This window comes from Pseudoxanthomonas suwonensis, from assembly GCF_010093235.1.
In the GTDB taxonomy this organism is placed as follows: Bacteria; Pseudomonadota; Gammaproteobacteria; order Xanthomonadales; family Xanthomonadaceae; genus Pseudoxanthomonas; species Pseudoxanthomonas suwonensis.
Genome location: NZ_PDWP01000013.1, coordinates 56,702 through 104,754, shown reverse-complemented (window position 1 = coordinate 104,754; position 48,053 = coordinate 56,702). Strand labels below are relative to the sequence as shown.

General features: G+C 70.1%; 42 protein-coding genes (1 of these 42 cut by a window edge). 27 read left to right on the top strand and 15 right to left on the bottom strand.

Features of this window, described 5'->3' with window-relative positions:
* Positions 1-771: 771 nt before the first annotated feature.
* Positions 772-1,170 carry a cupin domain-containing protein gene (locus tag CSC68_RS08145; RefSeq protein ID WP_162203064.1) on the top strand — a complete coding sequence of 133 codons (399 nt, stop codon included), beginning with the start codon at positions 772-774 and terminating at the stop codon, positions 1,168-1,170.
* 64 nt (positions 1,171-1,234) lie between these two features.
* Here CSC68_RS08145 and CSC68_RS08140 read toward each other — a convergent pair whose 3' ends face one another.
* Positions 1,235-3,676 (bottom strand): glycoside hydrolase family 127 protein, encoded by a 2,442-nt coding sequence (locus CSC68_RS08140; protein WP_162203063.1) that lies wholly within the window; start codon positions 3,674-3,676, stop codon positions 1,235-1,237.
* 103 nt (positions 3,677-3,779) lie between these two features.
* A complete protein-coding gene (locus tag CSC68_RS08135) occupies positions 3,780-5,504 on the bottom strand; it encodes an IlvD/Edd family dehydratase (protein WP_162203062.1) in 1,725 nt (574 codons plus the stop codon).
* A 412-nt stretch (positions 5,505-5,916) separates the two neighbouring features.
* On the opposite strand from CSC68_RS08135, the gene CSC68_RS08130 reads away from it, so the two are divergent.
* From CSC68_RS08130 to CSC68_RS08100, 7 genes are all read left to right on the top strand, one after another.
* On the top strand, positions 5,917-6,237 hold the full coding sequence (locus CSC68_RS08130) for a DUF1330 domain-containing protein (RefSeq protein ID WP_162203061.1): 321 nt from the start codon (positions 5,917-5,919) through the stop codon (positions 6,235-6,237).
* Positions 6,238-6,317: 80 nt separating this feature from the next.
* Entirely contained in the window at positions 6,318-6,863 is a 546-nt protein-coding gene (locus CSC68_RS08125; RefSeq protein ID WP_162203060.1) for a hypothetical protein, read from the top strand.
* Between the two features lie 182 nt (positions 6,864-7,045).
* A complete protein-coding gene (locus tag CSC68_RS08120) occupies positions 7,046-7,309 on the top strand; it encodes a hypothetical protein (protein WP_162203059.1) in 264 nt (87 codons plus the stop codon).
* A 215-nt stretch (positions 7,310-7,524) separates the two neighbouring features.
* On the top strand, positions 7,525-7,797 hold the full coding sequence (locus CSC68_RS08115) for a hypothetical protein (RefSeq protein ID WP_162203058.1): 273 nt from the start codon (positions 7,525-7,527) through the stop codon (positions 7,795-7,797).
* Positions 7,798-7,944: 147 nt separating this feature from the next.
* Entirely contained in the window at positions 7,945-8,319 is a 375-nt protein-coding gene (locus tag CSC68_RS08110; protein ID WP_162203057.1) for an iron chaperone, read from the top strand.
* Between the two features lie 259 nt (positions 8,320-8,578).
* Positions 8,579-8,875 (top strand): ArsR/SmtB family transcription factor, encoded by a 297-nt coding sequence (locus tag CSC68_RS08105; RefSeq protein WP_162203056.1) that lies wholly within the window; start codon positions 8,579-8,581, stop codon positions 8,873-8,875.
* Complete coding sequence (locus CSC68_RS08100; RefSeq protein WP_246193488.1) at positions 8,872-9,264, top strand: VOC family protein; 393 nt, start codon at positions 8,872-8,874, stop codon at positions 9,262-9,264. Before CSC68_RS08105 ends, CSC68_RS08100 begins: the two co-directional genes overlap by 4 nt.
* 224 nt (positions 9,265-9,488) lie before the next feature.
* Here CSC68_RS08100 and CSC68_RS08095 read toward each other — a convergent pair whose 3' ends face one another.
* A complete protein-coding gene (locus tag CSC68_RS08095; RefSeq protein ID WP_162203055.1) occupies positions 9,489-9,881 on the bottom strand; it encodes a RidA family protein in 393 nt (130 codons plus the stop codon).
* 367 nt (positions 9,882-10,248) lie between these two features.
* A complete protein-coding gene (locus tag CSC68_RS08090; RefSeq protein ID WP_162203054.1) occupies positions 10,249-11,805 on the bottom strand; it encodes an alpha-N-arabinofuranosidase in 1,557 nt (518 codons plus the stop codon).
* Between the two features lie 380 nt (positions 11,806-12,185).
* On the opposite strand from CSC68_RS08090, the gene CSC68_RS08085 reads away from it, so the two are divergent.
* Positions 12,186-13,244, top strand: coding sequence for an aldose epimerase family protein (locus CSC68_RS08085; protein WP_162203053.1), 1,059 nt, complete (start codon positions 12,186-12,188; stop codon positions 13,242-13,244).
* Positions 13,245-13,292: 48 nt separating this feature from the next.
* Positions 13,293-14,234: a Gfo/Idh/MocA family protein gene (locus tag CSC68_RS08080; protein WP_211365712.1), complete on the top strand. Its 942-nt coding sequence runs from the start codon at positions 13,293-13,295 to the stop codon at positions 14,232-14,234.
* A gap of 377 nt (positions 14,235-14,611) precedes the next feature.
* Here CSC68_RS08080 and CSC68_RS08075 read toward each other — a convergent pair whose 3' ends face one another.
* Positions 14,612-15,562, bottom strand: a complete 951-nt coding sequence (locus CSC68_RS08075; protein ID WP_162203051.1) for a LysR family transcriptional regulator — start codon at positions 15,560-15,562, stop codon at positions 14,612-14,614.
* A 157-nt stretch (positions 15,563-15,719) separates the two neighbouring features.
* Between CSC68_RS08075 and araD1 the strand changes: the two genes are divergently transcribed.
* From araD1 to CSC68_RS08035, 8 genes are all read left to right on the top strand, one after another.
* Complete coding sequence (gene araD1 / locus CSC68_RS08070) at positions 15,720-16,721, top strand: AraD1 family protein (protein WP_162203050.1); 1,002 nt, start codon at positions 15,720-15,722, stop codon at positions 16,719-16,721.
* 26 nt (positions 16,722-16,747) lie between these two features.
* Positions 16,748-18,187 carry an aldehyde dehydrogenase family protein gene (locus tag CSC68_RS08065; protein WP_162203049.1) on the top strand — a complete coding sequence of 480 codons (1,440 nt, stop codon included), beginning with the start codon at positions 16,748-16,750 and terminating at the stop codon, positions 18,185-18,187.
* A gap of 96 nt (positions 18,188-18,283) precedes the next feature.
* Positions 18,284-19,258, top strand: a complete 975-nt coding sequence (locus CSC68_RS08060) for an ABC transporter substrate-binding protein (protein WP_162203048.1) — start codon at positions 18,284-18,286, stop codon at positions 19,256-19,258.
* 61 nt (positions 19,259-19,319) lie between these two features.
* Positions 19,320-20,819, top strand: a complete 1,500-nt coding sequence (locus CSC68_RS08055) for a sugar ABC transporter ATP-binding protein (RefSeq protein WP_162203047.1) — start codon at positions 19,320-19,322, stop codon at positions 20,817-20,819.
* Complete coding sequence (locus CSC68_RS08050) at positions 20,816-21,904, top strand: ABC transporter permease (RefSeq protein WP_162203046.1); 1,089 nt, start codon at positions 20,816-20,818, stop codon at positions 21,902-21,904. The genes CSC68_RS08055 and CSC68_RS08050 overlap by 4 nt, the downstream gene beginning before the upstream one ends.
* Complete coding sequence (gene yjfF / locus CSC68_RS08045) at positions 21,901-22,923, top strand: galactofuranose ABC transporter, permease protein YjfF (protein WP_162203045.1); 1,023 nt, start codon at positions 21,901-21,903, stop codon at positions 22,921-22,923. The genes CSC68_RS08050 and yjfF overlap by 4 nt, the downstream gene beginning before the upstream one ends.
* A gap of 13 nt (positions 22,924-22,936) precedes the next feature.
* Positions 22,937-24,886 carry a glycoside hydrolase family 97 protein gene (locus CSC68_RS08040; RefSeq protein ID WP_246193487.1) on the top strand — a complete coding sequence of 650 codons (1,950 nt, stop codon included), beginning with the start codon at positions 22,937-22,939 and terminating at the stop codon, positions 24,884-24,886.
* Between the two features lie 40 nt (positions 24,887-24,926).
* A complete protein-coding gene (locus tag CSC68_RS08035) occupies positions 24,927-27,032 on the top strand; it encodes a glycoside hydrolase family 43 protein (RefSeq protein ID WP_162203043.1) in 2,106 nt (701 codons plus the stop codon).
* Between the two features lie 383 nt (positions 27,033-27,415).
* Here the strand turns inward: CSC68_RS08035 and parE are convergent, their stop codons facing one another.
* The gene (gene parE / locus CSC68_RS08030) at positions 27,416-29,305 is read right to left on the bottom strand and encodes a DNA topoisomerase IV subunit B (RefSeq protein WP_162203042.1); all 1,890 of its coding nucleotides are present in this window, start codon (positions 29,303-29,305) and stop codon (positions 27,416-27,418) included.
* 193 nt (positions 29,306-29,498) lie between these two features.
* On the opposite strand from parE, the gene CSC68_RS08025 reads away from it, so the two are divergent.
* The 9 genes from CSC68_RS08025 to truD all read left to right on the top strand — a co-directional run bounded on the left by CSC68_RS08025 (position 29,499) and on the right by truD (position 37,269).
* A complete protein-coding gene (locus CSC68_RS08025) occupies positions 29,499-29,759 on the top strand; it encodes a hypothetical protein (RefSeq protein WP_162203041.1) in 261 nt (86 codons plus the stop codon).
* A 142-nt stretch (positions 29,760-29,901) separates the two neighbouring features.
* A complete protein-coding gene (gene pyrG, locus CSC68_RS08020; protein ID WP_162203040.1) occupies positions 29,902-31,566 on the top strand; it encodes a CTP synthase in 1,665 nt (554 codons plus the stop codon).
* Positions 31,567-31,677: 111 nt separating this feature from the next.
* Positions 31,678-32,511 (top strand): 3-deoxy-8-phosphooctulonate synthase, encoded by an 834-nt coding sequence (kdsA, locus tag CSC68_RS08015; protein ID WP_162203039.1) that lies wholly within the window; start codon positions 31,678-31,680, stop codon positions 32,509-32,511.
* Between the two features lie 235 nt (positions 32,512-32,746).
* Positions 32,747-34,039, top strand: coding sequence for a phosphopyruvate hydratase (gene eno, locus CSC68_RS08010; protein ID WP_162203038.1), 1,293 nt, complete (start codon positions 32,747-32,749; stop codon positions 34,037-34,039).
* A gap of 13 nt (positions 34,040-34,052) precedes the next feature.
* The gene (gene ftsB, locus CSC68_RS08005; protein WP_162203037.1) at positions 34,053-34,376 is read left to right on the top strand and encodes a cell division protein FtsB; all 324 of its coding nucleotides are present in this window, start codon (positions 34,053-34,055) and stop codon (positions 34,374-34,376) included.
* Positions 34,373-35,065, top strand: coding sequence for a 2-C-methyl-D-erythritol 4-phosphate cytidylyltransferase (gene ispD, locus CSC68_RS08000; RefSeq protein WP_211365711.1), 693 nt, complete (start codon positions 34,373-34,375; stop codon positions 35,063-35,065). The genes ftsB and ispD overlap by 4 nt, the downstream gene beginning before the upstream one ends.
* 223 nt (positions 35,066-35,288) lie before the next feature.
* The gene (locus CSC68_RS07995) at positions 35,289-35,699 is read left to right on the top strand and encodes a hypothetical protein (protein ID WP_246193486.1); all 411 of its coding nucleotides are present in this window, start codon (positions 35,289-35,291) and stop codon (positions 35,697-35,699) included.
* 11 nt (positions 35,700-35,710) lie between these two features.
* Positions 35,711-36,205 (top strand): 2-C-methyl-D-erythritol 2,4-cyclodiphosphate synthase, encoded by a 495-nt coding sequence (gene ispF / locus CSC68_RS07990; protein WP_162203035.1) that lies wholly within the window; start codon positions 35,711-35,713, stop codon positions 36,203-36,205.
* An 8-nt stretch (positions 36,206-36,213) separates the two neighbouring features.
* The gene (truD, locus tag CSC68_RS07985; RefSeq protein ID WP_162203069.1) at positions 36,214-37,269 is read left to right on the top strand and encodes a tRNA pseudouridine(13) synthase TruD; all 1,056 of its coding nucleotides are present in this window, start codon (positions 36,214-36,216) and stop codon (positions 37,267-37,269) included.
* Between the two features lie 388 nt (positions 37,270-37,657).
* Here the strand turns inward: truD and bamA are convergent, their stop codons facing one another.
* The 9 genes from bamA to tsf all read right to left on the bottom strand — a co-directional run.
* Entirely contained in the window at positions 37,658-40,063 is a 2,406-nt protein-coding gene (bamA, locus tag CSC68_RS07980; protein ID WP_162203034.1) for an outer membrane protein assembly factor BamA, read from the bottom strand.
* A gap of 70 nt (positions 40,064-40,133) precedes the next feature.
* Entirely contained in the window at positions 40,134-41,492 is a 1,359-nt protein-coding gene (gene rseP / locus CSC68_RS07975) for an RIP metalloprotease RseP (protein WP_162203068.1), read from the bottom strand.
* Positions 41,485-42,711, bottom strand: coding sequence for a 1-deoxy-D-xylulose-5-phosphate reductoisomerase (locus tag CSC68_RS07970; RefSeq protein ID WP_162203033.1), 1,227 nt, complete (start codon positions 42,709-42,711; stop codon positions 41,485-41,487). The genes rseP and CSC68_RS07970 overlap by 8 nt, the downstream gene beginning before the upstream one ends.
* Positions 42,712-42,724: 13 nt before the next feature.
* Positions 42,725-43,588: a phosphatidate cytidylyltransferase gene (locus CSC68_RS07965; RefSeq protein ID WP_162203032.1), complete on the bottom strand. Its 864-nt coding sequence runs from the start codon at positions 43,586-43,588 to the stop codon at positions 42,725-42,727.
* Positions 43,585-44,328, bottom strand: a complete 744-nt coding sequence (gene uppS, locus CSC68_RS07960; RefSeq protein WP_162203031.1) for a polyprenyl diphosphate synthase — start codon at positions 44,326-44,328, stop codon at positions 43,585-43,587. Before uppS ends, CSC68_RS07965 begins: the two co-directional genes overlap by 4 nt.
* 25 nt (positions 44,329-44,353) lie before the next feature.
* A complete protein-coding gene (gene frr / locus CSC68_RS07955) occupies positions 44,354-44,911 on the bottom strand; it encodes a ribosome recycling factor (RefSeq protein ID WP_162203030.1) in 558 nt (185 codons plus the stop codon).
* 146 nt (positions 44,912-45,057) lie between these two features.
* Entirely contained in the window at positions 45,058-45,780 is a 723-nt protein-coding gene (pyrH, locus tag CSC68_RS07950; protein ID WP_162203029.1) for a UMP kinase, read from the bottom strand.
* A 91-nt stretch (positions 45,781-45,871) separates the two neighbouring features.
* A complete protein-coding gene (locus CSC68_RS07945; RefSeq protein WP_162203028.1) occupies positions 45,872-47,362 on the bottom strand; it encodes a GGDEF domain-containing protein in 1,491 nt (496 codons plus the stop codon).
* Between the two features lie 180 nt (positions 47,363-47,542).
* Positions 47,543-48,053 carry the 3' portion of a translation elongation factor Ts gene (gene tsf / locus CSC68_RS07940; RefSeq protein ID WP_162203027.1) on the bottom strand. 368 nt of this gene lie beyond the right edge of the window, so 511 of the gene's 879 nt are visible here — the last part of the coding sequence; its start codon lies off the right edge, out of view — the gene reads right to left on this strand; the stop codon is at positions 47,543-47,545.

The window sequence follows — 48,053 nt, the reverse complement described above, 5'->3', positions numbered from 1 at the left end:
GGCCAGCCAGTGGCGGTGGTGCCTCCGGTGGCGCTGCCGCCCGCACCTGCACCGGAAGCTCCACCAGAACCGCCGGAGCCGCCGGCGCGCCTGGTGCCAGTGGCGCGGGTAGTGGCTCTGGCGGTGCACCAGGAGCAGGAGGCGCTGCTGGATCGGGTGGAGCAGGGGGCGCTTCGGGCGGCACTGCGGGAGCCGGGGGTGGTGGTGGCTCCAGCAGCGCACCAGGCACAGGAGGCGCCGCTGGATCAGGCGGAACTGGCAGCAGTGGCGGCGCTTCGGGGGGCGCTGCGGGCGCAGGCGGCGGCAGCAGCTCTGGTGGTGCCGGCGCGGGTGGTGCGGCGGGCTCGGCAGGGGGGGCAGGCGCTACTGGTGGAGGCAGCGGCACGGCCGGCCCCGGCATCGGCGAGACCATCGGCAACGCGGTCGGTGAAGCCATCGGCGATACGGTCGGCGGCGCGCTGCGCGACATCCTCAACCCACGGCGGTAGCTCCTCGTAACCGGCGCAAGGCCGAAGGCCACATCCGGGGGCTCTGTCGTGTCCGGGAAAGCCGCCCTCCCGTCTGGTGCACTTGCGCAGTCCGGCGGTAGCGACGCGGCGCGTGCGGCGCACCGGGCCTCGCCAGGTCCGGTGCTGCGGCGGTGCAGTGCGCTTTGCCAGCCCGGTCCATGCCTGGGCCGCGCTATGGCCAGGTAGGGGGCGCTTCCGTCGTATTCGACGTTGGGATTGGGAAGGTGCACTCTGATCCCGGCTTTCACCCAGGGAGGTGGCCGTGAGCTCTGCCAGGGACATCCTCGATACGTATCTGCACTTCCGCGATGGAGGACGGGTCGATCCGGTTCCCGTCTCCGATGCCTTCTGGGGCGAGCTTGCCGCAGGCAGGCATCCGCAGCTGGACCAGGGACGGTTGATGACCGCCTTCACCTTTTCAGAGCCCTGGTCGATGTGGGAGCGCCATCCCGCCGGCGAGGAGCTGGTGATGCTGCTCGAGGGCGCCGCGACCCTGGTGCTGGATGAGGCCGGGCGGGAGCGCACCGTGGACCTGCGCCGCCCGGGTTCGTACGTGCTGGTACCGCCGGGCGTCTGGCATACGGCCAGGACGAGCGTGCCGACGACCATGCTGTTCCTTACGCCAGGCGCCGGTACCGAGCACCGGCCGGTTGGTGATTGAGGTCGCCGCCTCTCTGCCATCGATGGTGGGGTGCGATTGCACTGGTAGTCGCAGATTTACCTGCTTACGACTGGGGCAGCCCGGCCTCGACCAGCCTCACCTCGAAGATCCGCGGCGTGCGCTTGCCGCGGTGGGCGATGAACTCCACGCGTGCGCCGTCGCCGCGCAGCGCGGCCGAAGCTTCCACCGGCAGCGCGATCTCCTCGACCACCAGATCGTCCTTGCCTTTGCCGTCCAGGACGATGCTTCCGATGCGGCGGCCGTCCAGCAGCACATCCATGCCGGCCTGCCATTCGCCGCCGAACACGGTCAGCTGCAGGAGCAGCGGGGTGGCGGCCGCGGCAGGACGACGTGCGTGCAGCAGGTAGGAGAACCGCTCGCCGGTGTCGCGCCAGGGGCGGCCGAGCATGCTGCCGGTTTTGCTGTCGCTGCCCTGGTAGGCATGGTCGACCTCGGGCTGCTGTTCACCCGGCTGGACCTGGTCGAGGGTGCGCGCTTCCAGTGCCTGCCTTTCGCGCTCGGCGGCTTCGATGGCGGCGACCACGGCGGGGTAGTCTGCCGGCGTGGTGGGGCGCCAGTAGCTCATGTAGCGGGCGTCGTGGATGCGGTGCAGCGGCTCCAGGTGCAGGCCACGGAACGAAGTCGGCCGCAGCAGGGCATCGGCGTTGAACACCAGCGGTTCGCCCGGCACCGGGCGGATCGCCGCGGCCAATGCCTCGCGCTCGCCCACCAGCATCGGTGCCTGGTCCAGTGGCAGGTAAGGGCCCGGGGCGATGTGGCTGCCGCGGCCGTCGTCGGCGACCAGGCCTTCCAGGTGCTCCTGGCCGGCGCGCGCGGCCAGCATCAGCGGGCCGTGCATCACCGCCACCCAGTCCGAGCCATCGGGCAGGGATTCGATGCGGGTGGACATGGGCAGCCCGATCTCGATGCGGTCGCTCTCCTGCCACTGCCGTTCGATCCGCGCATACGACGAAGGCGTGGATTCGACCGGCCAGCGCCGGCCATTGACCTTGATCCGCAGCGGGCCGGCCAGCCAGTGCGGATGGCGCAGCTCCAGCGCGAACACTCGCGGCCGATCCGTGGCTACTTCCAGCACGCTGAGTTCTTCCTCGGGGAAGCGCGTGCGCTGGCGCAGCACCATGCCGCGCTCGCGCCAGTGCAGTTCCGAGTCCAGGTACAGGTTCACCCTCAGCGTGGCCCCGTCGTGCGTGTAGGCGAAGGCGCCGTGGCGGCCGTGGTTCTCCATGCCGCTGCCCACGCAACACCAGAAGCATTCCTGCGGCTGCGAGTACACGCGGTAGTGCCGCGGCCGGATCGGGGTGAAGTACACCAGCCCGCCGTGGCCGGGATGCTGGGTGGAGAGGATGTGGTTGAACAGCGTCCGCTCGTAGAAGTCGGCATGCCGCGGGTCCGGACGCAGCCGCTCCAGCAGCAGGGTCAGGCGCAGCATGTTGTAGCTGTTGCAGGTCTCCGGGCCCTCGCGCGAGGCGACCATGCCGCTGAAATCGTCGGCCGGGTTGAAGTGCTCGCGGGTACTGTTGCCGCCAAAGGCAATGCTCCGGTGCAGCGCGACCCGCTCCCAGAAGAATTGCGCGGCCTCAATCCATTCCGCATCGCCGTCCAGCTCGCCGATGCGCGCGAAGCCGATCACCTTGGGGATCTGGGTGTTGGCGTGCAGTCCGTCGAGTTTGTCCTCGCGCCGCAGCAGCGGATCGAGGATGGCACGGTGCGAGAACCGCCGCGCCAGCGCCAGATGGCGGCGGTCGCCGGTGATGGCGTACACGTCTGCCAGCACCTCGTTCATGCCGCCATGCTCGGTATCGAGCACGCGCTGCAGCTGGGCATCGTCGAGGTTGGTCGCCAGCGCGTCGGCCCAGTCGGCGAATCGCACCAGTACCTCGCGCGCCCGGGCATTGCCGGCCAGCAGCCAGGCATCGCGCAGGCCGGCGAAGGTCTTGTGCAGGTTGTAGAACGGTACCCAGGCGCCTTCCAGTGAGAACGACCCGGCCTGGAAATCTCCGCTGGCGATCCGGTTCCAGAGCACGCGGCCATTGGGTACGCCACCGACGTAGCCGTCGCCGTTGGCGGCCTGCACCTGGGCCAGGGCCGCGACCATGTAGTCCAGCCGCTGGCGCATCTCCGCGCTGCCCTGCGCGGCCTGCTGCGCCAGTGCGGACAGGTAGTGGCCGGCGGTGTGGCCGTCCAGGCCCATCGATTCCCAGTTCGGGTACTTCGGTGCGGGCGAGGGCAGTCCGGCTTCGATACGGAATGGCGCCAGCAGGCGATCCATATCCAGTGCGGCGAGATAGCGCAGGTTGAGCGCGCTGGAACGGGCGAACGGGCCATCGCCCAGGCGCACGTCGGCCAGGGAGAAGGCCTGCAGCGGCCCGCGCGGGCCGGGAAGCGGCGGCGGCAGGGCCAGCGCGGGAAGCATCGGCAACGTGGCCGCGCCGCCGAGCGCGGCGACGAAGCCGCGGCGGGTCAGTCGCGGGCCTGTCCCGGCCATGCCGGTTCCTCGAAGAAAAGAACCCCGCCGCACGGGCGGACTGCCGGGGCAGCGGCGGCGGGGTGCCCAAGCAATGCCTGGATGGACCGGTGCGGCATGGCGCTCAGTGCGAGTCGCGGCCGACCGTGTCGCCGCTGCCGCCGACCAGGAAGTCCAGGTCCGCGCCCAGGTGGGCCTGCTGCACGTGGTCCACGTACACTTTGGCCCAGCCACGGGTCGGCGCCGGCGGCGGCGTCCATTCGGCGCGGCGACGCGCCAGCTCGGCCTCGTCCACGTCCAGGTGCAGGCGGCGGGCCTCCACGTCCAGTTCGATGTAGTCGCCCTCGCGCACCAGCGCCAGCGGGCCGCCGGCGGCGGCCTCCGGCGACACATGCAGCACCACGGTGCCGTAGGCGGTGCCGCTCATACGCGCGTCGGAGATGCGCACGATGTCGGTGATGCCTCGGCGCAGCAGCTTGGGCGGCAGCGGCATGTTGCCGACCTCGGCCATGCCCGGATAGCCGCGCGGGCCGCAGTTCTTCAGCACCATCACGCAGGTCTCGTCGATGTCCAGCGCCTCGTCGTCGATCCGCGCCTTCATCTCCTCGATGCTCTCGAACCCCACGGCGCGGCCGCGGTGCCTGAGCAGGTGCGGCGAGGCGGCCGACGGCTTGACCACCGCACCGTCCGGGGCGAGGTTGCCGCGCAGCACGGCGATGCCGGCCTCGGCGCGCAGGGGCTGGTCCAGCGGCCGGATCACCTCCCGGTTCCAGCACGGGGCATCGGCGATGTTCTCGCCCAGGGTGCGGCCGTTGACGGTCAGCGCATCCAGGTCCAGATGCTGGGAGATGTCGCGCAGCACCGCCGGCAGGCCGCCGGCGTAGTAGAAGTCCTCCATCAGGTACTCGCCCGATGGCTTGAGGTTGACCAGGCAGGGCAGGCGCGAGCCGATCTCGTCCCAGTCCTGCAGCGTCAGCTGCACGCCCAGTCGGCCGGCAATGGCCAACAGGTGGATCACCGCGTTGGTCGAGCCACCGATGGCGGCGTTGGCGCGGATCGCGTTGGCGAAGGCCTTGCGCGTGAGCACCTTCGACATGCGCAGGTCCTCGCGCACCATCTCCACGATGCGGCGGCCGGACAGGTGGGCCAGGCGGAAGCGGCGAGAGTCGACGGCCGGGATCGCCGCGTTCTCCGGCAACGACATGCCCAGGGCCTCCACCATCGAGGCCATGGTCGAGGCCGTGCCCATGGTCATGCAGCTGCCCTTGGACCGCTGCATGCAGGCCTCGGCTTCGGTGAACTCGGCCTGGGAAAGGGTGCCGGCGCGGACCATCTCCGACATCTCGATCACCCCGGTGCCCGAGCCCACCGGCTTGCCGCGCCAGTTGCCCGACAGCGAGGGGCCGCCGGACACGCCGATGGTCGGCAGGTCCACGCTGGCCGCGCCCATCAGCAGCGAGGGCGTGGTCTTGTCGCAGCCCATCAGCAGCACCACGCCATCGATCGGGTTGGCGCGGATCGATTCCTCCACGTCCATCGAGGCCAGGTTGCGGAACAGCATCGCCGTCGGCCGCACCTGGGTCTCGCCCAGCGACATCACCGGGAACTCCAGCGGGAAGCCGCCGGCCTCGTACACGCCGCGCTTGACGTGCTCGGCCAGCTCGCGGAAGGAGCTGTTGCAGGGCGTCAGTTCCGACCAGGTATTGCAGATGCCGATCACCGGGCGGCCGTCGAACATGTCGTGCGGCAGGCCCAAGCCCTTGAGCCAGCTGCGGTAGTAGAAGCCCTGCTTGCCCTCGCGGCCGAACCACTGCCGGCTGCGTAAGGGCTTTTTGCTGGAGTCGCTCATGCGCTCGGGGTCCCTGCCCGGTAAGAGGGCGGCGGGCAGGGCGGAGAACGGGTCCCGGCGCGGCCCACCAGTTGCGCAGGGATGCTACCGGCCGGGGACATGCCCGAAAAATAACAATTGCGGCGGTTGGCATATGAGGATTGCTATGCACCCCTGTCCCGGCGGGAGGGGGCGTGAGTCGGGGCGGGCCTGGCGCCCGCGATGGATCGGGACCGGGGGCTGTCCCGCCCGGCTTCCGAAGATGGCGATGGGGGGGCGCGAAGCGTGGACCATGTGCCACCCGAGGCCGGTCGGGTGCGGTCGCGTTCGATTGACGGCTGGCGGAGGCGCTACAAAACTGCGCGCTACGCCGCGGGAGCGTTCCCGGGAGATGGAGTGCGCCGCGAATATTCCTGGTGCCATGGAGTGATCGATGACTGCCTATGCTGTTGCCGTGATACGGGAGACCCGGTTCTGTGACGAGATCAAGGCGTACCTGCAACGCATCGACGACACGCTGGCTCCTTTCTCCGGCAGGTACCGTGTTCATGGAGGTCCCTATCAGCCACTCGAGGGCTCTTGGTCGGGCGATCTGGTCATCATCGAGTTTCCCTCCATGGAGCTGGCCCGAAGCTGGTACGAGTCGGAGGCGTACCGGGCGATCCGTCCCCTGCGCACGGGGAACACGGAGGGAGACGTGCTTCTGGTCCAGGGCGTGCCGGACGGGCATAGAGGCGTGGATATCCTTGGATGACATCCCGGGCGCGCTGCAGCGATCCAGCCAGGTCGAACCCGCTGTGCGGGGCGGGCCACGCCGGGAGTGCCTAGGCCGCCATGTATCTTGGTGACGTCATGGTCCTTCCGGCGGGGCACGACCGCGAGCAGATACGTGCGTTGCGGCAGTCCTGCGATCATGTCCTCGACATCGTCCGCCACTACCTGCCTGCGAAGTACGAACTGGGTGGTCTGCGCCGCGTGGTGATCGAGCTGGGACGTGGCAACGACGGCGTCGTCGGCCAGCCGCACGGGCCGATCGGAACGTATGCCATGCCGGGGTTCGACCTGGAGTCGTATTTCAGGCTGCCGCAGGAAACGCAGGAAGAAACCATCGCTGGATGCGTGGAGACGGCGCTGCTGGCACTTGCCGCGCGGTACGGGGCGGCGATCGGAGCGCTGGAAGCGACGATGCGCTGTGTCAGGGAGTCCGGCTTCCGGCTGGAGACGGAGCTGGGCTGCTCGAGGTGGTTCGCAGGAGAAAATTCCGGGTGGCGATCATCAGGCGCTTCGCACCGGGTGGGGTGCATGTGCGCTACGAGATCCGGGACAGGCTGGGCGCGCTGCTGGACGCAGGCGAGCTTGCGAGCGGGGCCTGGATCGTGATCGTGAGCCATGACTTCCGTAAGAGCAGGTGGAACGGGAACACGCTGGAAATCCTGGACGGCGCTGGCAGGGTGACGGCGGGCATCCCCTGTGATGCATATGCCCCGGCCCATGATGGTTCTTCCGCGCCCGGCCGGTTCGATGGATAAAGGAACATGACAGTGGTACGCAGGCTTGCATCGATGAACATGCTCACCCTGGTCTTCGCCGCTGTTACGGTCGTTGCGGCTGGCGTGCTGTTCACGTTCCCGGGAGATCCGCGTGTGTGGGGGGCGGCTACGTGGATCTTTGTGCTGGGGCTGCTGGTGCTGGCCGCGCTTGTCATTGCCAGTGGGTACCGCCTGGCCAGGCATCAGGCTGCACGGAACTGGCGCAGTATCGTCGTGCTCACGATCGGCCTGGCATGCCTGGCGCCCGTTGTCACGGCGCTGCTGTTGGCGGGATAGCGTCGCGCCGGACCGGAACGTGCCGCCGATGAGGCCGGGTCAGGGGCAAGCCTGCTACAGGCCTGTCAGGCGAAGGAGGCTGTACTGATAAGTGGAAAGGGAGTCAGCGGAAAAGCGGGGTCAAAGTGCACCTTCCCCCGGGACGGCGCTTGAGGGTTCGGGTCTGTGGGAGGAAAGTGCACTCTGAGCCCGGTTTCCCCGGCTGGAGGTGCGCCATGGACTCCGATCTGGAAGGCATGAGCCGCGAGCAGCTGGTCGCGGAAGTAGTGAAGCTGCGCAACGCGATCCGTGTGCATCGCGACGCCACGGGCCACGCGCTGTGCTGGCACCACCCGGACATGTGGAACCTGTTGCCGGAGCAGTCGGGAGTCAGGCCGGTCGTGCCGGAGTGGCCGGTGTTCCTGCGCGGCTGCATCCGCTACCGCCAGTCGCTGGACGAACAGTTGCCGGATGCGCCACGGTCGGGCGAAGAGTATTCGGGCGGGTAGCGGCAGCATCGTTGAACTACGCCCCTGTATGACTACATCGTGGTTGAGCCACACCGGTGTTCCGCACCACGGTTGAACCACACCGTCGTCCCAGCGGAGGCCGGGACGACGCGTCTTCTTGCGTTGGTTCCCCTCACTGGAGGCAGCATGGACAAGCCCGCCAAACCCACCACGGTCGAGCAGTACATCGCCGCCGCCCCGTCGCTGGCCCAGGACCGGCTGCGGGAGATGCGCCAGTGCCTGCACGAGGCGGCGCCGGAGGCGGAGGAGTCGCTGAAGTGGGGCAAGCCCGCCTTCAGCCTCGGCACCGTGCTTTTCGTCTATTCCGCCCACAAACAGCACATCAGCCTGCATCCGGCGATCGGCGCGGTGGCTCATTTCGCGCCCGAGCTGGCTGGCCATGTCACCTCCGGCAACACCATCCAGTTCCCCCTCGACCAGCCGCTGCCGCTGGCGCTGATCCGACGCATCGCCAACTTCCGCGTCCGGGAAGTGGTGGAGCAAGGGATAGGTTGGAAATAACCAAAACCGGGGTCAGAGTGCACTTTTGATCCAAGTCTGATACCGGACAGATCCAAAGTCCTACCCAAGAAGACTGCACGCCACGCACGCACGGCTTCGTTTCCGGGGTTGTGTTTCAACGGCGCATGTCGTGCCGACGGCCGGGGTGCGGTACGGACTTTGGCGCCGTCCCGGGTCAGGATCGCCTGAAAAGTGCACTCCGACCCCGGTTGTGTGCTGCTCCTTGACATGCAAGTAGTGACTTGCCTATTGTCGGCCCATGGTGGATGTATTCGACGCGCTTTCCGCAGAAGTGCGGCGGCTGATCCTCGACGAACTGAGCCAGCGGGACGGGCAGGCGCTCTACGAACTGTGCGCGCGGCTGGCGATGAAGCACGACCTGGCGTTGAGCCGCCAGGCGATCTCGCAGCACCTGGAGGTGCTGGAGGCGGCAGGCCTGGTCAGGAGTTCACGCGAGGGCCGCAGCAAGTTCCACTTCATCGACACCCGGCCCCTGGAGCAGGCGCTGAAGCGATGGAGGAAACCCGGCAGATCGACCAAGGAGAAGACGAAGTGAGCATCAGCATCGGCTTGACCAGCGTGCTCGTCGACGAGCAGGCGAAGGCGCTGGCGTTCTATACGGACATCCTCGGCTTCCAGAAGAAGCAGGACGTGCCCATGGGCCCGCATCGCTGGCTGACCGTCGTGTCGCCACGGGATCCGGAGGGCGTGGAGCTGGTGCTGGAGCCCGACGCACATCCGGCCGCGCGACCTTTCAAGGAAGCGCTGGTGGCCGACGGCATCCCGTACACCTCCTTCATGGTCGATGACGTCAACCGCGAGTACGAGCGTCTGGTCGCCGCCGGCGTGCGCTTCACCCAACCGCCGGTAGACCTGGGTCCGGTCACGATCGCCGTCCTGGACGACACCTGCGGCAACCTGATCCAGCTCATGCACAAAACCTGAAACCGGGGTCAGAGTGCACTTTTCGGGTTTTGCCTACACCGTCGTGACGGTATTCCCGGCATGCGTAGCCTGGATAAGCGAAGCGCACCGGGTAGCGGGCGCTTCGGGCGCATGCGCGTACCTGGGCCTTGCCTCCGAAGCCCAACCCCCGTGTTTCGACGGCCCAGGCATCGTTGCGCTCCGCGGTGCGGGCGCGCGGCCTTATCCGGACTACGCCAGCGCGATCATTCCGGGATCCGCGCCACCACCTTGATCTCGAAGTCAAACCCGGCCAGCCAGTTGACGCCGACGGCGGTCCAGGCCGGGTAGGGCGCCTGCGGGAACACCTCGTCCTTGACCTTCAGCACGGTCTCGAACTGCTGCTGCGGGTCGGTATGGAAGGTGGTGACTTCGATGATGTCGTCGAGGGTGCAACCTCCGGCCTTCAGCACGGCCTGCAAATTGTCGAAGGCGCGGCGGACCTGGGCCTCGAAGTCCGGCTCGGGAGAACCGTCGTCACGGCTGCCGACCTGGCCGGAGACGAACAGCAGGCCGTTGCTGCGCACGGCGGGGGAATAGCGGTGCAGCTCGTACAGGGCACGGCGGCCCTCGGGGAAGACGACGTCACGGGTGCTCATGGGGGACTCCGGTCCGGGCCGGGATGGCCCGCTGGGAGCCGTCACTGTAGGCAGCGGGACCGTGTCGATATACCGGTCGCTGCCGGCATCACTATTTGCCCGCTCCGAACAATCCGGGATCGCCCGTAACTGGGGTAACCGGCGCGCACCCGGGGGCCGGGTGTCCAAGGCAGGTTCGTGACATCAAGCCGGCGGAGCCACGGATGCGGTTTCCGGCCTTGTCCGGGCCATGCATCACCTGGCGCTTCAATGACGCGGGGCGGTGGCGACGACGCAATGCCGTCGCGCGCGGCGCAGGAGTGCAAGCGTTTTGAACGCACCGGGGTCAGAGTTCCCTGAAAAGTGCACTCTGACCCCGGTTTTCGCGTCACTCGAGGCGCAGGACCACCAGGGACCTGGCCGGCAGGTCCACCTCGAGGGTGCTGCCGGTGATGCGGGCGCCGTTGAAGGTCGCGGGCTTCACCACCTCGGGCTGGTCGAAGGTGTTGTGCGCCGTGATCGCGCTGGCGGTCAGCACGCGGCCGGAGACCGAACGGGCCTGCAGGCCGCTGACACTGGCAGAGACGGTGGTGGCCCTGTTCGCGTCGAGGTTGCTCAGGGCGATATAGACGTGGCCGTCCTTCGCCCGCACCGCCGAACCGTGCACGCCGGGAATGGCGATCTCGCCGTGGCGGTACTGCGGAGCCTTCAACTCCAGCGGCAGATGGGTCGCGTCCTGCCACGGCCTGTACATCTCGAAGGCGTGGTAGGTGGGCGTCAGCACCATCTTCGAGTCCTCGGTGAGGATCATGGCCTGCAGCACGTTCACCATCTGCGCGATGTTGGCCATCTTCACCCGGTGCGCGTACCTGCTCATCGCATCGAAGTGGATCGCGGCCACCAGCGCGTCGCGCAGGGTGTTCTGCTGCTGGAGGAAGCCCGGATTGGTGCCGGGGTAGGCCTCGTACCAGGTGCCCCACTCGTCGAGGTAAAGCGCGACCTTGTTCTCCGGGTCGTACTTGTCCATCACCTCGATGTGCCTGCGCAGCAGCTCGTCGACCTTCAGCGCGCTTTCCAGGGTCTGGATCCAGGCGGCCTCGTCGAACTCGAAGCTGGAGGCGCGCGGCGGCCAGCCACCGGGCACGGTGTAGTAATGCACCGACAGCGCATCCATGTGCTTGCCGGCGATCCTCATCATCACCTCGGTCCAGTTGTAGTCGTCGCCGTTGGCGCCGGCGGCCACCTTGGTGACGGTCTGGCCGGCGGGCACCTTGACGAAGGTCTGGAACTGGCGATGCAGGTTGGCCGCATGCTCGGGCGTCATGTTGCCGCCGCAGCCCCACATCTCGTTGCCGATGCCGAAGAACGGCACCTTCCACGGCTTGTCGCGGCCATTGGCGCGGCGCTCCTCGGCCAGCGAGGAGCCCTTCTCGTAGGTCATGTACTCGACCCACTCGGCCATCTCGCGCGGCGAGCCGCTGCCGGTGTTGCCGGAGACGTAGGCATCGGTGCCAAGGAGCTCGGCGAAGTCCATGAACTCGTGGGTGCCGAAGCTGTTGGGCTCCTCGACGCCGCCCCAGTGGGTGTTGATCTTGATCCGGCGCTTTTCGCGCGGTCCGATGCCGTCGCGCCAGTAGTACTCGTCGGCGAAGCAGCCGCCCGGCCAGCGCACCACCGGCACCTGCAGTTTCTTCAGCGCGGCCAGCACGTCGTTGCGGTACCCACGGGTGTTGGGGATTTTCGAGTCCTCGCCGACCCAGATGCCGCCGTAGATGCCGTAGCCCAGGTGCTCGGCGAACTGGCCGAAGATGTAGCGGCTGACGGTCTCGCCGGGCTGGTCCGCGCGCAGGGTGGCGCTGGCCTGGGCCGGCGCCTGGGCGGAGGCGCTGCCGGCAAACAGCAGCGCGGTGGCCAGGGCCAGCCGGGTCAACGGGTTCTTCAGCATCGGTCTTGCCTCGCTTCTCGATGGACGGTCGGGACGCACCGGACATCGGCGGCCCGGAGGGCTGCCAGTCCACGTGCGCAGGGCGCCTGCGGCCAGGGCGGCAGGCGTGCGGCGGCAACGCGGACGACGCACAGGCGATGGGCGCGGCGTCGGTGGGAGTCCGGGTGCAGGCGGTCTGGAGGATAGTCAGGCCTGCGATAGCCTGCCAATGATTTTGTGCCCCGGACCCATCCCCGAACTGGCATGGGACCCGCCCCGGCGTGGCGCCGAGCCATTCCGAAACACGCGTCCGGTATGCCTTCGGCGGCATTGGTCGCGGCTGGAGCCGGCCGCTATCCTGCGCGCGGCCGGATCCTGGCCGGCACGACAAGGGAAGGCGGATGGCGCAGGTGCGGCCCTTCGGCAAACTCGATGACGGCAGGGCGGTGCATGCGCACGCGCTGGATGGCGGCGGTCCGCTGCGTGCCGAGGTGCTGGACCTGGGCGGCATCCTGGCGCGGCTGTGGTTCGAAGGGCACGGCGGTCCGGTGCCGTTGGTGCTGGGTCTGGCCGATGCCCGGGCGTACTTCGCCGATCCGTCCTACCTGGGCATCGTGGTCGGCCGTTTCGGCAACCGGATCGGCGGCGCCGCGTTCGCGCTCGACGGCCGCACGCATCACCTGAGCGCCAACGAGGGGCGCAACCACCTCCACGGCGGCATGCTCGGCTTCGGCCGGCGGCTGTGGCAGGTCAGGGCGCACGGCGGGAATCGGCTGGAACTGCGCTACCACTCGCCGGACGGCGAGGAGGGCTATCCCGGCAATCTCGACATGCGCGCCATCTACAGCATCGATGGCGCGCGCCTGCGCCTGGAGCTGGAAGCCTGCTGCGACTCGGCCACGCCATTCAATCCCACCCATCATCCGTACTGGAACCTGGCAGGCGATCCGGCGGTGCCGGCTTCGGCGCAGTGGCTGAAATCGCCGACCCGCGGCTTCCTGCCGGTGGATGGCGAGCTGATCCCGCTGGGCGAGGTCGCCGATGCCGTGGGCACGCCGTTCGATTTCCGCGCCGCCCGCGTGCTCGACGCCGCTGCCGCCGCCGGCCACCCGCAGCTCGACGTGGCCGGCGGATACGACCATTGCCTGGTGCTGGAAGAGGGGGCGACCACCTGCGCCCTGCTGTACTCGCCGCACAGCGGCATCGCCATGCGCATCGACTGCGACGCACCGGCGCTGCAGCTGTACGACGGGCATGCACTGGATCGCCAGCATCCGGGCCTGGGCCGCGGCCTGTGCCTGGAGCCGCAGGGCTATCCGGACGCGCCCAACCGGCCGGGCTTCCCCGATGCGATCCTGCGCCCGGGCGAGGTCTTTCGCCGCGTCATCGAATACCGCTTTGCCGCGCCCGGTCCCGGGCGCGAGTGGAGCGAAGTGGAAGCGGCGCTGGCCGCCGCCTGATCCGCCCGCACATACCCGACCCGCGCCGGCCACGCCCGCGCCCGATCCATGGAGACAGCCCACGTGCCCAGCATCAACCTCGCCATCGTCGGTGTCGGCAAGATCGTGCGCGACCAGCACCTGCCGGCGGTGGCAGGCAACGACGACTTCCGCCTGGTCGCCGCGGCCAGCCGCAACGGCAAGGTCGATGGCATCGCCAACTTCGGCACGATCGAGGAGATGCTGGAGGCGGTGCCGGAGATCGAGGCGGTCTCGCTGTGCATGCCGCCGCAGTACCGCTACGCGGCCGCGGTGAAGGCGCTGGCCGCCGGCAAGCACGTTTTCCTGGAAAAGCCTCCGGGTGCCACACTGTCCGAGGTCGAGGACCTGGCCGCGCAGGCGCGTGCCAGGGGGGTGACGCTGTTCGCCAGCTGGCATTCGCGGCATGCGCCGGCGGTGGAGGCGGCGCGCGCGTTCCTGGCCGGCACCACCGTGCGTTCGATGCGGGTGACCTGGAAGGAGGACGTGCGCCACTGGCATCCGGGCCAGGCCTGGATCTGGGAGCCGGGCGGGCTGGGCGTGTTCGATCCGGGCATCAATGCGCTGTCCATCGTCACCCGGATCCTGCCGCGGCCGGTGTTCGCCATCGAGGCCACGCTGGAATTCCCGGGAAACCGCGCCGCGCCGATCGCCGCCTCGATCCAGTTCACCGATGCGCAGGGCCTGGACCTGCAGGCCGAGTTCGACTGGCGCCAGACCGGGCCGCAGAGCTGGGACATCGAGGCACGGACCGATGCCGGGACGATGCTGCTGTCGCATGGCGGTTCGCGCCTGGCGGTGGAAGGCGCGGTGGTGCATGCGGGGCCCGAGCAGGAATACCCGGAGCTTTACCGCCACTTCGCCCGGCTGATCCGTGCCGGCGAGTCGGACGTGGACCTGGCCCCGCTGCGGCATGTGGCCGACGCCTTCATGCTTGGCCGCCGGGTGGTGGTGGAGCCGTTCCACGATTGAGCCGGTTGTTTTCCCCTCTCCCGTCGGGAGGCGGGCAGGGGAGAGGGCCGGGCGCCCAGGCTGTGTGCGCACGCCTGACGCGCTCTTCCCCTGGCAGGAGGAGGGCAAGCGATCGCCAGTTCGTAGCCCGGGCGAGCGAAGCGCACCCGGGGCCTGCGCGTGGTCGGGCGGCCCACCCGGATGCGGCCTTCGGCCTTGTCCGGGCTACGTTTCCTGGAGCCGTCGCGCGGCGCAGGCCAGGACCCAGGGGCTTGGCTTTGGGCTGCGCATCGGATCCCGGGATGCAGCCGGTCGAGCAGCAACGCCGGATGCCCCCTCTGCTGCGTCACAGGCCCTATTGCGGGCTGCGGGCCCTCCCAGCCGCGTGCGAGAGGGCCCTAAAGCGGCTTCCCGTAAACCTCGGCCGCGGTCTCCTGCAAGGCCTGCAGCACCGTGCGCGCGCCCGGCGACAGCAGCCAGTCGGTGCGGGTGATGATGCCGAACGAGTCCATCTGGCAGGACAGCTGCACCGGCAGGATCCTCACCATGCCGTGGTCGGCGTAATGCCGGGCGACGTCCACCGGGACCACCGCCAGGTAGTCGCTTTCCTGCAGCATCTTGGCGATGAACACCAGGGCGGTGGTGGACAGCACCTGGCGCGGCGGCTGCAGCCCGGCGCTGCGGAACATCAGCTCGAAGCGGTGGCGCAGCACGCTGCCTTCCGGCGGCACGATCCAGCTGGCACGCGCCAGGGTGGACAGGTCCGGACGCTCGGTGGCGAGGATCGGGTGCCCGGGGCGGACGATCGCGCAGATCTCCTCCTGGGCCAGGGCCTGGTACTGCAGGTGGGTCTTGTCGTGCTGCTCGAACAGGCGCGCGACCAGGAAATCCAGGCGGTTCTGCTGCAGCCGCTCCAGCAGCACGTCGCTGCTCTCCACCAGCAGCGATACCCGCAGCTCCGGCGCCTCGCGCGCCACACGCGCCAGCGTCGCCGGCAGCAGGCTCATCGCCGGGCCGGCGATCGCGCCGATGGCCACGCTGCCGGCCCAGCCCCCGCGCAGCGCCTCGATCTCCGCGCCGGCCTCGCCCAGGCTGGCCAGGGCGATGCGGGCGTGGCGGATCATCGTCTCGCCATACCAGGTCGGACGCATGCCGCGCGGCAGGCGCTCGAACAGCGACACCCCCAGCATGTCCTCCAGGTCCTTCAGGAGCTTGGATGCGGCCGGCTGCGACATGGCCAGGGTCTCGGCGGCCCGGTGGATGTTGCCTTCCTCGTCGATCGCGATCAGCAGCATCAGCTGCCGGGTCTTGAGGCGGGCGCGGACGAACCACGGCACGTTCTGCGGCACGTATGACACTCCTGTCTATACGAATGTTTATATATGTTATGCATGAATTTGCATTGGATGCATATGCATCCAGCCGGCAGAATCGACGGTGGCATGCGCACAGGCTCCCGTCTCTCCCGGAAGCGGCATGCCACCCCATCCACGACGAGGGCGGCCGATGCGACTGATCCAGCTGCGGGACGAGGGCGGTGACATCCGCGTCGGCGTGGTCGAAGGCGAGGCGGTGCGCATGCTGGACGGCGTGGACTCGACCTGGGCCCTGGCCAACGCCGCGATCGCCGCCGGATGCAGCCTGGAGGCACAGGCGGCCGCCACCGCCGGCACCGCCACGCTCGACTACGCGCAGCTGCTGCGCGACGGCCGCGTGCTGAACCCGCTGCACCATCCCGACCCGGCGCACTGCCTGGTCACCGGCACCGGCCTGACCCACCTCGGCAGCGCCGCCGCGCGCGACGCCATGCACCAGAAACTGCAGCAGCAGGCCGAGGACGGCACCCTGACCGACTCCATGCGCATGTTCCAGTGGGGCGTGGAGGGCGGCATCCCGGCGCCGGGCAACGTGGGCGCGCAGCCGGAGTGGTTCTACAAGGGCGACGGCCAGATCCTGGTCGCCCCGGGTGCGCCGCTGCGCTCGCCGGACTTCGCCCTGGACGGCGGCGAGGAGCCGGAGCTGGTCGGGCTGTACGTGATCGGCCCGGATGGCACCCCGCACCGCCTGGGCTTCGCCCTGGGCAACGAGTTCTCCGACCACGTCACCGAGCGCCAGAACTACCTCTACCTGGCCCATTCCAAGCTGCGCGCCTGCGCGGTGGGTCCGGAGCTGCGCACCGGCCCGCTGCCGGCCGACCTGCGTGGTACCAGCCGCCTGCGCCGCGATGGCGAGGTGGTGTGGGAGAAGCCTTTCCTCACCGGCGAGGCCAACATGTGCCACTCGCTGGAGAACCTCGAATACCACCACTTCAAGTACGCCGCGCACCGGCGCCCGGGCGACGTGCACCTGCACTTCTTCGGCACCGCGACCCTGAGCTTCGCCGACGGCGTGCGTGCGCAGCCGGGCGACGTGTTCGAGATCGCGATTCCCGAACTGGGCGCGCCGCTGGCCAATCCTCTGCAGGTCGTGCCCGGCGGATTCGCGCCCGGCGGCGTGCGCGCGCTGTGAGCGCGCCGGGCGGACAGGAGCAGCATGTGAGCGAAGCGCGTTACTCCAGCTACATCGCCGGCCAGTGGGTGGAAGGCGAGGGCAGCCACGCCGACGAGAACCCGGCCAACCTCGACATGCCGGTCGGCCATTACGGCGTGGTGGATGCGGCGACCGTGGGCCAGGCGGTGGACGCGGCCGCCGCGGCGCTGCCGGCGGGGTCGCTTGGCAATCCGCAGCAGCGCGCCGACATCCTCGACTTCGTCGGCAGCGAGATCCTCGCCCGCAAGGAGGAGCTTGGGCGGCTGCTGGCGCGCGAGGAGGGGAAGACCCTGGCCGAGAGCATCGGCGAGGCCGCCCGTGCCGGACAGATCTTCAAGTTCTTCGCCGGCGAGGCGCTGCGCATCCCCGGCGAGAAGCTGGCCTCGACCCGCCCGGGCGTGGACGTGGAGATCACCCGCGAGCCGGTGGGCACGGTGGGCATCATCGCGCCGTGGAACTTCCCGCTGGCGATCCCGGCGTGGAAGATCGCCCCGGCGCTGGCCTTCGGCAATACCGTGGTGTTCAAGCCGGCCGAGATCGTGCCTGGCTGCGCCTGGGCGCTGGCCGAGATCCTCTCGCGCGCCGGGCTGCCGGAAGGCGTGTTCAACATGGTCCTGGGCAGCGGTCGCACCGTGGGCCAGGCCCTGGTCTCGCATCCCAGGCTGGACGCACTGACCTTCACCGGCTCGGTGCCCACCGGCCGCGCCCTGCTGGAGCAGGCCGCAGGGCGGGCGCTGAAGGTGCAGATGGAGATGGGCGGCAAGAACCCGCTGGTGGTGCTGGCCGACGCCGACCTGGACAAGGCGGTGGAATGCGCGGTCAACGGCGCGTTCTTCTCCACCGGCCAGCGCTGCACCGCATCCAGCCGGCTGATCGTCGAGGCGCCGGTGTACGACGAGTTCGTGGTCAGGATGCAGGCGCGCATGGCCCAGTTGCGGGTGGGCGACCCGCTGGACCCGCAGGTGCACATCGGCCCGGTAGCGAGCCAGGCGCAGCTGGATACCGACCTGGGCTACATCCGCGCCGGGAACGAGGACGGGGCCGAACTGCTGGCCGGTGGCGGCCGGGTCGATTGCGCCACCCGCGGCCACTTCCTGGCGCCGACCCTGTTCGCCGCGCGCGCCAGCGACCGCATCTCGCGCGATGAGATCTTCGGCCCGGTGGCGGCGCTGTTGCGCGCCTCCGACTACGAGCATGCCCTGTCCCTGGCCAACGACACCGAGTTCGGCCTCTGCGCGGGCATCTGCACCACCTCGCTGAAACACGCCACCCACTTCAAGCGCCATGCCCAGGCGGGCATGGTGATGGTCAACCTGCCCACCGCCGGGGTGGATCCGCACGTGCCGTTTGGCGGGCGCAAGGCTTCAAGTTATGGTCCGCGCGAGCAGGGCCGCTACGCGGCGGAGTTCTACCCCACGGTCAAGACCGCCTATACATCGGCCTGAAGGCCACCGCGGCCACGCCTGCTGGAGGGCATGCGCGGCCCGCCGCGACCCGGGGTCGCGGCAGCGGAAACACAACGAATCGATCGGGAGGGAGCGATGAGGAAGTTCGTGTTCGGGTTGCTGGCGCTGGGCGCCATGGCACTGGCCGGCTGTTCCGGCGGTGGTGGCGAAGGCGCGGGCGGCGAGGGCCAGCCGATCACGGTCGGCTTCAGCCAGGTCGGCGCCGAGAGCGAGTGGCGCACCGCCAATACCCGCTCGGTCAAGGAAGCCCTGGCCGCGCCGGAGTTCCGCCTGCGCTTCTCCGATGCGCAGCAGAAGCAGGAGAACCAGATCAAGGCGCTGCGCTCGTTCATCGCCCAGCGCGTGGACGTGATCGCGTTCTCGCCGGTGGTCGAATCCGGCTGGGAGACCGTGCTGCGCGAGGCCAAGGCCGCCGGCATCCCGGTGGTGCTGACCGACCGCGCGGTCGATGTCTCCGACGATTCGCTGTACGCGACCTTCATCGGCTCCGATTTCGTCGAGGAAGGTCGCCGCGCCGCGCGCTGGCTGATCGGGGACAGCGAGGGCAAGGCCGGCCCGATCCGCATCGTCGAGCTGCAGGGCACGGTGGGTTCGGCCCCGGCCAACGACCGCATGCGCGGCTTCAAGGAAGTGATCGAGGGCGACAGCCGCTTCCAGATCGTGCGCTCGCAGAGCGGCGACTTCACCCGGGCCAGGGGCAAGGAAGTGATGGAGGCGTTCCTCAAGGCCGAGGCCGGGCGCATCGACGTGCTGTTCGCGCACAACGACGACATGGCCATCGGCGCGATCCAGGCCATCGAGGAAGCCGGGCTCAAGCCGGGCAGCGACATCCGCATCGTCTCCATCGACGGCGTGCGCGGCGCGTTCGAGGCGATGAAGGCCGGCAAGCTCAACGCCACGGTGGAGTGCAACCCGCTGCTGGGCGAACAGCTGGCGCAGCTGATCCGCGACGTCCACGCCGGGCGCGAGGTGCCCAAGCGGGTCGTGGTGGAGGAGGGCGTATACACCATGGACCAAGCGGCCGCCGAACTGCCGAACCGCAAGTACTGATGCCGACGGCCGGGACTTCCATGCAGCCACGCGACGGCGCCTGCCGCAGGGAGGGTGCCGCGTGAAGCCCGTGGTGCTGCGGGCTTCCGGCCTGCGCAAGCGTTTTGGCGGAACGGTGGCGCTGGACGGCGCCGGACTGGTGCTGCGCGCCGGCGAGATCCACGCGCTGATGGGGCAGAACGGCGCCGGCAAGTCCACCCTGATCAAGCTGGTCACCGGCGTGGAGCGTCCGGATGCCGGCAGCATCGAGCTGGAAGGACGCCGGGTAGCGCCCTCCACCCCGCTGGAGGCGCAGGCACTGGGCATCAGTACGGTGTACCAGGAAGTGAACCTGTGCCCGAACCTGTCGGTGGCCGAGAACCTGTTCGCCGGGCGCTATCCGAAGCGGCGCTGGACCGGTCTCATCGACTGGCCGAAGGTGCGCGCCGGCGCGCGCGAACTGCTGGCGCGGCTCGGGCTCGACATGGACGTCGACCGCAGCCTGGGCGGCTACCCGGTGGCGGTGCAGCAGATGGTGGCCATCGCCCGCGCGCTGGGCGTGCAGGCCAAAGTGCTGGTGCTGGACGAGCCGACCTCGAGCCTGGACGAGGACGAGGTTCAGGCGCTGTTCGCGGTGATGCGTCGCCTGCGCGACGAGGGCATGGCGATCCTGTTCGTCACCCACTTCCTGGACCAGGTCTACGCGGTCTCCGACCGCATCACCGTGCTGCGCAACGGCAGCCTGGTCGGCGAGTACCCGGCCGGGGAACTGCCGCAGGGCGCGCTGGTATCGGCGATGGTCGGGCGCGAGGTCGCGCTGGCCGGCGGACGAGAACCCGGTGAATCCGTGCAGGTGGGCGAGGTCGTGGTCGAGGCGCAGGGGCGGGCCCGGCGCGGCGCCCTGCATCCGGTGGACCTGCAGCTGCGTGCCGGCGAGGTACTGGGCCTGGGCGGACTGCTCGGCTCCGGGCGCACCGAGCTGGCGCGGCTGCTGTTCGGCCTGGACCGCGCCGATGCCGGGCAGCTGCGCATCGGTGGCGAGGCGGTGCAGCTCAGGCATCCGGCCGAGGCAGTGGCGCGCGGCATGGCACTGTGCCCGGAGGAGCGCAAGACCGAAGGCATCGTCGCCGGGCTGTCGGTACGCGAGAACATCGTGCTGGCGCTGCAGGCGCGGCGCGGCTGGTGGCGCGCGCTGCCGCAGGCCAGGCAGGAGCAGCTGGCACGCGAATTCGTGCAGCTGCTGGGCATCAAGACCGCCGACATCGAGACGCCCGTGGGCGCGCTGTCCGGCGGCAACCAGCAGAAGGTGGTGCTGGCGCGCTGGCTGGCGACCCAGCCGAAACTGCTGATTCTGGACGAACCGACCCGCGGCATCGATATCGCCGCCAAGCAGGAGATCATGGCCGAGGTGGTGAAGCTGGCGCGGCAGGGCATGGCGGTGCTGTTCATTTCCGCCGAGATCGAGGGGCTGACCCGGCTGGGCGACCGCCTCGCGGTGCTGCGCGGGCGGCGCCAGGCCGGCGAACTCGAGGGCGGCGCCGAGGGCGACCAGGTGCTGGACCTGATCGCGGGGCACGCATGAGCGAGGAACAGGCTCCCCTGGTGCAACCGACGCAGCCGCGGCCCGAGGCGACGGCCACGGGCCTGCGCGAGCGCCTGCTCGCCCATCCGCTGCTGTGGCCGGCCCTGGCCCTGGTCATGCTGCTGCTGGGCAATGCGCTGTTCAATCCCGGGTTCCTGGCCCTGCAGTGGCGCGACGGGCACCTGTACGGAAACCTCGTCGACATCGCCAACCGCGCGGCTCCGCTTGCGCTGGTTTCGCTGGGGATGACCCTGGTGATCGCGGTGCGCGGCCTGGACATCTCGGTGGGCGCGGTGCTGGCGATCAGCGCCACGGTCGCGGCCTGGACGATCGCGCGGATGCAGGCCGCCGGCAGCGAAGGGCTGGCGCCGCTGTTCGGCGCGATCGCCGCGGCGCTGGCGGTGGCCGCGCTGTGCGGGCTGTGGAACGGCGTGCTGGTGGTGAAGGTCGGGATGCAGCCGATCATCGCCACCCTGATCCTGATGGTGGCCGGGCGCGGCGTGGCCCAGCTCATTGGCGACGGCCAGATCCTGACCATCTACTACGCGCCGTACGCGTTCCTGGGCAAGGGCTTCCTGCTGGGCCTGCCGTTCTCGGTGTTCGTGCTGGCGGTGGTGTTCGTCGGGGTGAAGCTGCTGCTGGACCGCACCGCGCTGGGCCTGTTCGTGCGCGCCATCGGGCATAACCCCTCGGCCGCGCATGTGGCCGGCATCCGCGCCCGCGCGATTGCCCTGTCGCTGTATGTGTTCTGCAGCTTCACCGCCGGCCTGGCCGGCCTGCTGGTCAGCTCCAACGTGGCCAGCGCCGACGCCAACAACGCCGGCCAGCTGCTGGAACTGGACGCGATCCTGGCCGTGGCCCTGGGCGGCAGCGCGCTGTCGGGCGGACGCTTCAGCCTCGCAGGCAGCCTGCTGGGTGCGCTGATCATCCAGACCCTGACCACCACCATCTACGCCATCGGCGTGCCGCCGCAGGTCAACCTGGTGGTCAAGGCGCTGCTGGTGACCGCGGTCCTGCTGTTGCAGTCGCCGCAGTTCCGGGCCAAGGCGAAGGTGCTGTTCACGCGCCGGGAGGCGCGGGCATGAGCGTCGCGATGCGCGCGCCGCGCCCCGGCCACCTGCTGCGCCGCCTGCGCGACCCGGGACTTCTCTCCCTGGTGGTGACCCTGGCCCTGTTCGTGGCCATGTCCGCGGCCGGTGGCATCCTCTACGAAGGCTTCCTGTCGCCGCAGGTGTTCCTGAACCTGCTGATCGACAACGCCTTCCTGCTGATCGTCGCGGTCGGCATGACCTTCGTGATCCTCACCGGTGGCATCGACCTGTCGGTCGGCGCGGTGGTGGCGTTCACCACGGTGCTGCTGGCCAGCCTGGTGGAGAAGCACGGCTGGCACCCGCTGGCGGCGATCCCGCTGGTGCTGGCGATCGGCACCGGCTTCGGCGCACTGATGGGCGTGCTGATCGAACGCTACCGCCTGCAGCCGTTCGTGGTCACGCTCGCCGGCATGTTCCTCGCGCGCGGGGCGGCGACGCTGGTGAGCGTGGATTCGATCGGCATCAGCCATGCCTTCCACGTGGAGCTGGCGAGCATGCGCGTACCGCTGGGTGGAGGCGCCTCGTTGTCGGTGGCGGCGCTGCTGGCGATCGCGGTGGTCGTGGCAGGCGTGGTCCTCGCCGGCTCGACCCGCTTCGGGCGCACGGTGTACGCCATTGGCGGCAGCGAGCAGTCGGCGGCGCTGATGGGCCTGCCGGTGGATGCCACCCTGATCAAGGTCTACGCGCTGAGCGGCTTCTGCTCGGCACTGGCCGGCGTGGTCTACACGTTCTACATGCTCAGCGGCTACAGCCTGCACGGCATGGGCCTGGAGCTGGACGCGATCGCCGCGGTCGTCATTGGCGGCACGCTGCTGGCCGGCGGCAGCGGCTACGTGCTGGGCACGCTGTTCGGCGTGCTGGTGCTGGGCCTGATCCAGACCCTGATCGTGTTCGACGGCACCCTGAGCTCGTGGTGGACGCGCATCGCGATCGGCGTGCTGCTGCTGGCGTTCTGCCTGCTGCAGCGCCTGCTGGCGCGGCGCAGCCCCACGAGTGGAGGCGGTCATGGTTGAGATGTTCCTTCGCATGCGTGCGTTTCGAGCGCTGGCGTCACTGGCCTTGCTTGGCGCATGGCTGCCGCTGCAGGCGGCGACGCCGGCGCTGGGCGAGGTTGCCAGTCCCGACGGCAACCTGCGGGTGGAGATGGCGCTGGACGATGCCGGCCGTCCCACCTGGCGCCTGCTGCGCCAGGGGCGCGAGGTGATCGCGCCATCGCCGCTGGGCATGGTGGGAGAGGGCGCGGACCTGTCGCGTGGCCTGGCCCTCGCCGGCGTTGACCCGGTGCAGCCGGTGGTCGACGACTATGAGCTGCTGTCCGGCAAGCGCCGCCACAACCAGTACCGCGCCAACCGGCGCGTGTTCCGCTGGAAGGATAGGCAGGGGCACGAACTGGCCGTGGCCTGGCAGGTGTCGAACGATGGGGCCGCCTTCCGCTACGAGCTGGCGCGCGCCGTTCCCGGCCTGGAAACCTGGAAGCGCGATGCCGCGACCTTCCGCCTGTCGGCGGATACCCATGCCTGGCTGCAGCCGCTGGCCGAGCCCAAGACCGGCTTCGGTCGCACCAATCCCTCGTACGAGGAGTACTACCTGCAGGACGTGCCGGTCGGAACGCCGGCGCCGATGGGCCATGGCTGGGTGTTTCCGGCGCTGTTCCGCAGCGGCGGCGACTGGATCCTGCTGAGCGAGGGCAGCCTGCGACGCGGCGATGCCGGCAGCAGGCTGCTCGATGGTGCGACCCGGGGTGAGTACCTGCTCGGCTTCCCCGACGAACGCGAGGCGCTGCCGGGTGGGCCGGCACTGCCGTGGATCGACACGTTCCCGTGGCGATCGCCGTGGCGCATCGTCGCGGTGGGCGACCTGGCCACCGTGGCCGATTCCACCCTCGGCACCGACCTGGCCGACCCGCCGGTGGTGGCCGCGCCGTCGGTGCCGGGCAAGGCCTCGTGGAGCTGGCCGCTGCTGGGCGACGAATCCACCGTGTTCGAGGTGCAGAAGCAGTTCGTCGACTACGCCGCGCGCATGGGCTGGCGCTACACCCTGGTTGATGCGCTATGGGACACCCAGATCGGCGAGCCGAAGATGCGCGAACTCATCGAGTACGCGCGCGGCAAGGGCGTCTCGGTGCTGGTCTGGTACAACTCGGCCGGCGACTGGAACCAGGCGCCGCAGACCCCGCGCAGCAAGCTGCTGGACCATGCCAGCCGCGCGCGCGAGTTCGGGAAGCTGAAGGCGATGGGCGTGGCCGGCCTGAAGGTGGATTTCTTCGGCGGCGATGGCTCCTCGATGATCGCTTACTACCTGGACCTGCTGGCCGACTCGGCGCCCTATGGCTTCCAGATGAACGTCCACGGCTCGACCCTGCCGCGCGGCTGGCAGCGTACCTGGCCGCACCTGCAGACCATGGAGGCGGTGCGCGGGCTCGAGTTCGCCACTTTCGAGCAGGCCAATGCCGACCGCGTACCAGTGCATGCGGCGACCCTGCCGTTCACGCGCAACGTGTTCGATCCGATGGACTTCACCCCGCTGGCGATGGTCAGGCTCAACGACCGCGTGCAGCGTCGCACCAGCCCCGCGTTCGAACTGGCGCAGTCGGTGCTGTTCGTCTCAGGGATCCAGCATTACGCCGAGACCGCCGAGGGCATGGAGCAGGTGCCCGGCTACGTGCGCGATTTCCTCGCCGGCTTGCCGGAGGTGTGGGACGAAAGCCGTTTCCTTGACGGCTATCCCGGCCAGTACGCGGTGTTCGCGCGCCAGGGCGGCGGGCACTGGTTCGTGGGCGGCATCAATGCCGGGCCGGGGCCGCGCAAGGTCAGGCTCGACGCCGGGAGCCTCGGCGGCGGCGTGCAGAGCGGGCTCCTGATCACCGATGGCGGCGATGTGCCGGGCTTCGCCCGGCGGCGGGTGGAGTTCGCGCCCGGCAGGCCGCTGGAACTGGAGCTGCCGGCTGCCGGTGGATTCGTGTTGCAGCTGGATTGAGCGTGGCGGCGCGGATGTCGCGCCGCGCCGGAGGTGACCCATGGTGTTCGCGCGACTTCTCCTGCTGCTGCCCCTGCTGGCAGGTGGCGCCCCGGCCTTCGCTGCGACGGCCACCTGGTCCGCCGACAACGGCAATGGCACCTACACGAACCCGATCTTCTACGACGAGTTCTCCGATCCGGACATGATCCGGGTCGGCGACTGGTTCTACATGACCGGCACCACCATGCACGCGGTGCCGGGCCTGCCGGTGCTGCGTTCGCGCGACCTGGTGAACTGGGAGTTCGTGTCCTACGCCATGCCTTCGTTCCCTGAAGGGCCCGAGTACCGGCTGGAGGAAGGCAAGGACATGTACGGCCAGGGCATCTGGGCCCCGGTGCTGCGCCACCACGACGGCCGTTTCCATATCTTCGCCAACATCAACGGGCGCGGGCTGCATGTGTTCACCGCGGAGGACCCCGCGGGGCCGTGGAAGCATACGGTGATGGACCGCAACCTGCACGACCTGTCGGTGCTGTTCGACGACGACGGCCGGGTCTGGGCGGTGTTCAACTACAACGAGGTGCGGCTGGTCGAACTCAAGCCGGACCTGTCGGGCGTGGTCGAGGGCAGCGAGCGGGTGCTGATCCCGGCCGGCAATGGCATGGGCGAGGGCCACCATTTCTACAAGGTGGATGGGCGCTACTACATCATCAGCGCCAACTACGCCCCGGTCGGGCGCATGCAGGCCGCACGCGCCGACAGCCTCGACGGTCCGTGGGAGACGGTGGCGATCAGCGCCAGCGAGAGCATGGGTTTCCAGCGTGGCTGGTGGGAGGACAGCGTAGGCCAGCGCTCGCCGATCCCGGCCGACGGAGCCGCGTTCTCATCGCACAAGCCCGGCGACAACGAGCTGGGCGCGGTGCCCCTGCACCAGGGCGGCATCGTCCAGGCGCCGGACGGCAGCTGGTGGGGATTCTCGATGATGGACCTCAAGTCCATCGGCCGGACCACCTTCCTGTCGCCGGTGACCTGGCCCCAGGGCTGGCCGTACTTCGGCCTGGCGGGCAACCTCGGGCGTTCGCCGCGGACATGGGCCAGGCCGCAGGTCGGCGCCGACGTGCGGCCGCATGCGCCCTATGTGCGCGGCGACGACTTCTCCGCGGCGCAGCTGCTGCCGGTCTGGCAGTGGAACCACCAGCCGCTGGACGGCAAGTGGTCGCTGCGCGAGCGCCGCGGCTACCTGCGCCTGCATGCGCTGCCGGCCGAAGGCTTCCTGCGTGCCCGCAATACGCTGACCCAGCGGGTGGTGGGGCCGGAAGCCACGGCGACCGTGGTGCTGGATGCGTCGGGGCTGCAGCCGGGTGATCTGGCCGGGCTTGGCCTGCTGAACATGCCGGCGGCGTGGCTGGCCGTAGTGCAGGAGGATGGCCAGCGCCTGCTGCGCTGGTATTCGCAGGCCGGGGATCGCCGGGTCGAGGTGCCGCTGCCGAAGGCGCGCGTGCACCTGCGCGTGCGTGGCGACCACGACGAGGACCTGGCGTGGTTTTCCTGGAGCACCGACGGACGGCAGTTCCACGACATCGGCGAACCGGTGCGGTTGCCGTACCAGCTCAAAACCTTCCAGGGCTCCCGCTACGCGCTGTTCGCCTACAACGGCGCCGGCCGCGAGGGCGGATACGCCGACTTCGACCGCTTCGACCTGGCGGAGCCGCTGGCCGACCGCTCGCGCAATATCCCTCTTGGAAAGGTCGTGAAGCTGCGGAACCTGGGGGACGGCAGCGTGGCCACCGTGCATCCGCTGGGCGTGGTGCAGCCGGTGGCCGCCGGCGACGAGAAGGCGAGCTCGCCGGCCGCGCGTTTCCGCGTGCACGACCGCGGCAATGGCCAGGTGGCGCTGGAAGCGATGGACGGCAGCGGCTTCCTCACCGTGGTCGGCATCGGCCTGTCCGCCGACGTGCGCCTGCTGCCCGAGCATCCGGTGGACAGCCGGTTCATGTGGCAGGACCTGCTGCGAGGCCAGTTCATGCTGCTTTCGATGAAGACCCATCGCTACCTGGGCATCCTGCCCGGCAGCGGTGAACCGTATGCCGCCGACCGGCCGGGTACGCGGCCCGACCGTCGCGACGGCACGGTGCTGGCGTGGGGGGCGGTGGAAGAGCCGTAGCCGCGGCCACGGCAGGGGCGCAGCCCGGCCAGGGGCAAGGGCCAGATCCGGAGGGCTGCAGCCGCGTGCACATCCCCGGATGCGCTTCGCTTATCCGGGCTACGCGACTGGGCAACCTGCCCGGCAGCGGCGAACCCTATGCCGCCGACCGGCCGGGTACGCGCCCCGACCGTCGCGACGGCACGGTACTGGTGTGGAAGCTGGTGGAGCGGCCGTAGCCGCGTCCTCGGAGCGCGACGGCGCGTGAGCCGTCGCTACGGCCCAGCCAGCGCGTCGTCCGGTCGGGAGCCCGGGTCGCATCCCGGTACACATCCCGGATGCGCTTCGCTTATCCGGGCTACGTTTCCGCGAATCCCGAATCCCGAATCCCGAATCCCGGCCCTTCAGACTTCCAGCGAAGCCAGGTCGCCCTTCGTCTCCAGCCACGCCTTGCGATCGCTTGCCCGCTTCTTCGCCAGCAGCATGTCCATCAGGGCGCGGGTCTGCTCGCCGTCGTCGACGGTCAGTTGCACCAGGCGGCGGGTGTCGGGGTGGATGGTGGACTCGCGCAGCTGCTGCGGGTTCATCTCGCCGAGGCCCTTGAAGCGGGTCACGCTGACCTGGCCCTTGATCTTCTCGCGGGCGATCTTCTCCAGCAGCAGGCGCTTCTCTTCCTCGTCCAGGGCGTAGAACACCTGCTTGCCCACGTCCACGCGGAACAGCGGCGGCATGGCCACGAACACGTGGCCGGCGGCGACCAGGGCGGGGAAGTGGCGCAGGAACAGCGCCGACAGCAGGGTGGCGATATGCAGGCCGTCGGAGTCGGCGTCGGCCAGGATCACGACCTTGCCGTAGCGCAGGCCGGTGAGGTCGTCCTTGCCCGGATCGCAGCCGATGGCCACGGCCAGGTCGTGCACTTCCTGCGAGGCCAACACGCTGCCGGAGGCCACTTCCCAGGTGTTGAGGATCTTGCCGCGCAGCGGAAGGATGGCCTGGAAGTCCTTGTCGCGGGCCTGCTTGGCGCTGCCGCCGGCCGAGTCGCCCTCCACCAGGAACAGCTCGGTACGCGACAGGTCCTGGCTGATGCAGTCGGCCAGCTTGCCGGGCAGGGCGGGCCCCTGGGTGACCTTCTTGCGGGTCACCTGCTTCTCGGTCTTCAGGCGCGCGCTGGCGCGGTCGATCGCGATCTGGGCGATCTTCTCGCCCATCTCCACGTTCTGGTTGAGCCACAGGCTGAAGGCATCGTGCGCGGCGCCTTCGATGAAGCCGGCGGCCTGGCGCGAGGACAGGCGCTCCTTGGTCTGGCCACTGAACTGCGGGTCGCTCATCTTCAGCGACAGCACGAAGGCCACGCGATCCCACACGTCCTCCGGCGCCAGCTTGACGCCGCGCGGCAGCAGGTTGCGGAAGTCGCAGAACTCGCGCAGCGCGTCGGTCAGTCCGGTACGCAGGCCGTTGACATGGGTGCCGTGCTGGGCGGTCGGGATCAGGTTGACGTAGCTTTCCTGCACCAGCTCGCCTTCCGGGATCCAGGCCACGGCCCAGTCCACCACCTCGGTCTCCTTCTTCAGCGAGCCGCTGAACAGGTCCGGCGGCAGCATCTCGCGGCCGGCCAGCTCGCCCTTCAGGTAGTCGCGCAGGCCGTCCTCGTAGTGCCAGGTGTCGCGCTCGCCGGAGGCCTCGTCGAACAGGGTCACGGTCAGGCCCGGGCACAGCACGGCCTTGGCCCGCAGCAGGTGGCGCAGGGCGCGGACGTTGATCTTCGGGCTGTCGAAGTACTTCGGATCCGGCCAGAAGCGCACGCGGGTACCGGTGTTCTTCCTGCCGACCGTGCCGACCACTTCCAGCGGGGTGGCGCGGTTGCCGTCGCGGAAGGTGATGCGGTGCTCGGCGCCCTCGCGCTTGATGTGCACCTCGACCAGGGTGGACAGGGCGTTGACCACGCTCACGCCCACGCCGTGCAGGCCACCGGAGAAGGTGTAGTTCTTGTTGCTGAACTTGCCGCCCGCGTGCAGGCGGGGAAGGATCAGTTCCACGCCCGGGATCTTCTCCTCGGGGTGGATGTCCACCGGCATGCCGCGGCCGTCGTCGGACACCTCGCAGCTGCCGTCGCGGTACAGGGTGACCTCGACCGAGCGCGCATGGCCGGCCAGCGCCTCGTCCACCGCGTTGTCGATCACCTCCTGCGCCAGGTGGTTGGGACGCGAGGTGTCGGTGTACATGCCGGGCCGGCGCTTGACCGGGTCCAGGCCTGACAGGACTTCGATGTCGGCGGCGTTGTAGCGGCTGCTCATGGAACCTTCGGGTGACGCGGAAAATGACGCGCAAGTGTGCGGCCTGGCTCCCGTTTTTGCACCCCCGGTCGTGTCCGCGCCCCCTGTTCAGGGGGGCGCAGGCCCGGCGGACGTATAAGGGACACGCGGCCCAGGCCGCGCCGGCCGCCTCCCCCGGGGCGCCGGCTGAGGACCCTGCAGCGGAGGAGCTGACATGAACCGACGCCTGATCTGGAGTGCCGTGGCCGCCCTGGCCGCCGTCGCCATCGCCATCCCGGTGCTGGCCCAGGACCGCCAGGCCCCGCCCGACCGCCAGCGCGCGCTGGCCGAGCACAAGGCCCAGGAAGCCCGCGACAGCGCCGAGGCAAACGAACGCGCCCAGCGCCGCGAGGCCGCGCGCTCGGGCAACGACCCGCGGAACAAGGCCAGGCCGCAGCGCGAGGAAGAGGAAGAGCAGGAGCGCGAGCGCCGCTGAGGCGCCATTCAGGACCTGTTCCAGGCCCGCCGGCCCTTGTCCGGCGGGCTTTTCCGCCCGAGCCCGGCGGGTGGCCGGGCCTGCGGCGGCTTGGGCTTGGGCGGTCGAGCCGGTAAACTACGGCTTTCCGGAGCCCCGCCAGATGACTCCCCTTATTTTCGTTACCGGCGGCGTGGTGTCCTCGCTTGGCAAGGGCATCGCCGCCGCTTCGCTCGCGTCCATCCTCGAGACCCGTGGCCTGAAGGTCACGATGATGAAGCTGGACCCGTACATCAACGTGGACCCGGGCACCATGAGCCCGTTCCAGCACGGCGAGGTCTACGTCACCGACGACGGTGCCGAGACCGACCTGGACCTGGGCCACTACGAGCGCTTCGTGCGCACCCGCCTGAGCCGCAAGAATTCGGTCACCACCGGCCGGATCTACGAGGCGGTGATCCGCAAGGAGCGCCGCGGCGACTACCTCGGCGCGACCGTGCAGGTGATCCCGCACATCACCGACGAGATCCGCCGCTGCATCGACGAGGCCACCGAGGGCTACGACGTGGCCCTGGTCGAGATCGGCGGCACGGTCGGCGACATCGAGTCGCTGCCGTTCCTGGAGGCGATCCGCCAGATCCGCGCCGAGCGCGGTCCGGAGAAGGCGCTGTTCATGCACCTGACCCTGGTGCCGTGGATCGCCGCCGCCGGCGAGCTGAAGACCAAGCCGACCCAGCACTCGGTCAAGGAGCTGCGCTCGATCGGCATCCAGCCGGACGTGCTGCTGTGCCGTTCCGAGCAGCCGCTGCCGGACGGCGAGCGTCGCAAGATCGCGCTGTTCACCAACGTCCCCGAGCGTGCCGTCATCTCGGTGCAGGACGTGGACGTGCTGTACAAGCTGCCGATCGAGCTGCACGCCCAGGGCCTGGACGCGCTGGTGGTCGACCGCCTGCGCCTGCAGCCGCCGCGCCCGGCCGACCTGCACGAGTGGGAGGCCGCGGTCGATGCCACGGTCAACCCGGTCGACGAGGTCACCATCGCCGTGGTCGGCAAGTACGTGGACCACAAGGACGCGTACAAGTCGGTCGGCGAGGCGCTCAAGCACGGCGGCCTGCGCCAGCGCACCCGGGTCAACCTGAAGTGGCTGGAGTCGCAGGACGTGGAGAGCACCCCGGCCGAGCAGCTGCTGGGCGACGTCGACGGCATCCTGGTGCCGGGCGGCTTCGGCGACCGCGGCTTCGAGGGCAAGGTCCTGACGTCCAGGTACGCCCGCGAGCATGGCATCCCGTATTTCGGCATCTGCTACGGCATGCAGGCGGCGGTGGTCGACTTCGCCCGCCATCGCGCCGGCCTGGAAGGCGCCAACAGCACCGAGAACGACAAGCAGTGCCCGCACCCGGTCATCGGCCTGATCACCGAGTGGCGCACCAGCACCGGCGAGGTCGAGAAGCGCGACGAGAAGTCCGACCTGGGCGGCACCATGCGCCTGGGCCTGCAGGAGCAGCGGCTCAAGCCGGGCACCCTGGCGCGCGAGCTGTACGGCAAGGACGTGGTCGCCGAGCGCCACCGCCACCGCTACGAGTTCAACAACCGCTACCGCACCCAGCTGGAGGACGCGGGCCTGGTGATCGCGGGCAAGTCGATGGACGACACCCTGGTCGAGGTCATCGAGCTGCCGCGCGACGAGCATCCGTGGTTCCTGGCCTGCCAGGCGCACCCGGAGTTCCTGTCCACGCCGCGCGAGGGACATCCGCTGTTCGTCGGCTTCATCCGCGCCGCGCGCGAGAAGAAGGCCGGCGGCAAGCTGCTGAAGGAAGCGCGGGCCTGATGCCCGCGGGACGGTTGCCGCGGCCTTCGCGGCAACCGTGGTCCACTGCAAGATCCAGTCGCGATGACCTGCGCCCGCGCGGCGCCCGCGGCCCCAGAGAGGAATGAAGCGATGAAACTGTGTGGATTCGAAGTCGGCCTGGACCAGCCGCTGTTCCTGATCGCCGGCCCCTGCGTCATCGAATCGATGCAGCTGCAGCTGGACGTGGCCGGCCAGCTCAAGGAGATCACCGGCAAGCTGGGGATGAACTTCATCTTCAAGTCCAGCTTCGACAAGGCCAACCGCACCTCCGGCACGAGCTTCCGCGGCCCGGGCATGGAGGAGGGCCTGAAGGTCCTGGCCGAGGTGAAGAAGCAGATCGGCGTCCCGGTGCTGACCGACGTGCACGAGTACACCCCGATGGACGAGGTCGCCTCGGTGGTCGACGTGCTGCAGACCCCGGCCTTCCTGGTGCGCCAGACCGACTTCATCAGGAAGGTCTGCTCGGCCGGCAAGCCGGTGAACATCAAGAAGGGCCAGTTCCTGTCGCCGTGGGACATGAAGCCGGTGGTGGAGAAGGCCAGGTCGACCGGCAACGACCAGATCCTGGTCTGCGAACGCGGCGCCAGCTTCGGCTACAACAACCTGGTCAGTGACATGCGCTCGCTGAGCGTGATGCGCGAGACCGGCTGCCCGGTGGTGTTCGACGCCACCCACTCGGTGCAGCTGCCAGGCGGCCAGGGCACCAGCTCCGGCGGCCAGCGCGAGTTCGTGCCGGTGCTGGCGCGCGCCGCCGTGGCCGTGGGCGTGGCCGGCCTGTTCGCCGAGACCCACCCGGATCCGTCCAAGGCCCTGTCCGACGGGCCCAATGCCTGGCCGCTGGGCAAGATGGAGGCGCTGCTGGAAACCCTGCTGGCGCTGGATTCGATCACCAAGAAGAACGGCTTCATCGAGCAGACGCTCTGAGGCCCGGGGCCGGCGCCTGCCGGCCCGCGGATGACGACCGACGGGCGCCCCGGAAAGGGCGCCCGTCTTCTTTCCGGCAATCGCGGCCGGTCCGCGGTCGCGTGGCCGCCAGCCGTTTCCGGGGCAACGAAGCGCCGGGTGCAAGTGACGGAAACTGCGGGGGAAAAGCCGCCAAGACGGTCCGGGCTCCGTTAAACTTCCTGGCGACTCCACCCACCGGACGCTTGCCATCTCCATGACCAGCATCGCCAAGATCCACGCACGCGAGATCCTCGACAGCCGCGGCAACCCCACCCTGGAGGCCGAGGTCACCCTGGCCGATGGTTCCTTCGGCCGCGCCGCGGTTCCGTCCGGCGCCTCCACCGGCACCAAGGAAGCGGTGGAGCTGCGCGACGGCGACAAGACCCGCTACCTGGGCAAGGGCGTGAAGAACGCGGTGTCCAACGTCAACGGCGCCATCGCCGAGGCCCTGGCCGGCTTCGACGCCGCCGACCAGCAGGGCCTGGACCGCCGACTGATCGACCTGGACGGCACCGAGAACAAGGGCCGCCTGGGCGCCAACGCGCTGCTGGGCGTTTCGCTGGCGGCCGCCCACGCCGTGGCCGCCTCGAAGAAGCAGCCGCTGTGGCAGTACATCTCCACCATCACCGAGGCGAACGTGTCGCGGCCGGTGCCGATGATGAACATCATCAACGGCGGTGCGCACGCCGACAACAACGTCGACTTCCAGGAGTTCATGATCCTGCCGGTCGGCGCCGCCTCCTTCTCCGAGGCCCTGCGCGCCGGCACCGAGATCTTCCATTCGCTGAAGGCGGTGCTGAAGGGCCACGGCCTGAGCACCGCGGTCGGCGACGAGGGCGGCTTCGCCCCGGACTTCCGCAGCAACGTCGAGGCCCTGGACACCATCCTCGAGGCGATCGGCAAGGCCGGCTACAAGGCCGGCGAGGACGTGCTGCTGGGCCTGGACGTGGCTTCCAGCGAGTTCTACGACAACGGCAAGTACCATCTGGTGGGCGAGAACAAGCGCCTGTCCTCCGAGCAGTTCGTCGACTTCCTGGCCGACTGGGTCGCGCAGTACCCGATCATCACCATCGAGGACGGCCTGGCCGAGGACGACTGGGCCGGCTGGAAGCTGCTGACCGAGCGCGTCGGCAGCAAGGTGCAGCTGGTCGGCGACGACCTGTTCGTGACCAACCCGAAGATCCTCAAGCAGGGCATCGACTCGGGTACCGCCAACGCGATCCTGATCAAAGTCAACCAGATCGGCACGCTCAGCGAGACCCTGGACGCCATCGCCATGGCGCACAAGGCCAACTACGCCTCGATCGTGTCGCACCGCTCCGGCGAGACCGAGGACACCACGATCTCGGACATCGCCGTGGCCACCACCGCGACCCAGATCAAGACCGGCTCGCTGTGCCGCAGCGACCGGGTGGCCAAGTACAACCAGCTGCTGCGCATCGAGGAAGCGCTGGGCGGCTCGGCCCGCTACGCCGGCCGCGACGCCTTTGTCTCGCTGAAGCGCTGAGCGAGGATCGCCCGTGCTGCGCTGGGTGCTCCTGGGCCTGCTCATCCTGCTGGGATGGCTGCAGTACAGGCTCTGGTTCGGCATCGGCAACGCGGGCGAGGTCACCGCACTCGCGGCGCAGGTCGAAGCCCAGCGCCGCGAGAACGCCGGCCTGGAGGAACGCAATGCCGCGCTGGCCGCGGAAGTGCGCGACCTCAAGGAGGGCGTGGCCGCGGTGGAGGAACGTGCGCGCAGCGAGCTGGGCATGATCAAGCCGGGCGAGGTGTTCTACCGGGTGGTCGAGGACCAGCCGCAGCGCACGCTGCCCCGGCCGGTCCAGCCGCCGGAGGAGGATTGATGGGCAGCATCTGGGCCGTGGTCCCGGCGGCGGGACGTGGCACCCGTTTCGGCGGCGAGGTCCCCAAGCAGTACCTGGAAGTGGGCGGCAAGCCGCTGCTGGTGCACACGCTGGATGCCCTGCTGGCGCACCCAGCCGTGGCCGGAGTGGTGCTGGCCCTGTCCGGCGATGATCCGCGCTGGCCCGGCTGGCACGAGTACCGCGGCAAGCCGCTGCTGGCCTGCACCGGCGGCGACAGCCGCGCCGCCTCGGTGCTGGCCGCGCTGCAGGCGCTGCCCGAATCCGTGCGGCCCGACGATTTCGTCCTGGTCCACGACGCCGCCCGGCCCAACCTGGCGCTGGACGACCTGGACCGGCTGCTGGAGCGCGGCCGTGCCGATCCGGTGGGCGCGATCCTGGCCGCGCCGGTGCGCGACACCCTCAAGCGCGCCGGCGACGACGGCGGCATCGACCGCACCGAGCCGCGCGAGCGCCTCTGGCGCGCGCTGACCCCGCAGCTGTTCCGCCGCCTGCAGCTGACCCGCGCGCTGGAGGCGGCCGCGGCCGAGGGCGTGGAAGTCACCGACGAGGCCATGGCCTTCGAGCGCCAGGGCCTGCGCCCGCTGCTGGTGGAAGGCCGCGAGGACAACTTCAAGGTCACCACGCCGGCCGACCTGGCGCGGTTCGAATTCGAGCTTTTGCGGCGCTGAACCTCGCCGCGCGACAGGAAGGTCGCGGTGCGGAAAGCGTGGCTCCATTTGCATGACGCGCCGCCGGCCTGCCCGGCCATCGCCTGTTCCAGCGATCACTGCTTGCCGGGGCGCTGGCCAGCAGTTCCTGGCCCTCGGGGTGCTGGTGCCTTCGGGCGTGACACCGGATGAGCTGGGAAACGTGGGCGTGGGATCCGGCTGGCGGGTTTTCCCCGGAGTGGGGGTGGTCGCGCCGGTGGGGGAATCCCTGCTGTTGGGCGGGCACGCTCTGGCTCATGCCGCAGCGCTGGAGCATTCCGGCAGCGCACTCGTGGCGGGTATCGCCTGGGGCATGCTGCACGGCCTGTTCGCTCCGGCCCGGTTCTTCGGCACCGGGTTCCCGTTCCTCGTCTTCGTCTTCGCCTGTTGCTGGATGACATGGCGGCAGCGTTCGTTCCGGCACGCCCTGGCCGCCGCCGCGTTGCCGCACGCGGCGCATAACCTGCTGGTGCGTTCGGTCGGAGCCCTGTCCGGCCGGGATGGCCTTCCCTCCACTCCGGAAGGGCCGGCTCATGCCAGCTCCCGCGACGGGCGGGACAGGGCAGGGCGAGGCACAATAGCGGCCGACATGCCGGCATATCCGGCAACCACCTGAAAACCTGCGACATGGCAATCGACACCCCTCCCTTCCGCATCGGCCAGGGTTACGACGTCCACGTGTTCGGCGAGGGCGACCACATCATGCTCGGCGGCGTGCGCGTGCCGCACGACCGAGGCGTGGTCGCGCACAGCGACGGCGACGTGGCCCTGCACGCCCTGTGCGACGCGCTGCTGGGCGCGCTGGCGCTGGGCGACATCGGCGTGCATTTCCCGCCCAGCGACGAACGCTGGCGCGGCGCCGACAGCCTCGGCCTGCTGCGCCACTGCGTGGGCCTGGTCGGCGAGTGCGGCTGGAAGCTGGGCAATGCCGACATCACCATCGTCTGCGAGCGGCCCAAGGTCGGCCCGCACGCGGCGCTGATGCGCCAGCGCATCGCCGAGACCTGCGGCGTGGACCTTGGCGCGGTCAGCGTCAAGGCCACCACCAGCGAGAAGCTGGGCTTCACCGGCCGCGGAGAGGGCATCGCCGCCCAGGCCGTGGCCCTGCTGGTGCGCGCGTGAGCGGCGACATGCAGGCTTTCGGCGCGCCGGTGCTGTCGGCGCGTATCCGCAGCGTCCCGGAGGACTTCCGAGTCGAGGAGCTGGACGGCTTCGAGGCCAGCGGCGACGGCGAGCACCTGCTGCTGACCATCGAGAAGCGCGGCATGAACACCGGCTTCGTCGCCGGCGAAATTGCGCGCTGGGCCGGCGTCCCGGAGGTCGCGGTCGGCTACGCGGGCCTCAAGGACCGCCATGCGGTGACGGTCCAGCGTTTCAGCGTGCAGCTGCCCGGGTGCGAGCCTCCGCCGCTGGAGACCCTGGAGCGCGACGGCCTGCGCGTGCTCGCCCAGGCGCGCCACAAGCGCAAGCTGCCGCGCGGTGCGCTGGCGGGCAACCGCTTCGTGCTGGTGCTGCGCGGCGTGGAAGGCGACCGCGAGGCGATCGAGGAACGGCTGCGGCAGATCGCCGCCCGTGGCGTGCCCAACGCCTTCGGCGAACAGCGCTTCGGCCATGGTGGCGGCAACATCGCCAAGGCTCTGGCGATGTTCGCCGGCAAGCGGGTGGGGCGCGAGCAGCGCTCGATGCTGCTGTCGGCGGCGCGCTCGGCGCTGTTCAACCAGGTGCTGGCGGCGCGCGTGGCCGATGGCAGCTGGGATCGCGGCCTGGACGCCGAGGGCTGGGCGCTGGAGGGCAGCCGCAGCGTGTTCGGACCGGAGCCGATGGGCGAGGAGATCGCCGCGCGCCTGGCCCGCTTCGACATCCATCCCAGCGGCCCGCTGTGGGGCCGCGGCAGCCTGCGCAGCGAGGGCGCCTGCCAGGCGCTGGAGCTGGCGGCGATCGCCGACCCGACTGCGTTGAAGCTGCGCGAAGGCCTGGAGCGGGCCGGCCTGGAGCAGGAGCGGCGTGCCCTGCGCCTGCGGCCGCAGGACCCTGCCTGGCGCTGGCCGGACGACGACGTGCTGGAACTGGCGTTCGCGCTGCCGGCCGGGTGCTACGCGACCTCGGTGCTGGACCAGCTGGGTCGGATCGAGGATGCCGCCGCGCGTCCGCTGGCGGCCGGGGAGGGCGGGCCGGTGCCCGCGTAACACGGAACAAGCGAAGCGTATCCGGGGGAGCGACGCGCCACGCGGGAATGCGATCCGGCAGGGTGCGTGGGGCTCGGCAGGCGTGTCATCCCGGATGCGGCCTGCGGCCTTATCCGGGCTACGCCGGGCCGGATCGAGGAGGCCGCGGGACGTTCCGCCATCCGTAGCCCGGACAAGCGAAGCGCTTCCGGGGGAGGAACGTGCAACGTGGGGCTGCGATCCGGCAGGGGGCATGGGGGCCCGCAGGCGTGTCGTCCCGGATGCGGCCTGCGGCCTTGTCCGGGCTACGCCCGGTACGCGGCCGCGGCGCCGGAGCCTGCCAGCAGGGGCCGGATACACGAAGGGCGCCGCGAGGCGCCCTTCGTGCATGTCCACCTGGCGGTGGCGGTCAGAATCCGCCGCCGAAGGTGAACTGCAGCCGCTCCAGTTCGTCGCCGTCCTGCTTGCGGAACGGGAGCGCGTAGCTGATCGAGATCGGGCCGACCGGCGCGCGCCACAGCAGGGCCACGCCGGCAGAGGCACGCAGCTCGCCGCTGTCGAAGTCGTCGATGCCGTTGTAGACGTTGCCGAAGTCGACGAAGGCCGAGACGCGCGCGGCATTGCTGTCGAACAACCTCGGGAACACCAGCTCGACCTGGCCCACGGTCTTCAGCGAGCCGCCCAGCGCCTGGCCGCGGCGGTAGCCGGCGACGATCTCCGAGCGCGGACCCAGGGTGTTGTCGCGGAAGCCGCGCACCGAACGGGTGCCGCCGGCGTAGAAGTTCTCGAAGAACGGCAGGCCCGAGGCGCTTACCGTCCTCTGGTAGCCCGGTGCGCCGGGGGTGCAGGGGTCGGCGGTGACGCCATCGACCGGGACGCACAGGTCGCGGGTGGTCTCGCTGCCGTAGCTGTCGCCGTAGCCGAGGTCCAGGCCGGTGCGGAGCACGAACGACGGGCTCAGCATCCAGTACTTGGAGAACTCGTAGTTGATCTTGTAGTACTCGGCGGTCGAACCCGGGAGGGTGGTCTCCAGGCCGATGCGCTGGTACGTGCCTCGGGTGGGCATGAAGAAGTCGTTGCGGGTGTCGCGCGCCCAGCCCAGTTCGGTGCGCCAGGCGTGGAAGGTGCGCTGGCCGACGGCGTCCAGGTAGTCGACGATCGACTGCGGGGTGTAACCCGGCCAGGCCTGGATCTGGTTGCTGTCGATGCCGAACAGCAGCGAGACGGAGCTGTGCTCGGTGATCGGCAGGCCCAGCACGGTCTGCAGCGCAGCGTTGGTGCTGTTGTACTGGGCGGTGTTGAAGTCCGAGTAGTCCAGCTCGCGCCACCACAGGTTGTAGCCGAGCGACATGCCCTCGTCGGTGAAGAACGGATTGACGTAGGAGAACGCGTAACGCTGCAGGTAGTCGCTGCGCTGCGCCTCCACCGACACGCGGTTGCCGCCGCCGAGGAAGTTGCTCTGCGACAGCTGCACCGACGCGGTCATGCCGGCCAGCTGCGAGTAGCCGAGGCCGAACACGAAGCTGCCGGAGGTGGTCTCCTTGACGTTGAACACCACGTCGACCTGGTCCCCGCTGCCGGGCACCTGCGGGGTCTCGACCTCGACGGTCTCGAAGTAGCCCAGGCGGCGCAGGCGCACGGTGGAGCGGTCGATCGCGGCCTGCGAGTACCAGGCGTTCTCGAACTGGCGCATCTCGCGGCGCAGGACCTCGTCGGAGGTGCGCGAGTTGCCCTTGAACACGATGCGGCGCACGTTCACGCGCGGGCCGGGAATGACCTGCATGTTGATCGCGACGGTGCGGTCGGCGCGGTTCGGCGTCGGGATCGGGTTGACCCGGGCGAAGGCGTAGCCGATGTTGCTGAGGGTGTTGGTGATGGCGTCGGAGCTGATTTCCAGCAGCGCCCGCGAGAAGGTGTCGCCGGGCTTCGGGATCACCATGCGCTCGACCACGTCCTGCGGCAGGATGGTGTCGCCGGTGACGCGGACCTCGGAGATCTTGTAGACCTCGCCCTCGGTGATCGAGGTGCTCAGGTACATGTCGCGCTTGTCGGGGCTGATCGACACCTGGGTGGAGTCGATGCTGAAGTCGACGTAGCCGCGGTCCAGGTACCAGGAGTTGAGCTTCTCCATGTCGCCGGAGAGCTTTTCCTTGGAGTACTGGTCGTCGCGGCGGTACCACGACAGCCACGAGCTTTCCTTGGACTCCCAGCTGTCCAGGATCAGCTCGTCGTCGAACGAGTCCGCGCCCACCAGGTTGACGTGGCGGATCTTGGCCGCCTTGCCTTCCTTGATGTCGATGGTCACGTCCACGCGGTTGCGGTCCAGCTTGTTGACCGTGGGCGTGATCTGGACGTTGTACTTGCCGCGGTTGTTGTACTGGCGGGTCAGCTCCTGGGTCACGCGGTCCAGGGCCAGGCGGTCGAAGGTCTCGCCCTCGGCCAGGCCGATGTCCTCCAGGCCGCGCAGCAGGTCCTCGCTCTTGATGTCCTTGTTGCCGTTGAGCGTCAGCCGGTTGATCGCCGGGCGCTCGGTCACGGTCACCACCAGGATGTCGCCCTGGCGGTCCAGGCGCACGTCCTCGAAGAAGCCGGTGCGGTACAGGGCACGCACGGTCTCGCCGGCCTTGGCCGGGTCCAGGACCTCGCCGCGTTCGACCGGCAGGTAGGTGAAGACCGTGCCGGCGGCGATGCGCTGCAGCCCGTCGATGCGGATGTCCGCGACGGTGAACGGCTCGGCCGTCTGCGCCATTGCCGACAGGCTCAGGGACGAGGCGAGGGCGAGGGCGAGCAGGCGGCGAACAGGGAATCGCGTCATGTCACATCCGGTGGAAAGCGGTAATCGGGGGCAAGGTGTCACCGGCGCCGTACGCCGGGAGTCATCGGGGTCATCGCGGGAGCAGGCCCAGCAGGTCGTTGTAGAAGGCCAGGCCCATCAGGCCGGCCAGCAACGCCAGGCCGACGTACTGGCCGGCGGCCATCGCCCGCTCGCTCAACGGACTGCCCTTGATCAACTCGATCGAATAATACAGGAGGTGACCGCCGTCCAAGATCGGGATGGGCAGCAGGTTGATGATCGCCAGGCTCAGCGACAGCAGCGCGAGGAAGTACAGGAACCAGTCGGCCCCGCGCTTGGCCGAGGCGTTGGCGGCGCGGGCGATGGTGACCGGGCCGGACAGGTTCTTCACCGAGGCCTCGCCGGTGACCATGCGCCGCATCATCCCCAGCGAATCGGAGGCCAGTCGCCCGGTCTCGCGCAGCGCGGCGGGGATGGCGGCCAGCGGGCCGAAACGCTGCACCGCGTCGTAGGCCGGGGCCTGCGGCGGGGCCATGACGATGCCCAGCTCCCAGGCGCCCTCGCGCGCCGGATCGGTGCTCCGGCGCGGCTCCAGCTCGATCGCCAGGCGCTCGCCCATGCGGTCGACCTCGACCATGCCGGCGCCGCCGCGTTCGCCCAGCTTGCGCACCAGCGGCGCGACCTCGTCCGCCGAGACCACCGCCTGGCCGTCCACGGCCAGGATCACGTCGCCCGGCTGCAGCCTTCCGGCCGCCGCGCCGTCCGCGCGCACCTGGTCGACGCGCGCCGGCGCCAGCATGAAATGCCAGACCAGGCCGGCGTGTTCGGCGAGCCGGCGCTCGTCCACCTGCTCCGGCAGCTGCGACAGGCGCAGGGTACGGGTGGAGGCCTGGCCCGATGCATCCTCGACCACGACCTCGATGTCGCGACGGTCCAGGGCCGGGGCGGCCAGGGCCAGGGAGGCATCGGTCCAGGTCGCGACCCGGCGGCCGTCCACCGCGACCAGGCGGTCGCCGCGCTGCAGCCCGGCCGAGGCGGCCACGCCTTCGACCCGGCCCAGCACCGGGGCGTAGTCCTGGCGGCCGACCATGAACATCACCCACAGCAGGGCCACGCACAGCAGCAGGTTGGCGGCCGGACCGGCGGCCACGATCGCGATCCGGCGCCATACGCCCTGGCGGTTGAACGCATGGGCCTGGCGGGTGACCGGCACCTCGCCCTCGCGCTCGTCCAGCATCTTCACGTAGCCGCCCAGCGGGATGGCGGCGATGGCGAATTCGGTGCCGGCGCGGTTGCGGCGCGACCACAGCGGGCGGCCGAAGCCGACCGAGAAGCGCAGCACGTCGACCCCGCAGCGGCGGGCCACCCAGTAGTGGCCGAACTCGTGGAACGTCACCAGCAGGCCGAGGCTGACGACCAGCCACCAGACGGAGCCGACGAAGTCACCCAGGGCGGGCATCCGGGAGCGGGTTGTTGCGGGCACCGCCGTGGGAACGGTGGTCGATCATCTGGCGGGTCACTCGGCGTGCGTCCGCGTCGGCCTGCAGCAGCGCGTCCAGGGAACTGGCGGGCGCGGCTGGCAGTGCGGCGAGGGCGTCCTCGACCAGTGCGGGAATGGCTAGGAAACCCACGCGCCCCTGAAGAAAGGCTGAAACCGCCTCCTCGTTGGCCGCGTTGAGCACCGCCGGGGCGGTGCCGCCGGCTTCCATCGCTCCCCGGGCCAGGCCCAGGCAGGGGAAGGCGTCGGTGTCCGGGGCCTCGAACTCCAGCCGGCCCTGGGCCAGCAGGTCCAGGCCCGACACGCCCGATTCGATCCGCTCCGGCCAGCCCAGGCCCACCGCCAGGGCGGTACGCATGTCGGGCAGGCCCAGCTGGGCCAGGGTGGAGCCGTCCACGTACTCGACCAGCGCATGGACCAGGCTCTGCGGGTGCACCAGCACGTCGATCCGCGAGCCGGGCAGGCCGAACAGGTGGTGGGCCTCGATCACCTCCAGGCCCTTGTTCATCAGCGTGGCCGAGTCGACCGAGATCTTCGGGCCCATCGACCACTTGGGGTGGGCCACGGCCTGGGCCGGGGTGACATCGGCCAGCGAGGCCTGGCTGCGGCCGCGGAATGGACCGCCGGAGGCGGTCAGCACGATCCGGCGCACGCCTTCGCCGCGGCAGGAGCGCAGGCACTGGAAGACCGCGCTGTGTTCGCTGTCGATCGGCACGATCTCGGCCCCGGCGTCGCGCACGGCGGCCATCACCAGTTCGCCGGCCAGCACCAGCGATTCCTTGTTGGCCAGCAGCAGGCGCTTGCCGGCGCGGGCCGCCGCCAGGGTCGAACCGAGGCCTGCGGCGCCGACGATGGCGGCGACCACGGTGTCGCAGTCAGGCCCTGCGGCCAGGGCCTCCAGGGCCTCGCCACCGGCGTGGGCGAGGGTGGGCAGGCCGGCCTCGCGCAGTCCGTCGCGCAGGCGCGCGTACCGGGCCGGGTCGGCGATCACGGCGTGCTCGGGCCGGTGCCGGACGCACAGCTGGACCAGGGCGTCGACCCGGCCGCCGGCGGCCAGCACGGTGGCGTGCATGCGCTGCGGGTGGCGGGCGATGACATCGAGGGCCGAGGTCCCGATGGAGCCGGTGGCTCCGAGGACGGCGACCCTGCGGATGTCGGCGGGGGAATGCATGGGGAAGTCTCGCTCAGAACCCGGCGATTTCCTTGCCGATGGCGAAGACCGGCAAGGCGGCAAGCACGCCGTCGATGCGGTCCAGGACGCCGCCGTGGCCCGGGATCAGGTCGCCGGAATCCTTCACCCCGGCCTGGCGCTTGAGCAGGCTCTCGATCAGATCGCCGGCGATGGAGAACAGGGTCGCGACCAGGGCGACGAGCGCCAGGGCGGGCCACTGCGGGAGGCCGGCGCCCGCCAGCCAGCCGAAGCCCAGGGCGGCGGCGATGCCGGCGACCACGCCGCCGGCGGCGCCCTCGATGGTCTTGTTCGGGCTGATGGTCGGGGCGAGCTTGTGCCGGCCGAGGTGGCGGCCGGCGAAGTAGGCGCCGGTGTCCGCGGCCCAGACCAGGGCCAGGGCCGCCAGCAGCCAGCGGTGGGCTATCGGCTCGGCGGCCTCGCCCAGGGCGGTGAAGCCGTCCGAGTGCACCAGGCACAGGGCGCACCAGGCGGGTACTACCGCCAAGGTGCCGGCGGCGAGCTTGAAGGCGCGGGTGGCCGGACGGTCGGCGGCGCTGAAGCCGGGGCGCCACAGCCACAGCAGGGACAGCACCCAGCCAGCGGCGCCGGCGAGGGTCACCAGCTGGAACAGGGCGGGGGAGAATCCGCCCTCGCCGCGCGAGGCCCAGACCAGCAGGACCATCAGCAGCAGGTTCAGGCCGACCAGCACGGTGCGCGGCAGGCTGTCGTCGACCCCGGCCAGCTTCAGCCATTCCCACAGGCCGGCGAGCATGATCAGGGCCGCCACTGCCGCCAGCCATGGCGTGGGCAGCAGCAGGATGGCGGCGATGGCCGTCGGGGCCATCACCAGGGCGGCGAGTACTCGGGTTCGGGTCATGCGGAGGTCTCCGCGATCTGCGCGCTGGTCAGGCCGAAACGGCGCTCGCGCCGGCCGAAGTCGTCGAGGGCGCGCTGCAGCACCTCGGCGTCCACGTCCGGCCACAGCGTGTCGGTGAACCAGAGCTCGGTGTAGGCCAGCTGCCACAGCAGGAAGTTGCTGACCCGGTGGTCGCCGCCAGTGCGGATGAACAGGTCGGGTGGAGGCAGGTCGGCGAGGGCGACGTGGGCGCCCATGGCGGCCTCGTCAATCTGTTCGGGGTCAGGGCGCCCGGCGGCCCCTTCGCGGGCCAGGGCGCGGGCGGCCATGGCGATGTCCTGGCGACCGCCATAGCTGGCGGCGACGGCCAGCTCGAGCCGCCCGTTGCCGGCGGTCTGGGCCTCGGCCGTGGCCATGCGCTCGCGGATCGCCGGGGTGAAGCGCGAGCGGTCGCCGATGAAGCGCAGGCGCACGCCGCGGGTGTCGAGGGCGCCCACCTCGCGCTCCAGCGCGCCGAGGAACAGCTTCATCAGCGCGCTGACTTCCTCCTCCGGCCGGCCCCAGTTCTCGCTGGAGAAGGCGAACAGGGTCAGCACGCCGATGCCGCGCTCGAGGCAGAAGTCGATGGTGCGCTCGGCCGCGCGCGCGCCGGCCCGGTGGCCGACGACGCGCGGGCGGCGACGGCGCTGGGCCCAGCGCCCGTTGCCATCCATGATGATGGCCAGGTGGCGGGGAACCGTCGGGCTCGCTGGGGCTGACATGGCGGTCATGCGGATGGCAGACCGCTCAGACCGCCATCAGTTCCTGTTCCTTCGCCTTGACCACCTCGTCGACGTCCTTGATCGCCTTGTCGGTGATCTTCTGGATCTCGTCCTCGGCGCGGCGCACGTCGTCCTCGGTGATCTGCTTTTCCTTCAGCAGGTCCTTGACCTGCTGGTTGGCGTCGCGGCGGATGTTGCGGATCGCGACCTTGGCGTCCTCGCCTTCGCCGGCCACGACCTTGGCCAGCTCACGGCGGCGCTCCTCGGTCAGGGCGGGCAGGTTGAGGCGGATGGTGGTGCCGGCGGTGTTCGGGGTCAGGCCCAGGTCCGAGCCCAGGATGGCCTTCTCGATCGGGCCGACCATGCTCTTGTCCCAGGGGGTGATCACCAGCGAGCGGGCATCGGACACGGAGACGGCGGCGACCTGCGAGAGCGGGACCTCGCTGCCGTACGCGCTGACGCGGATGCTGTCGACCAGGCCGGTCGAGGCGCGCCCGGTGCGGACCTTGACGAGGTTGTGGCGCAGGGCCTCGATGCTCTTGGCCATGCGGGCCTGCGCGTCTTGCTTGATTTCGTTGATCATCGCCGTGTTTCCTGGTGTAGCCGAATCGGCCGATTATACGGGTAATGCCGCGCCAGGCCCCGGCAGCGGCACCGCGCCGGACGGGCGGCACGAAAAGGGCCGCGCGAGCGCGGCCCCGGGAGGGCTTGCGGGATGGCGCGCCGGGCTCAGCGGCGGGCGCGGACCAGGGTCCCGATCGGCTGGCCGCGCAGGATCGCCATCAGGTTGCCCGGCACCGACAGGTCGTAGACCCGCAGCGGGATGCCGTGGTCGCGGCACAGGGCGAAGGCGGCCGTGTCCATCACCTGCAGGTCGCGGGCGATGACCTCGTTGTGGTCCAGTTCCTCGAAGCGCACCGCGTCGGGGAACTTCTTCGGGTCCTTGTCGTAGACGCCGTCGACCTTGGTGGCCTTGAGCAGCAGGTCGGCGTTGATCTCGATCGCGCGCAGGGCGGCGGCCGAGTCGGTGGTGAAGAAGGGGTTGCCGGTGCCGGCGGCGAAGATCGCGATCCGGCCCTTCTCCAGGTGGCGGACGGCGCGGCGGCGGATGTAGTCCTCGCACACGTCGTTGATCTTGATCGCGCTCATCACCCGGACCTTGCCGCCGAGCTTCTCCAGCGCGTCCTGCATCGCCAGGGCGTTGATCACCGTGGCCAGCATGCCCATCTGGTCGCCGGTCACCCGGTCCATGCCCCCCGCGGCCAGGCCCGCGCCGCGGAAGATGTTGCCGCCGCCGATCACCAGGGCGATCTCGGCGCCGGCCTCGCGGGCCTCCAGGACCTCGCCGGCGATGCGCCGGATCATGGCCGGATCAATGCCATAGTCCTCCGACCCCATCAGCGCTTCTCCCGAGAGTTTCAGCAGGACGCGGCGATGGACGAGATCGGACATGGGGGGCCTCGGGGGGGTAGGGGTGGGCAAACGCGGAGATTCTAGCGGAATCCCCGCGGCCCGCGCCCGCGCTTTTTCGCCCCGCCGTTTTTCAGTGCCCGTGCTGGCCGACCTGGTTGCGGCCGCGGCGCTTGGCCAGGTACAGGGCCTGGTCGGCGGCCTGCAGCAGTGCGCGTGGGTTCGCGAACTGGCTGTCGCCGGCTTCGCGCGTGGCCACGCCGGCGGAGAAGGTCACGTACAGCGGGTGGCCGTCGACCACCGCCATCGGGGCGCGCGCGGTTTCCTCGAGGATGCGCTGCAGTACCTGGGTCGCGGCCGCCTCGCTGGAGTCGGCCAGCACCACCAGGAACTCCTCGCCGCCGTAGCGGGCGACCAGGTCGGTGGCGCGCAGCATCCGCTGCAGGGTCTGGGCGAACTGGCGCAGGACCTGGTCGCCGACCAGGTGGCCATGGCGGTCGTTGATCAGCTTGAAGCCGTCCAGGTCGACGAAGGCGATCGACAGCGGGTGGCCGGCGGCGGTCGCGGCGGCGAACTCGTGCTCCAGCGCCTCCTCCAGCTGCATGCGGTTGTACACGCCGGTCAGCGGATCGCGGCGGGTCTGCTCGGTCAGGTCGCGGATGCGCTCCCGCGAGGCATCGGCTTCGCGGCGCGCGCGCGCGGTTTCCTGGATCTCGCGCAGGTTGCGCAGCACCAGCAGTTCGCGGGCCTGCTCGATGATCGCGTGCAGGTGCGCCGGCTGGACGATGCGCATGTCGAACAGCTCGCCGAAGTTCTGCGAGGCCGAGGCCATCTGCGCCAGCAGGCTGTCCAGGGTGCCGGGGCCGCCGACCCCGCCGGCCTGGATCCGGGCCTCGGCCGCGGTGCGCAGGGTGCCGTCAGCGTCGCCATCGGCCAGCCACAGGGTGGCCACGGCGCCGGAGGCGATCACGCAGGCGTGGAAGGTGTTGGACGGGTCCGGGTCGCCCTCGCTGGCGGCGATCGCCTCGCACAGGTACGTGGGCAGCTGCCAGCGCTGGGCCAGCCAGGCGCCGGCCTCGGCATGGTCGCCGCCGAAGACCTCGCGCTCGCGCTCCAGCGGCACCGGCATGCGGCCGCCGTCCTGCAGCGCCAGCCACGCGTCCGGGCGGGCCTGGAGCAGGGCGAGGGCGCCGATGTCCTGCAGCAGGCCGGCCAGCATCAGGTCCTCCAGGCGCTCCAGCCCGGCGTGCTCGCCCAGCAGGCGCGCGGCCAGGGCCGACAGCACGCTGCGCTTCCACAGCCGCTCCTGCTCGGCGGCCGCGCCGCTGGTGGAGCGCAGGCCGCGGGCCAGGGAGAAGCCCAGGGCCAGGCTCAGGGTGGCGTTGAGGCCCAGCATGGTGGTCGCCTGGGCCAGGGTCTCGACCCGGCGGCGGCCGGCGTAGAGCGGGGAATTGGCCACCCGCAGCAGGCGGGCGCTGAGCGCCGGGTCCATGGCGATGACCCGGGCGGCGGTGGCCAGGTCGGCGTCGGGGTCCTGGGCGAGCTCGATGATCTGCAGGGCCACCGCCGGCGGCGAGGGCAGGTTGCGGCAATGCAGGAGGCTGGATTCGAGGTCCGGGTGCATCGTCTCTGGCTGTCGGGAGGGCCTGTCGGCCGTGGCATGGGCCCACGGAGCCTGGGAATGTGCGGCCCCGTGCCGGGCGGCCGTCTCCGGAACGCTTATCGGCCGCCTGCGCCGGCCCTTTAACGCGGAAAGCCGCGGTATGACCGCGGCTTTCCGGGACCAGCCTGTGGAGGCGATGGATCAGGCCAGGCCGGCCTGCTTCATCACTTCGGCGGCGAAGTCGTCTTCCTTCTTCTCGATGCCCTCGCCGACGGCCAGGCGGTCGAAGCGCAGGACTTCGGCGCCGGCGGCCTTCAGCGCCTGCTCGACGGTCTGGTTGGTGTCCAGCACGTACGGCTGGCCGTACAGGGTCACCTCGTTGACGATCTTGGCGATCTTGCCGGAGATGATCTTCTCCAGGATCTCGGCCGGCTTGGACTTGTCCTTGTCGGACATCTTGGCCAGCTCGATCTCCTTCTCCTTGGCGATGAACTCGGCCGGGACGTCGGAGGCCTTGATGTGCGGCGGGTTCATGGCCGCCACGTGCATGGCGATGCCACGGGCCAGCTCGGCGTCGCCGCCCTTGAGCTCGACCAGCACGCCGATGCGGCCGCCGTGGACGTAGGCGGCCACGTTGCCGGCGCTGTCGATGGCGACCAGGCGGCGGACCTGCACGTTCTCGCCGACCTTGGCGATGACGGCGGCGCGGGCT

What these genes read in the sequence shown, in the direction of transcription:
- CSC68_RS08135 (WP_162203062.1), bottom strand. Translation starts at nt 5,504, where the DNA reads ATGAGCGACTCCAGCAAAAAGCCCTTACGCAGCCGGCAGTGGTTCGGC.
- yjfF (WP_162203045.1), top strand. Translation starts at nt 21,901, where the DNA reads ATGAGCGTCGCGATGCGCGCGCCGCGCCCCGGCCACCTGCTGCGCCGC.
- CSC68_RS08025 (WP_162203041.1), top strand. Translation starts at nt 29,499, where the DNA reads ATGAACCGACGCCTGATCTGGAGTGCCGTGGCCGCCCTGGCCGCCGTC.
- CSC68_RS08060 (WP_162203048.1), top strand. Translation starts at nt 18,284, where the DNA reads ATGAGGAAGTTCGTGTTCGGGTTGCTGGCGCTGGGCGCCATGGCACTG.
- pyrG (WP_162203040.1), top strand. Translation starts at nt 29,902, where the DNA reads ATGACTCCCCTTATTTTCGTTACCGGCGGCGTGGTGTCCTCGCTTGGC.
- CSC68_RS08120 (WP_162203059.1), top strand. Translation starts at nt 7,046, where the DNA reads ATGAACATGCTCACCCTGGTCTTCGCCGCTGTTACGGTCGTTGCGGCT.
- uppS (WP_162203031.1), bottom strand. Translation starts at nt 44,328, where the DNA reads ATGTCAGCCCCAGCGAGCCCGACGGTTCCCCGCCACCTGGCCATCATC.
- araD1 (WP_162203050.1), top strand. Translation starts at nt 15,720, where the DNA reads ATGCGACTGATCCAGCTGCGGGACGAGGGCGGTGACATCCGCGTCGGC.
- kdsA (WP_162203039.1), top strand. Translation starts at nt 31,678, where the DNA reads ATGAAACTGTGTGGATTCGAAGTCGGCCTGGACCAGCCGCTGTTCCTG.
- CSC68_RS07970 (WP_162203033.1), bottom strand. Translation starts at nt 42,711, where the DNA reads ATGCATTCCCCCGCCGACATCCGCAGGGTCGCCGTCCTCGGAGCCACC.
- CSC68_RS07945 (WP_162203028.1), bottom strand. Translation starts at nt 47,362, where the DNA reads ATGCACCCGGACCTCGAATCCAGCCTCCTGCATTGCCGCAACCTGCCC.
- CSC68_RS08140 (WP_162203063.1), bottom strand. Translation starts at nt 3,676, where the DNA reads ATGGCCGGGACAGGCCCGCGACTGACCCGCCGCGGCTTCGTCGCCGCG.
- CSC68_RS08035 (WP_162203043.1), top strand. Translation starts at nt 24,927, where the DNA reads ATGGTGTTCGCGCGACTTCTCCTGCTGCTGCCCCTGCTGGCAGGTGGC.
- CSC68_RS08110 (WP_162203057.1), top strand. Translation starts at nt 7,945, where the DNA reads ATGGACAAGCCCGCCAAACCCACCACGGTCGAGCAGTACATCGCCGCC.
- CSC68_RS08085 (WP_162203053.1), top strand. Translation starts at nt 12,186, where the DNA reads ATGGCGCAGGTGCGGCCCTTCGGCAAACTCGATGACGGCAGGGCGGTG.
- CSC68_RS08115 (WP_162203058.1), top strand. Translation starts at nt 7,525, where the DNA reads ATGGACTCCGATCTGGAAGGCATGAGCCGCGAGCAGCTGGTCGCGGAA.
- frr (WP_162203030.1), bottom strand. Translation starts at nt 44,911, where the DNA reads ATGATCAACGAAATCAAGCAAGACGCGCAGGCCCGCATGGCCAAGAGC.
- ispF (WP_162203035.1), top strand. Translation starts at nt 35,711, where the DNA reads ATGGCAATCGACACCCCTCCCTTCCGCATCGGCCAGGGTTACGACGTC.
- CSC68_RS08050 (WP_162203046.1), top strand. Translation starts at nt 20,816, where the DNA reads ATGAGCGAGGAACAGGCTCCCCTGGTGCAACCGACGCAGCCGCGGCCC.
- pyrH (WP_162203029.1), bottom strand. Translation starts at nt 45,780, where the DNA reads ATGTCCGATCTCGTCCATCGCCGCGTCCTGCTGAAACTCTCGGGAGAA.
- CSC68_RS08040 (WP_246193487.1), top strand. Translation starts at nt 22,937, where the DNA reads ATGCGTGCGTTTCGAGCGCTGGCGTCACTGGCCTTGCTTGGCGCATGG.
- bamA (WP_162203034.1), bottom strand. Translation starts at nt 40,063, where the DNA reads ATGACGCGATTCCCTGTTCGCCGCCTGCTCGCCCTCGCCCTCGCCTCG.
- CSC68_RS08080 (WP_211365712.1), top strand. Translation starts at nt 13,293, where the DNA reads ATGGAGACAGCCCACGTGCCCAGCATCAACCTCGCCATCGTCGGTGTC.
- CSC68_RS08095 (WP_162203055.1), bottom strand. Translation starts at nt 9,881, where the DNA reads ATGAGCACCCGTGACGTCGTCTTCCCCGAGGGCCGCCGTGCCCTGTAC.
- CSC68_RS08130 (WP_162203061.1), top strand. Translation starts at nt 5,917, where the DNA reads ATGACTGCCTATGCTGTTGCCGTGATACGGGAGACCCGGTTCTGTGAC.
- eno (WP_162203038.1), top strand. Translation starts at nt 32,747, where the DNA reads ATGACCAGCATCGCCAAGATCCACGCACGCGAGATCCTCGACAGCCGC.
- CSC68_RS07965 (WP_162203032.1), bottom strand. Translation starts at nt 43,588, where the DNA reads ATGACCCGAACCCGAGTACTCGCCGCCCTGGTGATGGCCCCGACGGCC.
- CSC68_RS08125 (WP_162203060.1), top strand. Translation starts at nt 6,318, where the DNA reads ATGTATCTTGGTGACGTCATGGTCCTTCCGGCGGGGCACGACCGCGAG.
- CSC68_RS08090 (WP_162203054.1), bottom strand. Translation starts at nt 11,805, where the DNA reads ATGCTGAAGAACCCGTTGACCCGGCTGGCCCTGGCCACCGCGCTGCTG.
- parE (WP_162203042.1), bottom strand. Translation starts at nt 29,305, where the DNA reads ATGAGCAGCCGCTACAACGCCGCCGACATCGAAGTCCTGTCAGGCCTG.
- CSC68_RS08105 (WP_162203056.1), top strand. Translation starts at nt 8,579, where the DNA reads ATGGTGGATGTATTCGACGCGCTTTCCGCAGAAGTGCGGCGGCTGATC.
- truD (WP_162203069.1), top strand. Translation starts at nt 36,214, where the DNA reads ATGCAGGCTTTCGGCGCGCCGGTGCTGTCGGCGCGTATCCGCAGCGTC.